The following is a 45,808-nucleotide window of genomic DNA, read 5'->3' as shown; positions in this document are numbered from 1 at the left end:
GGGGCCGGGCCCGGGCACGTCCGCGCGACCCCTATCCGGCCCCCGCACGGTCGCCGATGCCGGCGCCGTGGCGCTCTTGAGCGGCAAGGACCTGATCGGCGTGCTCGACGGCCCACCGGCCGAGCGCGGCCAGCGGTCCCTCGGCGAGGCTGCCGCCCAGCTCGGACAGCTCGTACGCGACAGAGCGGTCGGCCGGCGTGGTGATCCGTGTGATCAGGCCGTTGGCGTGCAGCCGGCCGAGGGTCTGGGTCAGGACCTTGTCGCTGACGCCCGCGATGTCGCCCAGAAGGTCGGTCCGGCGACGTCTGCCCGCTCGCAGGGCCATCAGCACCACGGGGTCCCAGGTGTGGGAGATCAGATCGGCGGCCAGGCGCACCGCGCAGTCGGCGGCGAAGGGTGAGCAGTGGTCGGTCACACGTCCCTTCCTACCGGATTCGGGCCTACCGATCGGTAGGCCCGAGGTTCCTACCGTACGAGGTGTCAGGACTTCGAGGAGTGGGAGAGCGACGTGCGTATCGGAATTCTGGGCACCGGCGTGATGGCCGAGGCGCTGGCGGAGGCGTGGTCGCGACGTGGGCATCAGGTCCTCGTCGGCGGCCGTTCGCAGGACAGGGCGCGGGCGATCGCCGAGCGGCTCGGCGGGTCGGTCGAGGCGGTCGAGCCCGTACAGGTGGCCAGGGCCGGCAACGCCGTGGTCGTGGCGGTGGCCTGGGAGGGGCTCGACCGGATGCTCGCTCTCGCGGAGGCCGACCAGGGGTCGCTGGCGGGCAAGACCGTGATCGACTGCACCAATGCCGTCGACCACGCCTCCGGACTGCTCAAGCCGTCCACCGGGTCGGCGGTGGAGCACATCGCCGAGCGGGCCGTGGGCAGCCGCATGGTCAAGGCGCTGCATCTGTTCGCGGGGACGAGTTGGCTGGCCCCGACACCGGCGGGGCAACCGAAGCGGACCGTGGCGATGTGCGGCGACGACGACGCGGCGCTCGCCGTCGCCGCCGAGCTGATCCGCGACCTCGGCGGCGTGCCGGCCGCGATCGGCGGGCTGGAGCACGCCCGGCAGCTCGAAGGCGTGGCAGGTTTTGTGATGCGGCTGGTCGCCACGGGCCACGACCCCGTCACCGCGGTGCCCGTCGTCGACCGGCCACAGGGCTGACGTCACGGGATCACGCCGGGTGCGGCAGTCCCGTCTCCGTTGCCGTCGGGCGGACCGGCCGACCGGGGGTACGGCGCCACGACTCGACCGGGCAGCGCGAGCGTGGCCGCGGCCGACCGCTTAAAGTCGCCTGAGGGAGCAGGCCGACGGACCGCTCTGCCCCTTCCCGGCCGGGCGACTTCACCCCATACCGGCCGGGACCCAGGCCGAGCTCCGACGGCGCCCCGCGCGTCCTCCGCCGCGCCCCGGTTCCGCCGCCGGGTCCCCGTGGGGCCTGTCATCCCTCAGTCGGCACTCACGAGTGGGCCACGACCTCGCCGGCCATGACCTGGGGAGGATCGGGCAGCAGTGCGGCAAGGTGGTCCCGTACGAAGTCCGCGGCCCTCGCGATCGATTCGTCGGCGCCCGACCGGTCCTGAAAAACGCTGGTCGAGACCATCACTCCGTCCCCGGCATCGATCCAGTAGTAGGCCACGAAGCCGGTGACCTGGCGCAGGAGCGGCACGAAGCCGTCGTTCACCAGACGTGCGGCCTCAGCCGGATCGGTCACCCCTTCGTACCGCCGGACTGCTGCGTACATCACCGAGCTCCTCACGGCGTTCCGGGTTCGTCCTCTGCCTGGACCTCGTACCCGTGCGACGGCCGGCCGGGCTCCTGGGGCGTCCGGCAATCACCTGAAAGGCCGCCTCGGGCGGTCCGAACGGCGGCTGACGACCCGGGCACACGGCCCTGCCTGCGTCCGCCCCGGCGGGGCATCGACACGCACCTTGCTCCACCTATCGATATTCGATAGATTCCCATCGCAACTCGATTGAAGGATGGGTCATGGGAAAGCTGACCGTGCGTGCGCTGCGCGCCGTGCTCGTGGTGGTGCTCGCCGGCACCGTGCTCGTACAGGCAGGGATGATTTGGGTGTTGGTCAGCGGGAGCGACCCGGAGGACGGGTCGATGCCGCTGACCGCGCTGCGCGTGATCACGATCCTGGGCATGGTGTCGGCCCAGGTCGCCCTGGTCAGTGTCTGGCGGCTGGTGGCGATGGTGCGACGCGGAACCGTGTTCTCCCACGCCGCCTTCCGGTACGTGGACGCCGTGATCGGCGCGATCGTGGCGGCCGCCCTCCTGTGGTTCGCGGTCACGGCCGTCAACGCGCCGGGCCAGCGGGAGGACCCGGGCGTCACCGTCATCATGGGTGGGATCGGCCTGGCCGTCCTGGGGGTCGCGCTCATCGTGCTCGTACTGCGGATGCTGCTCGCCCAGGCCGTCGCACGCGACGTCGAAGCGGCGCGGATGCAGGCCGAGTTGGACGAGGTGATCTGATGCCGATCGCCGTCGACATCGACGTGATGCTGGCCCGGCGCAAGATGTCCGTGGGCGAGCTCGCGGACCGGGTGGGGATCACACCCGCCAACCTGGCGGTGCTCAAGAACGGCCGCGCCAGGGCGGTGCGCTTCGCGACCCTCGCCGCACTCTGCGAGGTGCTCGAGTGCCAGCCGGGCGACCTGCTGCGCTGGGAGGCCGAGGACGCCGAGGACGCCCTGGAGGGATGAGGCGGCCGATGAGCGCGCCGCCGTAGACGGTGTAGCCGACGCCGACGAGCCAGGACTGCACCACCAGGATGATGCCGACCGCGCCGTAGGAGACCGCATTGGACACGATGAGCGGCACGAAGACCAGTTCGGAGAAGATCCGCAGACCGACGAAGGCGGCCACGGTGGCGAACGCGCCGGGAAGCAGGCGCAGCCACGTGACGCGCGAGTCGAGGAGGAGGTGCTGGAGCCACCAGAAGTAGAGCACGCCGCCGCACGCGCCCACCGCGATCCGGGGTGTTGTCGCGGCAGCGCTGCCGAGCCAGGGAAGGCCGCGCCAGGTGCTGAGGAGGATGAGTGCGATCAGTCCGGCCAGGCCCAGGACCTGGCGCCACAGCGTGTGCCAACGGCCGGGCGGCAGGTGCCAGATCCGTTGGTAGGCGTTCTGGACCGCGGCCATCAGCGAGATGCCGAACACGGCGAGGCCGACCAGACCCAGCGCGGTGGTGGTGCTCAGGACGGCGCTGCGGGAGGCGAACAGCCTGTCCACCGCCTGGGCCGAGCTGCCGGACACGCCGAGACCTTCGTTGATCCAGTCCGCGACCCCGCTCCCCCGGGCAGGCAGAGCCGCCGCGATCACGACCAGCAGGGGCACCAGCGTGACGAAGAACAGGGTGGCGAAGGCCATCGCGCGGTGCAGCAGTTCGATCTCCCGGCCGGCGTGCCACAGGCTCCTGGCGGCCTCGCCCACCTGCCGGATCGCCCTGCTGACGCGTGAAGCGTTCCGGTCCACGGCCACGCCCTCGCACTTCCCTCGGCAGTACGGCCCGCACGTATCAAGGCAGCGGCGTTCCGCCCGTGGCGTTCAGGATCTCGGCCGTGATGAAGCTCGCGCGGTCGGACGCCAGGAAGACGTAGGCGGGCGCCATTTCCGCGGGCTGGGCCGGCCGGCCCAGGGGGGCCTGCTTCCCGAACTCCTTCGTGTCCGGGAGCGTCGCCGGGATCAGGGGGGTCCACACGGGACCGGGAGCGACGGCGTTGACCCTGATGCCGTCGGACACGACCATCTGGGCGAGGCCCTGGGTGAAAGTGACGATCGCCCCCTTGGTGGTGGCGTAGTCGAGCAGATGAGGGCTGGGCTTGTACGCCTGCACGGAGGTGGTGTTGATGATCGACCCGCCTGCCGGGATGTGCGGCAGTGCCTTTTTGCACAGCCAGAACATGCCGTAGAGATTCGTACGCACGACCCGGTCGAACTGCTCCGTGCTGATCGCCTCGATGCCGTCGGGCTGCGACATCTGATAGGCCGCGTTGTTGACGAGGACGTCGATGCGCCCGAACTCGGCGACGGCACGTTCGATCAGCCGGTCGCACTGGTCCTCGTCGCGGATGTCGCACGGCACGGCTGTCGCCTTGCGGCCCGCCTGCTCGACGAGCCGCGCGGTCTCACGCGCGTCCTCGTCCTCCTGCGGAAGGTGGGTGAACACGACGTCCGCGCCCTCACGGGCGAAGGCGAGGCACACGGCGCGACCGATGCCCGAGTCGCCTCCGGTCACCACGGTGCTGCGTCCGTCGAGCAGACCGTGACCCTCGTACGTCTCCTCGCCGTGGTCGGGAGGCGGGTCCATCGCCCCCGTCCAGCCGGGATGCTTCTGGTCCTGCTCGGGGAAGTCGGGTTGGGGATACTTTTCGGCAGGGTGCTCACTCATCACGCGCCTCTCGTCCACGAATGCGGTGCGTCACGCCGCGCGCGGGGTTCCTGTGCGTCGGCCGCAGTGCGCAAGGCCTTCGACGGCGGCTCACCGGCGTTCCGGTCGGCATGCGGAACCACTGGCGAGCCGTCGTTCCGGGTCAGGGTCCGGACCACGGCGGCCGGCCCGGGTTCCGGAGTTCGGTCAGGGGCGCGGCAGCGGGGAGGCCGTCCGCCCGTCGGGCCGGCAGCCCGGACCCGGTCGGACGAGGGCCTGCAGTCCGATGCCACGAACTCCCGTCTCCCCCTCGGCTCCCACCTGAAACACCGCGCCCTCGGTCTTCCGGCGCGGCAGCCGCCGGTGGGCCGGGCAGCGTGTCGCGCAGGCGCCGACGCGTTTCGAACGATTATTCGCCGCAGCCGAACGCCCGATGGAACCGCTGGTGCCCGGTGCGGACGCGGATGGCCCGGCGGAGTCGGGCCCACCAGGCGCATCATTCCGAACAAACAGGAAACGAGGCCTGCTTGGCACGAGGTCGCACTCTTCGTCGGCGGGGAACGGCACCCGGTCCCGCCGCCCGGCAAGGCGGCGGGGTCCGGGCGTGTCGCCCAGGATCAGACGGCGGCGGTGAAGCGCTCCCAGACCCGATGCCGGGCCAGCAGAGGGGCCAACTGGTTCAGTACCGCTTCGGCGTCCTCGGCGAGAACGACGCCGACGGCGTCGACGGGTACCCCGGCTGCTTCCAGCACCGCGTCGGCACCCGCCCAGCCGCCGATGGCCTTGGCATGCCGGAACGCCTCGGAGACCAGGAGCAGCACCCGCGGGTCGAGCGCCGTCCGGCTGGGTCCCGGTGCAGCGGCCTTGGCGTCCTGAGCGCCGTGGGCGCCGTCCGGAGCCGGCGCCCCGGCGACGACGACGGCGTCGAACTCGACCGAGCGGGCGGTGGCGAAGGTCCGCTGGACGGTGATCGCGTCACCGCCGGTGCCGAGCTTTCCTCCGGCCGGTGCGACGACCAGCGGAACCATGCCCATGTCCAGAACGGCCTGGCGCAGGGCGTTGACTCCCTCCAGGTGGTCGGAGCCTCCGGTGACGATCCCGATGACCCGGCCGTCGGCCGGCCATTCCCGGCCGACCTGGGAGAGGGCCGGGCTCGGCTGCACATCGGCGGGCGGTTCGGTGGCCTCGGGGGCGGGCAGTCCGAGGCCCACGGCGACCGCGGCACACAGCTCGGAGTCGATGTGGGCGAGCGCGCGCAGCTGCCGCTCCTTGATGGCGTTGCTCCAGCACTTGCCGAGCTCGAAGGTGTAGGCGGCGATGATGTGCTCGCGTTCGACCGAGGACATGCTGAGCCAGAACAGCCGGGCCTGGCTGAAGTGGTCGGCGTAGCTGGCCGGGGCGTCACGGACTTTGCGGGCTGCGGGGACTTCGAGCGGTGTTTCGATGAAGGCGCCGGTGTCCGCCCCCGCGGCGAACGGGCAGCCGCCGTCCAGCGAGTTCGGCTTGTAGGGCGCCACCCCGCTGTGCACAGCCTGCTGGTGGAAACCGTCACGCAGCATGTCGTTGACGGGCGAGTGCGGCCTGTTGATCGGGATCTGGTTGAAGTTGGGGCCCGCCAGGCGCGTGATCTGGGTGTCCAGATAGGAGAAGAGCCGGCCGGCGAGCAGCGGGTCGTCGGTGACGTCGATGCCCGGAACCAGATGGCCGACGTGGAATGCGACCTGTTCCGTCTCGGCGAAGAAGTTGCTCGGGTTGCGGTCGAGGGTCAGCAGTCCGATCAGCTGGACCGGGGCCAGCTCCTCAGGAACGATCTTCGTCGAGTCGAGCAGGTCGATCCCCTCGAAGGTCTGCTCCGGGGTGTCGGGAAAGACCTGGATGCCCAGCTCCCACTGGGGGTGGGCACCGGTTTCGATCGCGTCGGCAAGGTCGCGGCGGTGGAAGTCCGGGTCGACGCCGCCCGCGATCTGAGCTTCCTCCCACACCAGGGAGTGCACCCCGAGTTTCGGCTTCCAGTGGAACTTGACCAGCGTCGACTTGCCCTGCGCGTCGACAAGGCGGAAAGTGTGGACGCCGAAGCCCTCCATGGTCCGGAACGAGCGGGGGATTCCCCGGTCGGACATGTTCCACAGGGTGTGGTGCTGGGCCTCGGTATGCAGCGAGACGAAATCCCAGAAGGTGTCGTGGGCGCTCTGGGCCTGCGGGATCTCCCGGTCCGGGTGAGGCTTGCCGGCGTGGATGACGTCGGGGAACTTGATCGCGTCCTGGATGAAGAAGACCGGGATGTTGTTGCCGACGAGGTCGAAGACCCCCTCCTCGGTGTAGAACTTGGTGGCGAATCCGCGGGTGTCACGGACCGTGTCCGCGGATCCGCGGGATCCGAGCACCGTGGAGAAACGCACGAAGACGGGGGTCTCCGTGTCCTTGCGCAGGAACGCCGCGCGGGTGACGTTCTCGGCGGTGCCGTAGGCCCGGAAGACCCCGTGTGCACCGGCACCGCGGGCATGGACAACGCGCTCGGGGATCCGCTCGTGGTCGAAGTGCATGATTTTCTCGCGCAGGTGGTGGTCCTGCAGCAGAACCGGCCCCCGTGCACCCGCTTTGAGAGAGTGATCGGTGTCGTACAGCCGGGTGCCCTGCGCGGTGGTCAGGTAGGAACCGCTCTGCGCGTTGCGGCCGGGCTCGGCTCCGGTCGGCTGGCCGGTGGGGCTCACGGTCTCAGGGGTTCCCTGGTCCGGTTTGGGCGGTAGCGGCTCGCGTGGCTCGACGGGCTCCTCGACCGGAACGGACCCGGACGACGGCGCGCCGGGGATGCCTTCGGCCGGGCGGCCGTGGCCCAGGACGTCGGTCACCTTCTCGGCGGCGGCTCTGATCGGGTGGGACTTCGGCATCTTTCCTCCATGCTCGACGCCCGCGCCGTGCTCGGGGCAGGGCTACAGCCATGACCGCCCCGCTCGGCGTGGTAACGGGCGCACCGGGAACATCCGCCCAACGACACACGGTCCCGCTCCTCCGACTGCGTCCGGTCAGACGCCGGAGGCACCCCCGGCAGCGGACCGTCTCGGGAACGTCCGGCCTAGGAAACGTCCTGCAGCACGAGCAGTGCGATGTCGTCGAGGCGCTGCCCGGCGGTGCCGGCCTCGCTCAGCACGGTGTCGATGAGCAGGTTCAGGTCTTGGTCGTCGGCTCGGGCGAGGTGGCGGGCGAGACGGGCGATGGAGTCGTCGAGGTCGACACCGGGTGTCTCGACGAGGCCGTCGGTGTACAGCGCCAGCAGCATCCCCTCGGTGAGCGGATTCTCGGTCATGGGGAAGTCGGCGTCCGGGTCGATGCCGAGGAGTGGGCCGGGCTGGACCTCGAGGGGCCGGGTCTCGCCGTGGGGAAGGCGCATGATCGGTGGCGGGTGACCGGCACTGGCCAGGATGAGCCTTCGGCGGGCGAAGTCGAGGTGGGCGTAGAGACAACTGGTGAACAGGTCGGAGCCGAGATCCGCGACGAGCCGGTTGGTCCGGTGAAGGACCTGGTCGGGGGTCGTGCCGAGGGTCGCGTGGGCGTGGACGCCGGTACGGACCTGGCCCATCAGGCCGGCGGCGGCGACGTTGTGGCCCTGCACGTCCCCGATGACGGCGGCCACCGCCGTGTCGCCGAGACGGATCACGTCGTAGAAGTCTCCGCCGATGTCCATGCCCCGGGTGGCGGGGAGGTAGCGGGCGGCGACGCGCAGGCCGTCGATCGTGGGAAGACTGTGCGGGAGCAGCGCCTGCTGGAGGCCGTGGGCAAGTGCGTGTTTGGTGTCGTAGAGGCGGGCCCGGTCGAACGCCTGGGCGATGAGCCCGGCGAGGGAGGTGAGGACGGCACGTTCCTCGGAGGCGAAGGTGTGCGGACTGTCGTAGGACAGGACGCAGATGCCGACCGGCCGGCCGGAGATGACCAGGGGCAGGAAGGCCCAGGCCTGTTTGCCGCTGACCGACGGGGCCTCGGGAAAGCTGTGCCGCATCTCCGCGACGTCGGCGAAGAACGCGGGTGTGCTGGTCGCCAGGACCTGTCCGGCAGGGGTGAGAACGGTGTCGAGGGGGAGGCCGTCCAGGCGTGCGATGGTCTCGGATGCGTAGCCGCGGTGGCCGGAGATCCTGAACCGGCCGGCGTCGACGGTGGCCAGGACGAGGCCGCGGGCCCCGAAGGCGGGCATGATCTGGTCGGCGACCAGGTCGACGACGTCCTGGACGCCGACGACCTCGGTCAGCGCGGCGGCAAGGTGTGTGAGCTGGTACAGCTGACTGACGCGGGCCGGTGCGGCCCCGTCGGCCCCGCCCGTGGGGCCGAGGGACGGCGGTGGGGACGACGTGTGGGCATCGCCGGGAAGGATGCGGACGCTGATCCCGCTGTCATCGGGGTAGAGGTGGAAGTCCAGGTACTGGTCCGGCGGACGGCAGGCGGTGAACGAGACGGGTTCCCGGCTGATCACCGCGGCACGGTAGCGGTCCTCGTAGTAGGGGTCGTCGAGCCAGCGCAGGGACAGCCACGGCACGGTGCCCAGCAGCTGACCGGCGTCGCGGCCCAGCAGGTCCCCGGCGCCGGAACTGATGTAGGTGAAGCGGCCCTCCAGGTCCAGGGAGCAGCTTCCACCGGGCAGACGTTCGACGAAGTCGGTGACCGCCAGCTCCGAGGGCGCGGTCCTGCGGCCGGTTCCCACGGGAACGGAGCGGGGCACTGCGTAGTGGACGGGCCGACCCTGCTCGGCGGCTTCCTCGAGCAGCCGGGCCAGACGGCGACAACTTGAGGTGATGTTGCCGCGCTCGCGCGGGGTCATGTGGGAGGGGCGCGTGGCCGGCCACATCAGCAGCAGCGTCCCCCATCGCCGGGTCCCGATGACCGGCGCGGCCGCCAGCGCCAACGGATAGGGGAGCACCAGGGCGGTGCGGGGGTAGGAGCGGGCCATCTCTTCCTGGCTGCCGACCCACACCATGCGTTCCTCGCGCACGGCCTCGGCCACGGGTGTCGGGGAGGCGAGCACGATCTTCTCCCAGGGCGCGGCGAACTCGACCGGGACGCCGCACACCAGTTCCAGACAGAGCAGTGGCTCGTCCGAGGCGAGCAGGTACAGCGCGCCGATGGACGCACCGGTTCGGCGCACCGTCTCCGCGAACGCGGTGTCCAGCACCTCGGCGTCCGCGGCCCGGTCAGCCCGACTCGTCATGCTGTGTGCTCCTCTCGAGTCCCCCGGTTCCCGTGCCGGTCGGAGTGCGCGCCCCGGACGTTCAGGAGCCGGCTTCGGCGAGGCCACGGGAGAGCATGCCCGCGCCCGGTCGCCGACGGCGCGGGCGGCCCTGGTGCGCTCGCCGCGGGTGGTGGTGAAGTCACCCACCGGCAGCCGCCCGGCTTGCCGGCGCCGGGGTCCGCCTTTCCCATCTGCCCTCACATATCCCTTTGTCACCGTTTACGGGATTTTTAATGAACTCGGCCGACGCAGCCCGGCACACCGCAGGCGTGTTGCCGAGACAACCGGCCACTTCACGGACCGCCCGGGTGATCGCGCGGCTCCGAGCGGTCTCGTTGCTCGCGACGGGCTGCGAGACCACCAGAGCGACAGCGTCCGGCACAGTGGCATGCCAGTGCGAAAGTCCTTTGCGGAGACGTCCCGCCCGGACGCTTCACGGAGCAGCAGCGTGGTGAGGCCATAGCTGTGGTTGAGGTCGGCGCAACGGTCACGGGGCCGGCTGTGCCGGGGACGCACCTCGACTCCCTCCGAAGCCTTTCCGTGACGGGTGGGGCTCTTCTCCAGTACCCCTCGCGTCCGATGTCGCCGTCGTCCCGACAGCCCTGCCCCGATTCCTCGCCGGGCTTCGTGGAACCGCTCGTCCTGGGTACTCGGCAGCGCGAGACAGGAGCGTGCACAACGGCTCCGCCCCGTCGAAAAGGCAGGTCCACCCATGACTGAGAAGCCACGCCCGTCCGAGCCCGCACACGGTCAGGGCCCGAGCCGTCACCGGGGCACCGGCCAGCACGGCTGGTCCCGCGACGTGGACGAGACACGACAGCAGGACAACCCGAGCGCCCATCGCTCCTTCCATGCGGCCGAGTACGGCGGCGGCAGAGGGCCGGGCCGGACGAAGTCCGAGGAAGAGACACGATCGGTACCGGGCGACACGGTGAAGAGCGACAGCACCCGCGGCGAGGAACACGCCGCCGGAGACCAGCAGGGCCACAGGTCCACGGGGCGCAGAGGAGCGTCCCGACGCCCCAGCGGCACCAAGGACACCTCCGCCATGACCGGCGTGGACCCCCAGGACCCGAAGTCAGGGCCTCGGCCGGGCTAGCGCCGGACGACATCTGAAGGAGGCGGACTACTCATCGGCGTCGTGGCACGCGGGTCGACGCCCGAGGGCCGAAGGTCGGCCCGGGCGGCCGGTCGGTCGGCGGCTGCCGGGTTGCTGTCCGCGGTTCGGCCCGAAGCCCTCGGCGTGACCGTACGCTCGCCAAGGCGATCGGCGACAGACCGTGCCCGGTCGAGGAACAACGACTACTCCTGCATCGGCTCTCCCCCGCCCCGTACGCCGGGGTGGACGGGGAGAATCTGGTCGAGGCCGACAATGCGCAGGATGCGCAGCGTGTGAGCGGGTACGGCGGTCAGTGCGACGGCCGCTTGTGCGGCGCGAGCGTGGTGATGAGCGGCGATCAGCGCGCTGAGGCCGCTGGAGTCGCAGAACTCCAGGCCGCCCAGATCCAGGAGGAGGCGCTGGCCCGGCCGGAGGGGGACGGTGGAGACCAGTGCACGCAGTTCGGCGGCGCTGTCGTAGTCGAGCGTGCCGAAAATCTCCAGAACGGGACCAGCCGCAGCATCTCGGACGGTGACCTTCAGGGGGCTCATCGGCTTCCCGTCCGACGGTCGGAGGCCGGGACGCCGAGAGCGAGCAGAGCCGTATCGTCGTCGAGACCGTCACCGAAGCCGTGCAGGAGGCCTGTCAGCCCCCGGATCAGAGCGGACGGGGACCTGCCGGCCCGACCGGCGGCGAAGGAGAGCAGGGCCTCGTCCCCGTAGAGACTGGTGCGGTCCTCGCCGGTGCGCGCTTCGGTGATGCCGTCGGTGTACAGCAGGAGAGTGTCGCCGGGAGCGAGGACGGTCGCGGCGGCGCTGAAGCCCGCCGCGGGCAGGACGCCGACCAGCAGGCCACCGGGGGTGGGCAGGAACTCGGCGGTGCCGTCGCCACGCGTGATGACGGCTGAAGGGTGTCCGCCCGAGGCCAGGTGGACGGCGACCTGCCCCGTGCCGGGATCGGGTTCGAGGGTGCCGAAGACCGCGGTGCAGTATCGCGGGTCACCGCTGCCGCCTGCGTACCGCTCGTACAGCACCTGGTTGAGGGTGCTCAGGGCCGAGACGGGGTCGGAGTCGTGCAGGGCCGCGGCGCGCAATGTGTAGCGGGTCAGCGAGGTGACCGCAGCGGCCTGTGGCCCCTTGCCGCACACGTCGCCGAGGAAGAAACCGAAGCGCTTGCCGTCCACCGGGAAGACGTCGTAGAAGTCGCCGCCGAGCCGGTCGGGATGGGCGGTGTGGTAGTGGGCGGCCGCCTCCATGCCGGGTATCCGCGGCAGAGTGTCGGGCAGCAGCGACTGCTGGAGGACGGCGAGGGCGTCCTCCAGCCGGGACCGGTCGGCCTCCGCCTGCTTGCGCGCTTCCTCGGCCGCCTTACGCCCGCGCAGGAGCTCTTCCTCGTAGGCACGGCGGTCCCGGGCGTCGAAGAGGGTGGTGCGGATCAGCAGGGCCTGACCGGTGCTGCCGTGCTTGACCACGGAGGAGGCCAGCACCGGCATCCGGCCGTCGGCCTGCTTGATCTCCAGGGCGATGCCGCTGATCTCGCCCTGCATCCGCAGCAGCGGTGCGAAGTGCGTCTCGTGATACAGCTTGCCGCCCACGGTCAGCAGGTCGGTGAACCGCATCCGGCCCACCACCGCCTCACGCTCCAGGCCCAGCCAGGTGAGCAGCGTCGTATTGATCTTCGCGATGGTGCCGTCCATCAGCGTGGACAGGTAGCCGCACGGTGCGCTCTCGTACAGTTCCTCGGCACTGTCCTCCAGCAGTGCGGCGAACACCGGACCGGACGCTTCCCCCTTGTGGGCGTCGTGCGGATCGGGACGCTGCTCGGCCCGGCACATCACCGCAGGCCCGCCAAGAAGTTCCGGATGGCCTCGTTGGTGGCTTCGGGCGCGGACAGGTGCGGACAGTGCCCGTGCGCGTCCAGCGTGACAAGGGTCGAACCGGGAATAGCCCCATGGATGAAGGCGCCCACCTCACGGGGAGCGATCACGTCCTGGGCGCACTCCAGCACCAGGGTCGGCACCCGCACGCTCTTCAGGTCCTGCCGCGAATCCGACAGGAACGTGGTCCGGGCGAAGACTCGCGCCATGTCCGGATCGGTGGCACAGAAGCTGTTCTTCAGCTCCTCACCGAGGTCCGGCCGGTCCGCGTTCCCCATGATCACCGGTGCCATCGCCGCCGACCAGCCCAGATAGTTCGACTCCAGCGACGACAGGAGTTCGTCGATGTCGTCGGCGCTGAAGCCGCCGCGGTAGCCGTCGTCGTCGATGTACCGCGCGGACGGCGCGATCATCACGTGTGCCGCGATCCGCTCCGGAGCCATGTCGGCCGCCAGCACACCGATCATCGCGCTGACGGAATGGCCCACGAACACCGCGTCGCTCAGATCGAGCGTCTCGCACACCTCGACCACGTCCTGGGCGTAGCCGGCCAAGGAGGTGTAGCGATCCTCCGAGAACGCGGCCGCGTCCGAGCGGCCCGAACCGACGTAGTCGAACAGCACCACCCGGTGGTCCTCGGCCAGGGCGGGCAGGGTCAGCCTCCACATGTTCTGATCGCAGCCGAACCCATGAGCCAGCACCACGGTCCGCCCGCGCGGGTTGCCGGTGACGACGACGTTGTTCCTCCGAGCGACATCCATGCTCTTCAGTCTCGCAGGTACCACCCAGCGCCTGGGTACGACCGCGTCCCCCTCCCGTCTCATCACGCAACACCCCCACATCTCACGCAACGCCTCCACGGCCGAAGGGCCGGGTCCCTGGTCGGTCCCGCGCGTTGGGTGCGGCCCGCAGCCGGGCCGCAGGCTGTGACGCCGGCCATTTCCTCGGGCGGATCGTCTGTCTACGCTGTTGCGTCACAGGCGGGGCAGCGCGGCTCCGCGAAACAGCTCGCAGGACGGATCGGCCGGACACCGGCGAGCGCGCTCCCGAGAGACCCACTGCCGTGACCGATGATCTGACTCCTGTCATAGCCGCCTCCGCTCGATGGCTTCTCGCCGCCTACCCCGCGCCCGCGGGTGCCCTCAGCCGGGCGCTGGCCGAGGCCCAGGCCCGGCAGGCCGCGTCCCTGGCCGCCGCCCTGCGCTACCCCACCGACATGGACGTGCAGCTCCTTCATCTGCTCGCGCCCAGCGGCGCGCACCGACTGGACTGGCTGAACGGGCACGATCCGCAGCCCGACGACTCGGCCTGGCGGACCTGGGTCGACGAAACCGTCGTCAGCTGGGCAGCCTGCCTGCTGGCGGATCCCGCCCTGGCCGCCTCCGCCCAGCGGGCCGTCAGGGGGACCGAGCACCAGGGCGACGCAGGTGCCCTGCAACGGCTGACCGATCCCGGCAACCGGGACCACGAAGCCGCCGTCCTGCTCCGCCATCCCGACCTTCTCGAAACCGTCGCCGCCCTGCACCGACCCGAGCTCATGGAACTGCTCAGCGTCGAGGGCGCCGAGCTGCCGTGACGGTGTGAGCCGCGCCGACGGACCCGACCGGGCCCACACCACGACCTCGCCCGGTTCCGCTCATCTGTCGGCCTCCTGGTCCATCGCGGGGAGTTCCACGGTGATCCGGATCCCGCCGGCGGAACGCGGGGTGAGGGTGAGCGTGCCGTCGTGTGCGTGGGTGATGGTCTTGACGATGGCGAGTCCGAGGCCGACACCTGCGTGATCGGTGTGTACGCGTTCGGTGCCGCGCTGAAACGGTTCGGTGAGTGTCGAGACCAGCTCTGGGGTGAGCTTCTCGCCGGTGTTCTCGACGGTGAGCACCACGGTCCCGGGGCGCACGCTGGTGTCGACCCACACCGTGCCCTGTTCGGGCAGGTTGTGGACTATGGCGTTGTGCACGAGGTTCATGGCCGACTGCAGCAGGAGCGCCTGCGATCCGAGGGTGCGGCTGACGGCGCCGCCGGTCTCGATGGTGACGCCGTGCTTCTCCGCGAGGGGCAGGAGTGTTTCGGTGGCTTCCTCCGCCAGGAGGGACAGGTCGACCGGTTCGCGGGCGAAGGAGCGCTGGTCGGCGCGGCTGAGCAGGAGCAGTGCCTCGGTGAGGCCGATGGCCCGGGTGTTGACGGCGTGGAGGCGGTCGATGAGTTCGCCGGTGTCGGCGCTCGGATCGGTGCGGGCCACGTCGAGAAGCGTCTTCGAGATCGCCAGCGGTGTGCGCAACTCGTGTGAGGCGTTGGCCGCGAATCTCCGCTGTTCGGCGACGTGTGCTTCGAGTCGTTCGAGCATGGCGTCGAAGGCGTCGGCCAGTTCGTGGAACTCGTCGCTGCGGCCTTCCAGCGCGATCCGGTGGGAGAGCGAGCCGTTCGCGGCCATGCGGGTGGCGCGTGTGATGCGATTCAGCGGGGCGAGCATGCGACCGGCGAGGATCCATCCTCCCAGCAGGCCGAACACCAGCAGGAAGGCCAGCACGACGGCCGCGATCGGGGCGAAGTCCCGCAGGACGGAGTACTGGTAGTCGGGTTCGAACAGGAGCCCGACGTGCGGCACACGGGTGAGGAACACCCACACCGCCGCGAGCAGCAGACCGCCGGCCAGCATGAGGAATCCGGCATAGCTGAGGGTGAGCTTGACGCGGACGCTCAGACCGGGCTGCCTGTCCTCGACGATCGACACACGCATGCTCTCGATGCTACGAACCGGCGCATATCGTCGGCATATCGAAAACCGGATACGTCCCGGCAACACCACGTCGGTTTGACTGGCGGCATGACTCGAATCCCGCCGTCGGCTGCCCACCCCACCCAGAGCCCGAGGAAGCAGCCGTGACCGGCAGTGAGCAAGGACGGACCATGACGCAGGTCGGCACGGCGGAGACCGGGCGGGACGACGCCGGACCCCGCGATGCCCGCCCACGCACGCTGCGCGTGGTCCTCCGCCGGGCGATACGGGCCGGCTCCCGGCCGGGGCCCTGGAAGCGCGGGCCGGTGCTCGCGGCCCTGGCGGTGCTGCTGGGTCTGCTCATGCTGCTGCACTCGAAGATCCCGAACCGGATCGGAAACCTCGGCAGCCTGACGGATACCTTCCTGCCGTGGTTCGGCCTGTTCGTCCCGGTGCTGCTGGCCGCGGCGCTGTGGCGCCGCTCCGCCTCCGCCGTCGCCGCGCTGCTGCTGCCCGTCGTGGTGTGGGCGAGTCTGTTCGGCGGGCTGCTCGGCGACAAGTCCCACCCGGGCAGCGACCTCACCGTGGTCAGCCACAACGTCGACGCCGACAATCCCGACCCGGCCCGCACCGCGCGTGATCTGGCCGCCTCCAAGGCGGACGTGCTCGCCCTGGAGGAGATCACCGCGCAGGCGCGGCCGCTGTACGAGAAGGCCCTGGCGAAGTCCTACCCGTACCACACGGTGCTGGGCACGGTCGGGCTGTGGAGCAGGCTGCCGCTGTCGGACACGCGACCGGTCGACACCAAGCAGGACGTCGGACCGCTGGGCGACGCGAAGCCGGCCGACGAGAAGATGGCGTACAACCGGGCGCTGCGCGCCACGGTGGCCACGGACCACGGGCCGCTGGCGGTGTACGTGGCCCATCTGGGATCGGTACGCGTGTCGCCCCGGGGCGGTTTCTGGACGGAGAGCCGGGACAGGAACGCGCAGGCGCTCGCCGAGTCCATAGCCGCCGAGCACAACGAGCGGGTGGTACTGCTCGGTGACCTGAACGGCACCACGGACGACCGTGCGCTCACCGGTCTCACTTCGCGGCTGCGCTCGGCCCAGGAGGCAGCCGGGGACGGCTTCGGCTTCAGCTGGCCGGCCGCGTTCCCGATCGCGCGGATCGACCAGATCCTGGTGCGTGGCGTGGAGGCGGACAGTGCGTGGGTGCTGCCGACCACCGGCAGCGACCACCTGCCGGTGGCGGCCGGGATCAGCTGGTAGCCACCGCCACGGCGCTGCTGCGCCTGCCGACGGGGACGCCGACGCGGACCATCGTCTCGACTGCTTCCACGGCGCACTGCGGGTGAGTCCCGACGGGAAACGGGCCCTGGACGACGGCTGGGTGTGGCATCCGGTCGGGATTCCCTCGGTGTGGGATCTCGACCGATGGATCGAGGTCGACGCCTGGGAGTCCGAGGACGGTCCGGGCCGGGTCGATGTGTGCGGCCGGGAGTACTACTGGGATCACGCGATGGCCTGGATCGACTCGGTCCGGGTCGCCGTCGGGGGTGTCTGTTCAGCTGCGGTGAGACCGGTCTGTCGCTGTGGGATCCGGCCGAGGGGAAGCTCACGGGCCTCGTTCCAGGCTTCTCCCCCACGCATCACCACCGGTCCGCACGACAGTTCGTGCAGGTCGTGGGTGACGTGGCGCGCGTATGGAGCGCTTGACCGGCCCGCGCCCGTCCTCGCGCGGGCCGGGCGGCGGCCGGTGACCCGGTCGCGTTCGGGTTGGGGTCGGTTGCGCTCGGTCGGGTTCGGCGCCGACGGGCATCAGACGCTGATCCGCTCTGCCAGGGCCCGGACTGGACACACGACCGCCACGGTCGGCTTTCACGATGATTCGCCCGGATCGGCGGGGGAACCCGAATCGGGTCCCATGAGCCGTACGCGCGGGACGGGAAGTGAGGACGACGCGTGGGGTACGAGTTGCGTGCGCAGTATGCGGAGGATCCCTCGCCACGCTCCGCCGGGCCCGTTGTCGAGATCTGGCACATGACGGAGGAGGGCGAGACCCAGGCTCTGTGCGGGCAGCGGCTCGATCCGGCCGCGTGGACTCAGCCGTCCACGGCGTGGGGTACGCCTGCGTCCGATCCCTTCTGCCGCGAGTGCGGGGTGCGCTACCTGCGCATGGGCGTCGGCTGACGTACCCGGCGGAGCAGGCGTTCCCGGCCCGTGAGACGAGAGTTCGGCGGGCCGACAGGGGGTACCCGATGGACGACGCGGCGGACTTCTGCGGCCTCGCACCCGCCGCCGCATCCGGGTCTGCGGAAGTCCGGCGCCGGGCCTCACGGCCCGGACCGAGAGGGCGGGGAGCAGGCACCTTGCCGTGCCCGTTCCGCCGCCACGTTCGAAAGGAGGCAACCGTTATGCGCATCGCATTTCTGGTGGCGCCGGAAGGCGTCGAGCAAGTCGAACTGACCGCGCCGTGGAAGGCCGTGGCGGAGACCGGGGACATCCCGGTCCTGGTCTCCACGAAGTCGGGCGAGATCCAGGCCTTCGACCACTTGGACAAGGCGGACACCTTCCCCGTCGACGCGGTCGTCGATGACGTGACGGCACGGGAGTTCGGTGCCCTGGTCCTGCCGGGAGGCGTCGCCAACCCGGACAACCTTCGGATGAACGACGCGGCGGTGGCGTTCGTGAAGGACTTCTTCGACGAGGGGCTGCCGGTGGCGGCGATCTGTCACGCACCGTGGACTCTGGTCGAGGCGGATGTGCTGCGGGGGCGCACCCTGACGTCCTGGCCGAGTCTGCGTACCGACATCCGAAACGCCGGCGGCACCCATGTCGACGAGGAGGTACACATCGACGCGGGTTCCAACACACTGATCACGAGCCGCAAGCCGGACGATCTTCCCGCGTTCTGCAGGGCGTTGGTCACCGAGTTCGCCAAGACCGGGAGCGGGGCTTCCTAGCCCGGACGAGAGGGGGAGCTTCCCGGCCCGGACGTGAGGCTCGGGCTTCGCCGGTCTTCATCAGCGAGAACGGCGGTGCCGACTCGCCCCACGAGCGCGGCGGCTGTCACGTCGGAGATCACCGATGACAGCCGCGGCCTCGCCTGATCCGGGCGGATGAAGTCAGAAGTCCTCCCCACATTCACGCTCCGCTCCTAGGGAGCGCCGCTCGGTACCTGTCCGGAACGTTCATCAGGCCACCACGTTCGCGCGATGTCCTTCCGGATCTCGGGACGCGGGCCATCGTCCGTCTCCTCCAGCGCGCGGCGACTGGGCGCGGACCTCCTGCCGGACTTCTCCTGCACCATCCTTCGACGCATCCGACTGCCTCCTCCGCTGCCTCCAGCTGTCTCCTGTGTTCCTCACTTCCTGTCTCCTGTGTTCCTCACTTCTCCCGAGTTCCGCATTCTGTGCGATTTAGACTTATTTCACCAGAGTTGTCGAGATATCAGTCCTGCTCGCCCGCCCGAGCGTCTCCGCACTCGCGCGCCTCTACGACGGACACCCTCGCACCGGCGCACGGACGAGGGCACGATGGCCGGGACACCGTCGCTTGACGTCGCCTCCTCCACGAAGGAGACGACGTCAACCTGCCCTGCACACGGTCGAGCAGGCCGTGACGGAGCGTCAGGAGTTCTCCTCGGCGAGTGCCTTGATGCCACGAAGGGTGGTTTCCATCCCCGCGCGCAACTCCTGGAGCCGGAAGGCGATGAGCTCCTCCTCCCGGTCCGGCCAGCGCTCCAGGCCCAGCGTGACTCCGCTGCGACCCGGTCCGATGCGGACCGACTGCCGCAGCCGGCTGCCCCCGCTCTCGGCGTCGAGTTCGTAACGCCAGTTCGCCATGGCCTGCGCCGGATCCAGCGTCGGTTCTCCGTAGCGGCCGTCCGCGTCCGTGACGGCCCAGGCGAGCGCATGGGGCTCGTCCAGCTCGACCACATGGGAGACGGTCCGCCACTCGCCGAGCTGCGGGTGGTGGTTGTAGCCCTCGAAGCAGGCACCCACCCGGGGCCGGTCCGCGCCGTCGAGCCATGCGACACGCCGGAGTTCAGGGCTGAGCCGGGCGGGCAGACCGATGTCGGCCACCAGTTCCCAGACGCGCGGCACAGCCGCCGCGACATGAACGTCACAGTGCACGCTCGGACCATCAGCGAATCGCACAACGCCCCCTTCGATGCCGGTTTCCCTCATCATCCATGACGCTGAACGAGCGGGCCGACGGCGGTCACCCCCTCATCGGGTCAGCCGTGGAAGCCCTGATCCGGGCCTTGGTGTCGGGACAGCGCCAGCACACTCAGACCGAACATCAGGACACCGAGGGGGAGATGGACCGACGGGATGTGCGCGATGCCGAGCACGACCTGGATCGAGGCCAGCACGAGGAACCCCGACGCGTGCCAGACCGGCCGGGGCGAGCCGCCGCCCGGCTTCCACGCCAGCACCGCCGCGAGCACGTACAGCATCGACGCCCCGTACATCACCCGGGCTCCGACACTGTGCAACGTCTCTCCGTAGGAAACGGTCAGCAACAGGCCCGCGGAGAGCGCCTGAAGAAAGATGGTCAGGGTCTGGAGGAGGATGGCGATCCGCAGGAACGAGGAGCCCCGTCGTGCGCTCGCCGCCTTCGTCGTCCTCGCCGGCTTCGTCGTCTCAGTGGCCATGTCGCAGTCCCCTTGTCCGCCCTCGGGCGACAGATCGATAAGGTCTCACCAGTCCGACGACGCAGGCGGACGAAAGGTAAGGCGAGGGGGCGGCCGGAAGGCATGGGAAGTGTGCGGGCCGGTACCGCCGAGGCAGCCGACGAGCGACGTCAACTGGTCAATGTCGCCTACCGGTTGCTCGGTTCGGTGACCGAGGCGGAGGACGCGGTGCAGGATGCCTACACGCGCTGGTACGGGCTGCCGCAGGACCGGCAGGAGGAGATCCGCTCCCCCGGCGCCTGGTTGACGACGGTCACCAGCCGCATCTGCCTGGACCTGCTCGGCTCGGCGCGGGCCCGTCGTGAACACTACGTCGGCGCGTGGCTGCCCGAGCCGCTGCCCGACCGCGCCGAGTGGAACCACACGGTCGGAGCCGACGGCGCCGGCCCTGCGGACCCCGCCGACCAGATCGTCCTGGACGAGTCGGTGGCGATGGCCTTCCTCGTGGTGCTGGAGTCGACGACGCCCGCCGAACGGGTGGCGCTCGTCCTGCACGACATCTTCCGGTACCCGTTCGCCGAGATCGCCGACGTACTCGGCCGCACCCCCGCGGCCTGCAAGCAGCTTGCGGCCTCCGCCCGGCGGCGGGTCGGCGGCGCGCAGGCTCCGGTGACCGCGAACGGCCGGGCCGAAGTGGTGCGGCGGGTCAAGGAGGCATGGGAGACCAAGGACATCGCGGCGCTCGTCGGTCTCCTCGACCCGGCCGCCGTGATGACCGCCGACGGCGGCGGCCTGGTCGGCACCGTACTGCACCCGGTCGAGGGCGGCGCGCGCATCGCCCGGTACCTGGTCGCCATCGCCGACAAGGCTCCGGGGCTGGAACTCCTGGAGCGATCGGTCAACGGTGTGCCGGGCCTGGTGGCCCGGCGGGCCGGGACCGTCATGACGGTGGCCGCGTTCGACGTCTCCGACGGGCGCGTCACCCGGATCTGGGCGGTCCGCAACCCGGAGAAGCTACGACCGTGGACACAGAGGGGCAGCGGCGCCAACCTCTGAGCTCGGCGCTCAGGCCGAGCCCCTGACAACAGTTCGTACGGTTCCGGCCCGGGCCGGTGCCGTCAGGAGTTGCTCCAGCCGCGGGTGCTGAGCACCAGCCGGTAGCCGTCAGGGTCTTCGACGCTGGCGCCCCAGGTGTCCCAGTACGAGTTGCGCGCCGGTACGCGCTTGCCGCCGTGGGCCTCCAGGCGTGCGAGCAGTGCTTGCGGTACCTGTTCGTCGAGATAGACGACGAGCAGATCCTCCTCGGTGGGACGTGGTTCGACTACGGCGTCGTGGACGAGTTCGAGGTGCCAGGAGGCGTCCGGCCAGCCGACCATCAGCAGATCGTGCTCGTCCGGCTTGTCTGCGTTCTGCGACCGGAACAGCACGCTCAACCCGAGCCCGTCCACCCAGAACCGTTCCGCCGCGGCGAGGTCACGGGAGGGTCGGGCGATACGGATGTGGCTCCGGCCGGTGGCGGGCATGCGTGCTCCTCGACATCGATCACGTTCTGGCCGCGACAGCGTAGAAGGCGATGTCTCCCACCACATCGGCCCAGCGGCACAGCACCGATCCGCCGCGAGTCCTACGCCCGCGGGCCGATCCTGGGGAGACATCCCAGGCTTCCGTGTTCTTACAGGTCAACTGGGGTGGGATCATTTCACCGTTGCGGGTCGGGCGGCTGCTGCCGGAAGATTTTCTGCATAGTCGGCGAGAGCGTCCGCGGAGAGCGGCAGCGCTGCACCGGCCGAGTCCGGGCGCGAGTGTCCGCAAACACCTTTGGCATACGAGGGACTCGCGACAGCAGGGCACAACTGCGCCGACCCTGCCCGGGCCTGGTCATGACCTGCCGCCGATCACAGGCGGCTTCGAACAGTTGACTGAATACTTGGAGGTCTGATGAAGTCCGTCATCCGGAGGGCTGCGGGATTCGCGGCGGCAAGCGTGGCCGTCGCGACCATGTCCTTGACCGGCGCGTCCGCGGCCCACGCGGAAGCCCCCACCCAGGGTTGTCCGTACCCCTACGTCTGCTTCTACCTGAACAACGCCGACCTGCTGGCGGGCAAGCCGATCTCGAAGTACCGGGACGTCACCAGTGGCTACCAGGCGGTCAAGCCCCGCCCGCACTACGGGGTCTTGAACACCCGCAATGACGACGTGGTGTATCTGCGGCTCCAGGACGGGTCCTCGATCTGCCTTCCGCCGAACACCCAGACCCTCTTCACCGACGGCTACAGCGTCACCGGAATCAAGATCTCCAGCAGCTCCAGGTGCTGAAGAGACCGGAGCGACCGGCGGGCGCGCGTGATCGCGCCCGCCGGGCCGGCCCCGGTTCACGGACGCGGGCGGGACAGACGCAAGGTCGGACTTCCGCCGCTCGGGAGCGGCGGAAGTCCGGTGCGGGTCAGCCGTGGAACTGGTTCGCCGGAACCGGGAGCCCGTAGTGCTCGCGCAGGGTTGTGCCTTCGTACTCCTCGCGGAACAGGCCCTTGCCACGCAGGATCGGCAGGACGTGCTCGACGAAGGCTTCGAGGCCCGAGGGCAGGGCGGGCGCCATGATGTTGAACCCGTCCGCCGCGCCTCCCTCGAACCAGGCGATGATCGTGTCCGCGACCTGCTCGGGCGTGCCGATGAACTCGAAGTGGCCGCGCCCGCCGCCGAGCCGGGAGATGATCTGCCGGACCGTGAGCTTTTCGCGTGCGGCGAGGTCGATGATCAGGTCGGAACGGCTCTGCGCACCCTCCAGTTTCGGCCTGGCGAGGATGAAGTCCGGCAGGAGCGCGTCGAGTTCGAAGGCCGACGGCTCGGTCTCGAACACGGCGGCCAACTGGCGCAGCCCGTACTCCGGGACGCGCAGTTCGTCGAACTCCCGGGCCAGCGCCTGGGCTTCCGCCTCGGTCGACCCGATGTACGGGACGATGCCGGGCAGGACGATCACACCCTCGGGGTCGCGGCCCGCGGCCCTGGTCCGGGCCTTGATGTCGGCGTAGAAGGCGGCCGCACGCTCGTACGTCGTGTGGGCGGTGAAGACGGCCTCGGCGTGACGGGCCGCGAAGTCCTTTCCGTCCTCGGAGGAGCCGGCCTGGACGAGCAGCGGATAACCCTGGGGCGGACGCTGGACGTTGAGCGGACCCGCCACCTTGAAGTACGTGCCCTGGTGGTCGAGCCGGTGCAGCCGCTCGGGGTCGGCGTAGCGTCCGCCGGCCTTGTCCGCGACGACGGCGTCCGACTCCCAGCTGTCCCACAGTGCCTTGGTGATCTTCAGGAACTCGTCGGCGCGGGCGTAGCGCTCGGCATGGCCGGGGCGGTCGTCGAGGCCGAAGTTGGCGGCCTCGTCAGCCCCCGCCGAGGTGACGATGTTCCAGCCGGCACGACCGCCGCTGACGTGGTCGACGGAGGCGAGCCGGCGCGCGAGGTTGTAGGGCTCGTTGTACGTCGACGAGACGGTCGCGATGAGGCCGATCCTGCTGGTCGCCTGGGACAGGGCGGTCAGCAGCGTCAGTGGTTCGAGCTGGCCCGGTGGCCTGAATTCACCGGTGCCGATGAGGGCGGGGCCGTCGGCCAGGAACAGCGAGTCGAACTTGGCGCTCTCGGCGAGCCGCGCCAACTCGATCCAGTGGCGCAGGTCGAAGTCCGCCCGGGGGTTGCTGTGCGGGAGCCGCCAGGCCGCCTCGTGGTGGCCCGCCTCCATGAGGAAGGCGTTGAGGTGGAGCCGGCGCTGTGTTGCGGTCATGGGTTCTCTCCTTCGGGTGTCGGGGTGGATGGCGGGGCTCAGTCGAAGGTCAGCTCGGAGCTGTCGTAGCCGGCCGGAAGGAGGTTGTCGGTGATCGACGCGACGTCCACCTTCTTGGTGATCTGGCCCGATTCCAGGAAGACGTCCGCGAGCTTCTGCTCCAGCTCGATGTCGGACTTCTCGACCGGGGTCACCCGGTTCGAGTAGGCGGCCAGGGACGCCTCGGCGTCGGCCAGGGGGATGCCCTGTTCCTGCGAGAGCGCCTTCGCGTACTGGTCGGGGTGCTTGATCGCCCAGGCGTACTCGCGGGAGAGCCGCTTCAGGACGTCGGTGAGGGCCGCGCGCTTGGTCTCGTCCTTCAGCGACTTGTCCGCCGCGACGTAGTAGCTGCTCGTCTGGTCGATCGGCGGGAGGCCCTTGACCAGGATCCGCGCGCCGTTCTTGACCGCGATCGCGGACTGCGGGTTCCAGATCGACCAGGCGTCCACCTTGCCGGTGTTGAACGCCGTCGCGGCGGCCGCGGGGTCGAGGAAGACCAGCTTGGCGTCCTTGGGCCCCAGGCCGACGCTCTTCAGCGCGTTCAGGGCCAGTCCGTGGGCGGAACTGCCCTGCGGAACGGCGATCCGCTTGCCCTTGAGGTCGGCGGCCGTCCTCAGCTTCGAGCCCTTCGGCACGATGATGTTCTCGACCGCCTGGTCGGGCGTGAGCGAGCGGTTCACGGCGACGATCTTGAAGCCGTACTCCTTCGCGGCACCCGTGATCGGCGGTACGTCACCGACGCTGCCCAGGTCTATGTCTCCCGACGCGGCGGCCTGGACGAGCGGCGGGCCATAGGTGAAGCGGGCGAACTTCACCTTGTAGGGCGCGTTGTCGAACACCCCGGTGATCTCCGCCAGCTCCTGGCTGCCGTCGCCGCCGTTGTCTCCGATGGTGAATGTGTACTTGCTCCATTCCGGATGCTTCGCGCTGCTCGCGTTGCCGGCGTTGCTCAGCGGCGCGGTGGCGTCCGAGGACGAGCCGCAGGCGACGAGAGTGCTCGCGAGGGCGAGGGAAGCGGCGGCGGTGACGATTCTGCCGGTTGTCCTGTGCATGGGAGGTCCTGTGCTTTCTGTGCTGGGTGCCGGTGTTCGGGGGTCAGTGCTGTCCGGCGAGGCCGAGGTCTTCCAGGAGCCGGGCGCGCAGTTCCTCGCGCGCGACGCTCGCCTCACGGTCGGCGGCGGAGAGGTGGATCTCGTAGGAGCTGCCGATGCGGCCGTCGCTCATGACGAGGACTCGGTCCGCCAGGGCGATCGCCTCGTCGATGTCGTGGGTGACCAGCAGCATGGCCGCCTGGTGCTTCGTCCGCAGGGCGCGTACGAGGTCGTGCATGCGCAGCCGGGTGATGGCGTCGAGGGCCGCGAACGGCTCGTCGAGCAGGACGAGTTCGGGCTCCGATACCAGCGCCCTGGCGAGCGAGACCCGTTGCGCCTCGCCGCCGGAGAGTTCCTTGGGCCACGCCTTCTCGCGGCCCGGGAGTCCGACCTCGGCGAGCACGTCGCGGGCCCGCTGGTCCGCGTCGGGTCCGTGCAGGCCGAGGGTGACGTTGGGAAGGACCCGCTGCCAGGGCAGCAGCCGGTCGGCCTGGAAGACGATCGCCCGCTGCGCCGGGACCTCGACGCGTCCTCCGTCGGGCCGGTCAAGACCGGCGAGCAGCCGCAGGAGGGTGCTCTTGCCGCAGCCCGAGGGGCCGAGCAGGATCACCAACTCCCCTTCGGCGATGGTGAGATCGAGTTGATCGAGCACCACCCTGTCGCCGAACCGCCGGACGACCCGCTCGACGACGACACCGGTGCTCCGGCGGAGGTCGGCCGCGACTGTGCTGCTCATGACGCCTCATAACTCGGGCGCCACCGCAGCAGCACCCGCTCGAGAGCCCGGACGAACTGGTCGGCGAGCAGACCGAGGAGCGAGTAGATCACCAGCCCCACGAAGACCTGGTTGGTCTGCAGATAGGTCTGTCCCTGGGTGATGAGGAAGCCGAGTCCCTTGTCGGCGTTGACGGTTTCCGCGGCGACGAGACCCAGGACGCTGTACGCGAGGGAGAAGCGGAGGCCGACCAGGAAGCCGGGCAGGGACCCGGGCACCAGCACCCGCGTCACCAGGCGCCATGTGCCCGCCCCGGTCGTGCGGGTCATCTCGATCAGCCGCTGGTCGACGCCGCGGATCGCCGCGAACAGGTTGAGGTACATCGGGACGCCCGCCCCGAAGGAGATCAGCAGGACCTTCGTGAGTTCGTCGATGCCGAACCACACGATCATCAGGGGCAGCACCGCGAGGAGGGGGATCGTGTTGAGTACCTGTACGACGCCGTTGAACAGGTACTCACCGCTGCGCAGCAGTCCGCCGAGCACTCCGGCGACGATGCCCACCGTCAGGCCTAGCGCGAGTCCGAGACCGGCGCGTTGCAGCGAGATGGCCAGGTCCGGGCCGAGCACACCCTGCCGCCACAGGTCGACGGCGGCCTTCACGATCGAGGTCGGGGCCGGGGCGTAGGTCTTCGTCAGCACCCCGGCCCGGGCGAATACCTCCCAGGCGACGAGGATCACGACCGGGGTCGTGTAGATGCCCAGTGGCCAGCGCAGCCGCTCGCGGAGTGCGCCGAGCGTCGTACGGCGGCGCGCGCCACGCGGAACGAACACCTCACGTTCCCGCTCGTTCTTCGTCGCGGCGACCGGGCCCTTGAGGACTGCGGGAGCCGGGATGCGGACCTCGGTCATGCCGCCACCGCCAGGACGCCGGTGTAGTGCGAGGCGTCGCCGACGAGTTGCTCGCTGCGGCGCCCGTCGACGCCGATCGGCACCTCTCCCGCGACGGTCACCCGGTTCAGGAGACGCGGGTGGTCGTCGTAGTTGTCCACCGCGTAGTGCTGGGTGATCCGGTTGTCGAAGATCAGCAGCTGGCCGGGGGACCAGTTCCAGCGCAGGATGTTCTCCGGACGGGTCACGTACGACTGGAGGATGCGCAGCAGATCGGCCGAGTCGCTGCCCGACAGGCCGACGATCCGTTTGGCGAACCCCCCGATGAACAGGCCTCGTTCGCCCGTCAGCGGATGCACCCGCACGACCGGGTGCTCGGCCTCGTACGGTGTCGACACGAAGGCCCGGTCGTACTCCTGCTGTTGTGCCGTGGCGGCCACGGGGCGGGCGTAGTCGTACTGGTTGGTGTGCACGACGCGCAGGGAGTCGGCGAGGGTGCGCAGCGGTGCGGGCAGGTCTCGATAGGCCGCGGCGGCGTTGGCGATGAGCGTCTCACCGCCGTAGGGCGTGGTCACGAGCGACCTCAGCGTCGTGACCTGCGGCGGGTTGACCACGAACGTGACGTCCGTGTGCCACTCGTCGGCCTTGGAGGTCTCGCTGTCGACGGCGAGCACGTTCGTCGTGCCGTCGACGGCCGCCACGTTCGGATGGGCGGTGGTGAGTTCGCCGAACCAACGGGCCACGCACTCCTGGCCGGAGTTGTCGAGGCCTGCGTCGTCGAAGACGAGTGCCTTGTGCTCGTTGAGGGCGTCACGGAGTGCCGTGAGCGTGGAGTCGTCCGGTGGCGTCGTCAGATCGACGCCCTCGGCCACCGCGCCGATGCGGCCGGTGAGCTTGCGGATGGACACGGGCATGAGGAGGTCCTTCTCGGGGAGGGGTGGGCGTACCACCGTGTGCTGAGAGGTCGGCGGCGATGACGAATCGCCTCACCGGCCGGCCGGACGGAAAAGGGAAAGGGGCTGCGGTCACGACGCGGGGCAGGCGGCCGTCAGCCGTGCGGGAGGCACGGCCGGGCGGATCCGGCCACCAGGGGGCTGATGGCGAACAGTCGAACCCGATGACGGGGCCGTTTGCCTACCTGTGGTCGGCTACCGGTTCTTCGACGACCGAGCCGGTTCGCTCGTACGGCGTCGCCGCCCGTGCGCGCCCCGCGCCGCGGACTTCCCGGCCGCGGCCGGGAAGGTGGGGTGCGGGTGAAGGACCTGGAAGGGGTAGCCGAGAAGTCGAATGCGTCGGTCCCGCAGAACTACAGCGCGACAGAGATGATTTGACGCTTCCTCAGCCACGTCGCCGCATCGGTGCGAGGTGCGCGGCCGGTGCGCGCCGGTCGCTGCCGGTCGCTGCCGGTCGCTGCCGGTCGCTGCCGGTCGCTGCCGGTCGCTGCCGGTCGCTGCCGGTCGCTGCCGGGGACGGCTTACCGGGTCAGCGACAACAGAACGTACTGGCGACGTGCGCCAGATCGATGTGGCGCCGCCGGGTGAGGTCCACGTGCGGGTTCATGGGACGGGAGTTCAGCAGACGTCCACCGGGGCGGTCAAGAACGGGTCTCGCATCGCGGACACGGAGGGGCTCTCCGCTTGTCCCGAACAGTAACGGTCCCGCGCCGGACGACGGCTCGCGCCAGGCCCGTGCGAACGGGCCGGGGCGGATGGCACCAGCCCCCTCACGGCCCCCTGCCAGTGACCCCACGGGGGAGCGGAAATACCTGGTCAGCAATGGCGCTGACGAGAATTCGCCGGGACCCGCCGACCGGCTGGTGAACGTTCGGCGGACGCGGGCGCGTGAACCGTGCACGCAGCCTTCGCCAACCGCTCGCCGAGGTACGCGACATGTCCAAGGAGTGGACACGTGGCCGGTACGGACGGTCGACGGGGTGCGCCGGGAAGGGGGCTGCGGGCGGCCGGCGGAATCACGCGCCGAGGCGACCAGGACACTTGGCGCCTGCCTTTGACCCGCACGTACGGAGTCCGCGTCATCCGCGAACTGCTCGGCCTCGGTCCGACCGTCGAGGACCTGCCCGCCATCGCCGACCGGATCCAGCTCCTGGTCGAGAACCCGCAACGGGTCCGCGAAGGCGACGAGTCGGGCTCACCCGGCTCGGGCGTGGTCGCGCGTCGGCCGGCCGCCATCGACGCCGAGTCCGGTCGACCGACCCTGCCGCGCGCCCGTCCGGCCCGGCAGACGGGGCGGACTTGAGAGCCTCGCAATGCTCTGCACCCGCCCGGAGCGGCGTGTCCGCCGCGCCTTCCTGCGAACGAAACACCCCCGACCGGCTGGTTCGTGACGCCGCCATGTGGTTGTCTGGACCCATGACCGTGCTCGTGACCCGCCGCCACGTCGATTACGTGCGTGTCACCACCACCGGTTGTCCCGCCGCGAGCTGACCTCACGCTCGGGCCTCTGACCAGCGTCTCTTTCACCATGTAGCGCCGCCTTCCGCTGCCTGAACCGGCACGGGCGCGCGGTGCCGTGGTTCCCTCACGCCTTCCCGTTCTCACCCTCCGTACAGGGAGCACCACCATGAGCCAGCCCATCGACTCGGTCACCGCCGGCCACACGCCGGAGGAGTCGCCCGCGGGTCCCGACACCTCGGCCTGGTCGTTCGAGACCAAGCAGATCCACGCCGGAGCCGCGCCCGACCCGACGACCGGCGCCCGGGCGACGCCGATCTACCAGACGACGTCGTTCGTGTTCCGGGACACCCAGCACGCGGCCGACCTCTTCTCACTGGCCGAACCCGGCAACATCTACACCCGCATCCACAACCCCACCCAGGATGTCTTCGAGCAGCGGATCGCCGCGCTGGAGGGCGGCGTCGCGGCCGTCGCGCTCGCCTCGGGGCAAGCGGCGGAGACGCTGGCCATCCTGGCGCTGGCGAGCTCGGGCGACCACATCGTCTCCAGTACGTCGCTGTACGGCGGCACGTACAACCTCTTCCGGCACACGCTCCCCAGGTTCGGCATCGAGGTGTCGTTCGTCGACGACCCCGACGACGTCGAGGCCTGGCGGGCGGCGATCAGGCCGAACACCAAGGCGCTGTTCGCCGAGACACTGGGCAACCCGCGCGGCAACGTGCTCGACGTACGGGCGGTCGCGGACGTCGCGCACGCCGAGGGCGTGCCGCTGATCGTGGACAACACCGTCCCGACTCCCTATCTGCTGCGGCCTCTCGAGCACGGCGCGGACATCGTGGTGCACTCGGCCACCAAGTTCCTGGGCGGGCACGGCACCGCCATCGCGGGTGTGGTCGTCGACGGCGGTACTTTCGACTTCGGCGCGCACGCCGACCGGTTCCCGGACTTCACCGAGCCGGATCCCAGCTACCACGGTCTGCGGTACTGGCCCGCCCTCGGCCCGGGCGCCTTCGCGGTCAAGCTCCGGGTGCAACTGCTGCGCGACCTCGGCCCGGCGCTCTCCCCGCACTCCTCGTTCCTGCTGCTGCAGGGTGTGGAGACGCTGAGCCTGCGCATCGAGCGGCACTCGGCGAACGCCCAGGCGCTCGCGGAGTGGCTGGAGCGGCGCGACGAGGTCTCCGCCGTCCACTACCCGGGACTCGAGTCCAGCAGGTGGTACGAGGCGAGCCGGAGGTATCTGCCGCGCGGCGCCGGTGCGGTGGTCTCCTTCGAGCTGCGTGACGGGGTGGAGGCGGGCAAGCGGTTCGTGGACGCGGTCGAGCTGTTCAGCCATCTCGCCAATATCGGCGACGTACGCAGCCTGATCATCCACCCGGCGTCCACCACCCACAGCCAGCTGGACGAGGAGCAGCTCACGGCGACCGGCGCCTCACCGGGCCTGGTGCGCCTGTCGGTCGGCATCGAGAACCTCGCCGACCTCAAGGCGGACCTGGAGGCAGGCTTCCGCGCGGCCAAGGGCGCGTCCTGAGCACCGTACTGACGCCCCCTCAGGAACCCCTCCCGCCGGCTACCGGTGCCTGGCGGGAGGGGGACCCGCCGGGACGTCGCCGGTGGTACAGCCGTGAGAAGCCGCTCTCGCTGGAGGCGGGTGGCGAACTGCCCGGCTCGCGGCTCGCGTTCGAGACATGGGGACGGCTCGCGCCGGACGCCTCCAACGCCGTCCTCGTGCTGCACGCCCTCACCGGGGACAGCCACGTCGCCGGACCGGCGGGACCCGGGCACCCCACCCCCGGCTGGTGGGACGGCCTCGTCGGACCGGGACGCGCCCTGGACCCGGACCACTGGTTCGTCGTGGCGCCCAACGTCCTCGGCGGCTGTCAGGGCAGTACCGGTCCCTCCTCGCTCACACCGGACGGACGCCGCTGGGGCGGTGACTTCCCCTTCCTGACACAGCGCGACCAGGTGGCGGCCGAGGCCGGCCTGGCCGACGCGCTGGGCATCGACCGCTGGGCACTGGTGGTCGGCGGTTCGATGGGCGGGATGCGGGCTCTGGAATGGGCCGTGTCCCGTCCCGGGCGAACCGGCGCACTCCTGCTGCTCGCCACGACCGCCGCGGCGAGCGCCGAGCAGATCGCCTGGACCGACATCCAGCTGCGCGCCGTCCGCGCCGACCGGAACTGGCTCGGAGGCCACTACCACGACACCGGCCGCGGCCCGCACACCGGACTCGGCCTGGCCCGGCGGCTCGCCCACGTCACCTACCGCAGCGAGCCGGAACTCCAGGTCCGCTTCGGACGTACGCCCCAGGGCCCGGAGGACCCCTGGGACGGCGGCCGGTACCAGGTCGAGTCCTACCTCGACCATCACGCCGCCAAGCTGGTACGCCGCTTCGACGCGGGCAGCTACGTCGTGCTGTCCGAGGCCATGAACAGCCACGACATCGGCCGGGGCCGCGGTGGCGTGCGCGCCGCCCTGCGCCGGGTGACCGCCCCCACCCTCGTGGCGGGGGTCGATTCCGACCGCCTCTACCCAGCGGCTCAACAGGCGGAACTGGCGGCCGGCATCCCCACCGCCGACAACCTCCGGCTGATCGAATCCCCCCACGGCCATGACGGCTTCCTCATCGAGGTGGCGCAGGTCGCCGACCTCGTGGGCGAGCTCCTTCCCCGAAAGGGCGCCGGGCGCAGTGGGCCGTGACCGTCCGCCGTCTCCGGCCTTCGACGCCACGGACTCCGCCCGGAACCGCCCCCTGTCACACCACGCTCACCGGATGCCGTACCGCCGCTCCGAACAGGTACCCCTGCGTGTTCGGCACGGCGGTGTCCGGCTGGGTGCGGCCGGCCGTGTCCGTGGCGCGGGCCAGCAGGTGGGTGGGGCCGGGTGTGTCGGGCTGCCAGCCGAGGGACCAGCGGGTCCAGGTGCCGGCCCGGGGCCGGTCGTGCAGCCGGGCACGCCGCCAGGTGGTACCGCCGTCGGTACTGACGTCGACCTCGGCGACGGCTCCCGCCCCCGACCACGACCGGCCGTGCAGCACGTGTCTGCGGCCGGCCGTGAACGTGGCCCCGCTCGCCAGCTCGAAGGCGCTCTTCGTGGTCTGCCGGGTGAGCGGCGCGCTGCCGTTCTCGGGGTAGGTGGAGCCGAACAGCCGGTAGAAGGTGGTGTTCCAGGGCGAGAACAGCGGCTGTGCGGACACCTCGATGTCGCCGACCCACTTGATCGACGCGATCCCCACCCATGAAGGCACCAGCACCCGTACCGGATGGCCGTGATCGTACGGGAGCGGGTCGCCGTTCATCTCGTACGCGAGCAGTACGTCGTCCAGGGCCTTGGCCAACGGCAGCGGCCGGCGTACCCGGCCCAGGCTCTCGCCGCCGCTGACGTACTCGGCGTCCAGACCGCGCGGCTGCACGTCCACGGCCCGAGCGGACAGCCCGGCCCTGCGCAGCACGTCGGCCAGGCGCACCCCGCGCCAGCGCGCGACGCCGATCGCTCCGAGGGTCCACGGGGTGCCGGTGACCGTATCCCCTTGTTGCGTCGTGTAGTAGGAGCGGCCGTTCCCGGCGCATTCGACGAAGGCGGTCCGGGTGACGGCCGGCAGCGCGCGCAGATCGTCGTACCCGAACTCCACCGGCCGGTCCTCCCCCGGGCTGCCGCGCAATCCGCTCCCCCACAGCCGTAGCCGCCAGTCGTCGGCGTCCAGGACGGGGGTGGCGGTGTGGTTGCGTACGAAGAACAGTTCGTTCGGGGTGTGGTGGCCGGTTCCGCGCAGTGCCTCCCAGCGGGTCTCGGCGTTGGTGCCGCGCTCGATGAACCACTCGGCGGGCAGCGGCTTGACGATCGTCCGGTCGGCGGCGCGGGCGGGCTGTACGGCACCGAGCGCGGTCGCGGAGGCGGTCGCGGTGAGGAGGGTGAGCAGCCGACGGCGGGTGACGCCGTCGGCTCTGGCCTCACCTGCGAGCCACTGGCGCAGTCTGCGGCGGTCGTACTCGGTTTCGTGGTGTCGGTCGGCCGGGGTGGGTGAAGGCATGGCGGGTCCTCGTCATGACGGGGCGGGACGAACGAGAGGGCACGGCGCGAGTCGGCGCGGGCAGCCCCCGGACGGGCCGATGTACGCCCGACCGGCTTGTCCTGGAAGGAGGTTGGCGGCAGCGCGGGATCAGCCGGTCGTCCGACACAGCGCGGCGGCCACGCGGACGAGGTCCACGGCGCGACGGCGGGTCAGCGGCTCCGACAACGGCATGGCGGGATGTAAGCACGCGGGGCGGAAGGCGTCAACGGAGCCGTCGGGCCGGTGAACCGCACGTCCTGGCGGGTCCGTCGGCGTGGCTGCCGCGCCCCGCACCCGACCGGCGGGCCGGGCGGCGGCGCCTCACACGAATGACATACAGCCGTCACACACGACAGGAATGCGGGCTCACCGACCACCCGTTCCATTGACATGACTGTTGGCGTAGCACTCAACGCATCCGATGCGCAGAACCAGGTCGACGCCAGTGTGCGACTGGCCGAGGAGGCCGCGTCCGCCGGGCTGCGGTCCGTGTGGTTCGGCCAGAGTTTCGGCGCGGACTCACCCCAGCTCGCCGCGATCGTCGGGCGCGCGGTACCGGAACTACAGGTGGGCACCTCCGCGATCCCCGTCTTCGGCCGGCACCCCCTGCCGGTCTCCAGTCAGGCCCAGACCGCCCAGGCCGCCACCCACGGCCGCTACCACCTCGGACTGGCCCTGGGCACGAAACTGCTGACGGAGACCGGCTTCGGCCTGCCGTTCCGGCGGCCCATCGCCCGGCTGCGCGAATTCCTCACCGCACTGCGCCAGTTGACCGAGACCGGCACGGCCGACTTCCACGGCGAGCTGCTCACCGCCACCACCCCGATCCCCGCGCGCGTACCGGGCGCGGAGTCCGGTGTCCCGTTGCTCGTCGCCGCGATGGGCCCGCAGGCGCTGCGGGTCAGCGGCGAGCTGGCGGACGGGATCCTGCCCTACCTCGCGGGACCGCGCGCCCTCTCGGAACACATCGTGCCCGCCCTGACCGCCGCGGCCGATGCCGCCGGACGGCCCGCGCCCCGGGTCGTGGCGCTGGTGCCCGGCGTGGTCACGGCCGACGTCGACGCGGTGCGCGCGAAGGTCACCGAGGACCTCGCGTTCTACGAACAGGTCCCGTCCTACGCCCGGGTCATCGAGCTCTCCGGCGGCCGTCGCGCCGCGGACCTGGCCGTGATCGGCGACGAGAAGACGGTCGAGGCCGAGGTACGGCGCTACCGCGACGCCGGCGCGACCGAGGTCGTGTTCTCGGGCACCGAGATCGCGGGAGCGGCGGACCGGCGCCGTACCTGGGCACTCCTCGGCGAACTGGCCGCCTGAGCCCGTCGGATCCACCGGACCCACAGAGCCCCCGCATCCCCGTCCCTGCATCCCCGCATCCCCGCACGAGGGCGAACCCCCGTACACCGAAGGAGATTTGATGACCACCGAGGCGACCACGGCAGACCTGCGTGCCTTCACCGAACAGTGGCTGGAGTGGTACCGCGAACAAGAGGCCCGGCTCTCCGGCCCGCACGGGTTCCTGGCGATCACCGGCCTGCACTGGCTCGACGACCGGCCGCAGCGTTTCACCGACGCGCCCGGCACCTGGCACACCGGCCCCGACGGGGTCGTCGTCACGCTCGACGACGGTGAGGAACTGGTCGTCGACGGGAAGCCGGTGAGCGGTGAGCACCGCTTCGGCGTACTGCCCGAACGCGGTGGCGTCGACGCGGTCTGGAAGGACGCCGTCATCGAGGTCGCCAAGCGGGGCGGTCATGACATCGTGCGCCCCCGGCACCCGGACGCGCCGCTGCGCACGGCCTTCACCGGGACACCGGCCTACGCCCCCGACCCGCGCTGGACCGTGACGGGCCGTTACGTCCCCTTCGACGAGCCGCGGCCCACCACCGTGGGCGCCGTGGTCGAGGGCCTGGAGCACGTGTACGACGCGCCCGGCAGGATCGAGTTCGAGCTGGACGGGCACCGACTGTCGCTCACCGCGTTCCCCGGGGCCGGTCAGGGCCGGTTGACCGTGCTGTTCACCGACGCGACCGCCGGGGTCACCACCTACACAGCGAGCCGGACCCTGTCCGTCGAACGGCCCGCCGCCGACGGCACGGTCGTCCTGGACTTCAACCGGGCCACGAACCTGCCGTGCGCCTACACGGACCTGGCCACCTGCCCGCTGCCGCCGGCGGAGAACCGGCTGAAGGTGGCGATCGAGGCGGGCCAGAAGATCCCGCGCGAGCGCGGCGGTTCCTGAACCATGACCTTCCGGGCGTGACCGCGGCCGTCCCCACGTCGCCGCGGGAGCGTCCGGTCGCGGCATTGACGTACGTCGGAACCGCTCCGTACGATCAAGAACGGCATTGAGTGTCAGCGTCAAGCCCTGGCTCGCTGACCGGCAACCCTCCCGCGCGGCGGGGTGCTCCAGGTGAAAGCCCGGCGGGATCAGCGACGATCCCCGCAAGCGCGTGGCCCTGTGTTCAGGGCCGACGAGGTGGAGGACCGTGATGCGACGCGATGGTGGCCCTGCCGCCTCCTCCCTGGTCGCCATGGTGTTCTCCCGGCTGGCGCGCCGACGCCACATCGATCTGAAGCGCTCGACCAGCTGCCTCTGTCAGGCCTGACGGCCCTTCCCGCGGCCGGGCTTCGGCGACCTTCCTCGCCGACGGTCGACATCCGTCACACCCATCAGCGGTCGATATCCCCCGTTTCCTGCTGATCTTCCTGATCTTCCTGATCCGCTTTCCGCCCAGCCCCTGTCCGCAGGGCACTTCCCCGTCATCGGCATCGCGCCGACCGGGACCGCGCGCCTGTGCGCGGTCGTGCCTCGTGCGGTGCTCCATGCCGGGCGACGCATAGAGGAGAACCTCTCGTGAGAGCACTACCGGATTTCAGAACTCCCCGATGGGCAACGCTCACCGCCCTGCTCACCACCGGCGTGCTGCTGACCGCCTGCGGGTCGGGCACCGACGGCTCCGGCACAGGAGGCGGCAAGCCGCGGTCCGGCGGCACCCTGACCTTCGCCGTGGGTTCGGACGCCGGCTGCGTGGATCCCCAGCAGGTCGGCAGCAACGACACGATCTACTCGGTGCGCCAGATCGTGGACTCCCTGACGGACCAGGATCCCAGTACCGGCAAGATCGTGCCGTGGCTGGCGAAGAGCTGGGACATCAGCGCCGACTCGACCGCCTTCACCTTCCATCTGCGCTCCGGTGTCACCTTCAGCGACGGGTCCCCGCTGACCGCCCAGGTGGTCAAGGACAACTTCGACGCGGTGCCGAAGCTCGGTGTCCTGGGGACTCTGGCCGAGGGCTATCTGAGCGGTGTCGAAAGCACCACGGTGGTCGACCCGCTCACCGTCAAGGTCACCTTCCAACAGCCCAACGCCCAGTTCCTGCAAGCGACTTCCACACATTCGCTGGGGATCGAGTCCTCGGCGAGCGTGACGAAGTCACCGCAGCAGAAGTGCAGTGACGGGGTGATCGGGTCCGGACCGTTCGTGCTGAAACAGTACGTGCAGAACCAGTCGGTCACCCTGACCAGACGCCCTGGCTACGCCTGGGGATCCTCGCGGTGGAACAAGCGGGGCGAGGCGTATCTGGACCGGGTGGTGTTCAAGGTCGTACCGGAGGCGGGCGTACGCGCCGGCAGTCTCCGGTCCGGTCAGGTGGACGCCATCGGCAGCGTGGGCCGGGCCGACGAGGCGGCGCTCAAGGGCGGCCAGGTCGCCCTCCAGCGGCGGGCCAACCCCGGCATCGTCTTCGGACTCGCCCTCAACAACGCGCGGCCGGTCCTGAAGGACATCAGGGTCCGCCGGGCGATCCTGTCCGCCGTCGACCGGAAGCAGATCGCCGACACCGTCTTCCCCACCGGCACCCGGGCGGCCACCAGCGTCCTCGCACACACCACGCCCGACTACACCGACCTCGCCCCGGATCTCGCCTTCGACGCGGCCAAGGCGAAGTCCCTGCTGGAAGAGGCCGGTTGGCAGGTGGGTGGCGACGGCATCCGCGTCAAGGACGGGCGGAAGCTGAGCCTGACCATCGACTGGGTTCCCAACGCGGCCACGAACCAGCCCGCGTTGGAGCTGATACAGCAGCAACTGAAGTCCGTCGGCGTCCAGGTGACCCTCCGGCAGCTCCAGCTCACCCAGTTGTCGCCGATACAGCAGTCGGGCGAATACGACGTGATCTGGAGCAACATCACCCGCGCCGACCCCGACATCCTGCGCAGCACCTTCTCCACGAAGCTGGCCAACTTCTACCGCGTACCGGCAGGCAGCCTGGACACGGCGCTGTCCGCACAGGCCGCGACCAGCGACCCGGCCGAGCGCAGCCGGCTGGTGGCCCAGGCACAACAGTCGATCGTGCGCGACGCCTACAACGTGCCGGTGGTGGAGCTGCAGACCCAGCTGGGCGTGTCCACGAAGGTGCACGACCTCGCCTTCGACGCCTCCAGCCGGATCCAGCTGCACGACACCTGGATCGGCTGACCCCGTGCGCGGCTATGTGCTCAAACGGCTCGCGCAGGCGGTCGGGGTGCTGTGGGCGGCGTACACCGTGTCGTTCCTGGTGCTGGACTACCTGCCGGGCGACCCGGTCACGGCGATGGCCGGTGCCGGAATGGACTCGGGGCAGGTCGATCCCCGGCAGATCGCCGCGCTGCGGCACGAGTACGGCTTCGACAAGCCGGTGCTCGCGCAGTACGCCGAGTATCTCGGCCGGGCGGTGCGCGGGGACTTCGGCGACTCGGTCGGCACCGGCCGACCGGTCGCCTCGACCCTGGCCGACGCTCTGCCACAGACCCTCCAACTGACCGCGACAGCGCTGCTGTTCGCGGTGGTCCTCGGCGGCGGACTGGCGGTGGCCGCGACGTACACCACGCGGCGTCGGCTGCGGCAGCTGCTGCTGTCGCTGCCGCCGCTGGGGGTGTCGGTCCCGACGTTCTGGGTGGGGCTGCTGCTCGTCGAGGTGTTCTCCTTCCGTCTGCGCTGGTTCCCCGCGTTCGGCAACGACGGGCCGAGCGGGTTGGTGCTGCCGGCGCTGACGCTGGCGGTCCCGACCGGCGCCCAGATCGCGCAGGTGCTGGCCAAGAGCCTGCTCACCGCGCTCGACCAGGCGTATGTGGAGACCGCCCGCGCCAAGGGCGCGGGCCGGTGGCGGGTCCATCTGCGGCACGCGCTGCGCAACGCCTCCCTGCCTGCGCTGACGGTCGTCGGCCTGCTGGTGGGGCAGCTGATCGCCGGTTCGGTCGTCGTCGAGACGGTGTTCTCCCGTGACGGCCTGGGCCGGGTGACCGCGGCGGCTGTCACGGCCCAGGACATCCCGGTGGTCCAGGGGGTGGTGGCGTTCGGCGCGCTGGTCTTCGTGACGGCGAACCTGGTCGTCGACCTGGTCTATCCGCTGCTCGACCCACGGATCGTGATGACCTCCCCGGGCGGAAGGGCGCGTGTCGTATGAGCCAGAGCCAGAGCCTGAGTCAGAGCCTTGTCGAGGCTCCCGCCGAGGCCGCGTCCGGCCTCGCCCGGCCGGTCGGTGCGTCGTCCGTTCCCGAACCGGGGCGTCGCCTCGACGTACGGCGGATGCTGCGGTTCCTGGTGCTCCGGCCCGGTCTGCTGCTGTCGGTCGGCGTGCTGGTGCTGGTGGTGGCGGCCTCGTTCCGGCCGCGGCTGTTCACCTCGCGGGACCCGCTGAAGGGGGTGCCGACGCAGAACTTCCGCGGCCCGAGCGGTGCGCACTGGTTCGGCACGGACGAGCTGGGGCGCGATGTGTTCGCCCGGGTGGTGCACGGCGCCCAGCTGTCCCTGAAGGCGACGCTGATCGCGGTGCTGGTGGCCTTCGTGGTGGGCGGGCTGCTCGGTGTGGTCGCCGGGTTCGTCGGCCGTTGGGTGGACGACGTGCTGATGCGTTTCGTCGACGTCCTGCTGTCCATCCCCGCGCTGTTCCTGTCGCTGGCCCTGGTGACCGCGCTGGGATACGGGACGGTGAAGGTGGCCGTCGCGGTCGGCATCGCCAGTGTCGCCTCCTTCGCCCGCGTCGCGCGCGCCGAGGTGCTCCGGGTGCGTCAGGCGGTGTTCGTCGAGGCGTCCCGCTCCTGTGGGGCCCGCTGGTACTCGGTGCTGGGCCGGCATGTGCTGCCCAATGCCGCGGGCCCGGTGATCGTCCTGGCCACCCTCGACTTCGGCGCCTCCATCCTGGCGGTGTCGGCGCTGAGCTTCCTCGGCTACGGCGCTCCCCCGCCCGCGCCGGAGTGGGGCACGTTGATCTCCGAGGGCCGCAACTACCTGGCCAACGCCTGGTGGCTGACCGCGCTGCCCGGTCTGGCGATCGCCGCGACCGTACTGGCCACCAACCGCGTCGCGAGGGCGCTGGACGGCGAATGGTCCCGCCGGCGATGACCGACCGACGAGAGAACGATGAGAGCGATGAGAGCGGTGAGGGCAGTGCGAACAGTGCGAGCGCCGAAAGCGGTGCGGACGTGACCGCACCACTGCTGGAGATCCGCGGCCTGTCCGTCTCGTACCGCACTCGCGGCGGCACCGTGGCGGCCGTCCGGGGCGTGGACCTCGACGTATGGCCGGGACAGGTGACGGCGGTGGTCGGCGGGTCGGGCTCCGGCAAGAGCACGACCGCGCACGCCATCACCAGGCTCCTGCCGGACAGCGGCAGCATCGACGCGGGCACGGTCCGGTTCGGCCGGCACGACCTGACCACGCTGTCGGAGGCGGAGCTGCGCACCGTGCGCGGGGCGCGGATCGGCCTCGTACCCCAGGACCCGACCGTGTCGCTCAACCCGGTCAAACGGATCGGCGAGCAGGTCGCCGAGGTGCTGCGCATCCACGGGCTCGCGAGCCGCCGCTCGGCGGCCGCCGAGGCGATCGAGGTCCTGGACCGGGCCGGACTGCCCGACGCGGCCGTCCGGGCCCGGCAGTACCCGCACGAACTCTCCGGCGGAATGCGGCAACGGGTCCTGATCGCCGTCGCGATCGCGGCGCGACCCGAGTTGATCATCGCCGACGAGCCGACCAGCGCGCTCGACGTCACCGTGCAGCGGGTCATCCTCGACCATCTCCAGCGCCTCGCCGAGGAGTCGGGCACGGCGGTCCTGCTGGTGACCCACGACCTCGGGGTCGCCGCCGACCGGGCGCAGCGGCTGGTGGTCATGGCGCAGGGCCGAGTGGTGGAGGCGGGCCCCACCCGTGACGTCCTCGCCGACCCCCGGGACGCGTACACCCGGCAGTTGCTGGCGAGCGCCCCGAGCCTGACCGGCGGGCACCGCCGCCCGTCCCCACCCGCGCCACCCGCGACGGGCACGGCACCGCTGCTGGAAGTGCGCAACCTGGTCAAGGAGTTCCGGCTGCCCCGCATCGGGAACGGGCCCCGGACCCTGCGCGCCGTCGACGACGTGAGTTTCACCCTCCAGCGCGGACGGACCCTCGCGCTGGTGGGCGAGTCGGGCTCGGGCAAGTCCACCACCGCGCGACTGGTGCTCCGGCTCGCCGACGCGACCGCCGGGCAGGTCCTGTTCGACGGCACCGACGTCACCACCGCCACAGGCACTCGTGCCAGACAGCTGCGCCGCCGCGCCCAGCTCGTCTACCAGAACCCGTACGCGTCCCTCGATCCGCGCTTCTCCATCGGCGAGGTGATCACGGAGCCGCTGCGCGCCTTCAAGGTCGGCAATCGCGTCTCCCGGCTCGCGCGGGCCCGCGAACTGCTCGACCGGGTGGCGCTTCCGGCCGCTGTGCTGGAGCGGCGGCCCGCGGAGCTGTCCGGCGGGCAGCGTCAGCGGGTGGCGATCGCCCGCGCGCTCGCCCTCTCCCCCGACCTGGTGGTGTGCGACGAGCCCGTCTCGGCGCTCGACGTGTCCGTGCAGGCCCAGGTGCTGGAGTTGCTGGCCGAGTTGCAGGCGGGCTTGGGAGTGGCGTACCTCTTCATCTCGCACGACCTGGCCGTCGTACGCCAGATCGCGCACCAGGTCGCCGTCATGCGGGCGGGCCGGGTCGTGGAGACGGGTCCTGCGGACGACCTCTTCGCCCGCCCACGGCACGCGTACACCCGCGAGTTGCTCGCGGCGATCCCCGGCGGTCGGGTTCCGTCCCCCGCGGCCGGGACGGTCACGAGCTGAAGGTCCGGCCGTTCATGGAGTCCGAGGGGGCCGCTCCGGCTGCGACGAGGAGGGCGGTGGTCTCGGCGTGGCCTCCGCGCTTCGCCCACTCCAAGGGGGACCAGCCCCTTCCGTGTTCCTCGCGGCGGCCGGGGTCCGCTCCATGGGCCAGCAGCACGCGCACGGTCCCGGTGTGCCCCCAGCACGCGGCCGCGCACAACGGTGTGCCGTCCGAGCCGTCACCCCTGCTCTCGGTGTCGGGGCCGGCACCGGCCGCCAGGAGCAGGCGCGCGATCTCGGCCTCTCCCTGCACGGACGCCAGATAGAGCGGGGTGGTGCCGTCGCGGTCCCCCCGCTCCGGGTGCGCTCCACGCCCCAGCAACACCCGCACGTGTGTGGGGTCGGCAGCCAGGATCGCCCCGAACAGCCGCCGGGAGAGCTTCTTTTGACGCCGCTGATTCATGGTCGCCAAGGCTAGCGATCATCACCGCGTCACGGCGACACGACAACACCGCGAGGTCCAGGTGTCCCTACCCCGAAGCGGTGGCTCACCGGATGGGCGGCGACATGCGTGTGCGGCGAGGCTGTGTCTCGGCAAACCCCTTGAGCCGAAGGAGAAGACAGTGAGTCGTCCTGTGGAACGCGCCCTCGCACGACGCACGTTGCTGGCCGGCGCGGCGGCGGCCGCTGCGGGAACCGTCTGGGCGGGTGCGGGGCAGGCCGCCGCCGCGGGGTGGCGAGGACCGGTTCGGCAGGCGGCCGTGGACGCCGAGACGGCGCGGATCGGACAGGCGCTGATCGAGCTGCGCCGGGACCTTCACCGGCACCCCGAGGCCCCGGGGCAGGAACAGCGCACGGCCGCCGTGGTGGCCCGGGAGCTGCGGGCGGCGGGACTGGCCGTTGCCACCGGGGTGGGCGGTCATGGTGTAGTCGGTGTCCTGCGGGGCTCGCGCCCCGGCCGGACCGTCGCCTACCGGGCGGACATGGACGCGGTTCCGCCCACCGACATCGTCGGAACGGGCACCGCGCCGGCCCACGTCTGCGGGCACGACGTCCACACCGCGATCGGTATCGGCGTCGCCCGGGTCCTGGCCCGGCTGCGCCCGCGCCTGAGCGGCACAGCGGTCTTCCTCTTCCAGCCCGCCGAGGAGAGTCTCTCCGGTGCCCGCGCGGTGATCGACGCGGGCGTGCTGGAGCGTCTGGGCGTCGAGGAGATCCATGCGCTGCACTGCGGACCGTTCCAGGTCGGCCGGTTCGCGTCGACCGCGGGCTACGGAATGCCGGGCCAGGACAAGGGGGAGGTGGCGCTCGCCGGACCGGACGCGGTCGATGGCGCGCGGCGCCTGGCCGCCGAGATCGGTGCGCTCGCCACGGTGGCCCTGCCGCAGACCCCGGCGGACCTGGAGCGCATCATCGCCGACGCCCAGACGCCCGACGGGCCGCTCGAGCGGTTCGTGGCCCTCCGGGCCACCGCCCAGGAGGCCAGGGTGAGTGTGTCCTATCGCTGCTGGCCGCAGGAGCGGTACGTGGAGGTGCGCGACGCCATCCGCCGAGCGGCCGCCCCCTACCCGGGTGCCGAGGTGCGCTTTCCGACCGAGCCGTTCCCCGCCCTGGTCTGCCCGGAGCAGGACGCCCACCTGCTGGCCCGCCACCTGCGTCGCACCCTCGGCCCGGACACCGTCACCGAACTCCACGCCGCCTTCCCGCCCTTCAGCGGCGAAGACTTCGCCCTCTACTTGAACCGCATCCCCGGCACCTACACGTTCCTCGGCGTCCGGACCCCCGGTGCACCCGTCACGACGAGCTACCCGCACTTCCCCGACTTCCTCCCGGACGAGCGCGCCATCGGCATCGGCGTGCGGGCGATGGCCGGCTGGATCGCGGAGCGCACCCACGGGGCGTAACGCCTGCCACCGCAACGGCCGTCGTCGGCGTTTCGGCCAATCGCCCTGCCCAGCACACCTGTTGCAGGGACTGGATGCATGCATCCGGCACGCGCCGCCACGCGCGCTCTCCCGGGCTTCCAGGTCCGGCCGAAACACATGTGTTCGATATCCCGGGCCGGTCGTTGAGCCTCACGACCATGCTGGACCACCGTCAAGGGGGATCGACATGACCTCGGCCGACACCGACCGACAACAAGCCACCGCGCCTCCTCCACCACCACCGCCGGCGGAGATCACCTACAGCGGGCAGTACTCCGTCAATCCGCTCGCCGAGGTCTCCTTCCGGCGGATGTGCGCACAGATCCCCTCCGTCCTGGGCCGGATCGCCCGGCTGTCGTGGCGGACCGACCGGCGGGCCGTTCAGTTCCTGCTCGGCTGCCAGGTGGTCACGGGCGTCTCGGCCGCCGTGCTGCTGACCGCCACCGCCCGCGCCATGAGGCCCGTCCTCGGCGACGGCTCCGCGGGCGACCGGCTGCGCGGAGCCGTCCCGGCGCTGCTGGTGGTCGCGCTCGCCGCCGCACTGGGCCGCGGTGCGGCGGCCGTGGCCATGTACGCGGAGCGGCGGATCACCCCCAGGCTGACGACGGAGACGGACAGCTCCCTGGTCGAGGCGGTGTGCCGGGTGGAGGCGTCCGCGTACGCCGAGGAGGGATTCTCGGACCGGCACGAGGCGGCCGAGATGGGGGTGATCCGTACCCAGGTGATGGTCACCGACGCCCAGCGGTTCCTGTCCGCGCTGATCCGGATGGTCACCGCCGGCGGTGTGCTGTCGGTGCTGAACCCGCTGATGCTGCCGCTGCTCCTGCTCGCCGTGCTGCCGGCCGGTGCGGGTGCGGTCCTGACCGCCCGGGTCGACTACGAGATCCACTACGCCAACGTCGCCGACCGCAACGTGCGCGGCATGATGCGCTGGTGGGCGACCACCTCGAAGTACGGCGACGAGGTGCGCGCCAACTCGATGAGCGACTACCTCGTCCACTGGTACCGGGCCCTGTCGGACCGGTGCGACCGGCGCACCCTGGCCGCCGCGCCGCGGACCCTGCGGATCGCGGTTCTCTCCGCGTCGGCCGGCGGTGTCTTCCTCGTCGCCACCTGGGGAGCCCTCGCATGGCTGGCGGTCTCGGGCCGGATCGAACTGGCGGTCGCGGCCACGGCCGTCATCGCCGTGCAGACCACGCTCGCCGCGCTCTCCCAGGTCGTCGTCAACGGTGCCGCGGTCTTCCACACCAGTCTCTACCTGAGCGACATGCAGGCCTTTCTCGACGACGCCGCGGCTCGCGCCCCCAAGCGAGGTGCAGTCAGGCACGGCACCGCGACCGAGCGGATCCGGCTCGAGGAAGTCGTCTACCAATACCCGGGCAAGGACAAGCCCGCCGTCGACGGTGTCTCCCTCACCCTGGAGCGCGGTCAGATCCTCGCGATCGTCGGAGCGAACGGCTCGGGCAAGTCCACCCTCACCCGCCTGCTCACCGGCATCTACCTCCCGGACAAGGGCCGGGTCACCTGGAACGGCACCGACCTCGCCGAGGTGGACCCCGCCACCGTGTGGGCGCATACCGGCCTGGTGCCGCAGATCTTCGCCCAGTGGCCGATGCCGGTCCGCGAGAACGTCACCCTCGGCCAGCCCCGCACGCACGACGACGCACCCGTCTGGGAGGCGATCGACGCGGTCGGCCTGCGCGAGGCCGTCGACGACCTGCCCGCGGGCCTGGACACCCTGCTGTCCCGCGACATCTTCGGCGGCTCCGAGCTGTCCGGCGGACAGTGGCAGCGCGTGGCGTGCTCCAGGGCCCTGTACCGCCGCCCCGGGCTGCTGATCCTGGACGAGCCGACCTCACAGATGGACCCGCGCGGCGAGCACCGGATCTTCGAGCAGATCAAGGCCATCGCCGCCGACCGCATCACCATCGTGGTCACCCACCGCCTGGAGAACACCAAGATCGCCGACCATATCGTCGTGATGGAGCACGGCCGGATCACCGAGCAGGGCCGGTACGACGACCTCGTCCACGCCGGCGGAACCTTCGCCGAACTCCTCGAACTCTCCCAGGACCGCTGACCGCCTCCGCCTCGTGGCAAACCCGCCCCGAGCCCGTACTGTCAGGGCCATGAGCACCGCATTGCCGACCCTGCACGGACGGCGGGGCGTGATCCTGAGGCCCGCCGACCACCGGGACATCCCGTGCCTGGCCGCGATCCGCGCCATGCCCGAGGTGCGCCGGTGGTGGCGGGGCGGCCCCGACCTGGCGGCCGAGGTGGCCGAGGACCTCGCCGACGCGGACACCCGGGTGTTCGTGGTGGAGTACGAGGGACGGGTGGTCGGGCAGATCCAGTGGTACGCCGAACAGGACCCGGAGTACCGGCACGCCGGCATCGACGTCTACCTCGACCCGTCGGTCCACGGCAGGGGTCTGGGGACGGACGCCGTCCGCACCCTGGTCCGGCACCTGATCGAGGACCACGCCCACCACCGCCTCGTCATCGACCCGGCGGCCGACAACGCGGCGGCCATCGCCTGCTACCGCAAGGTGGGGTTTCGTCCGATCGGCATCATGCGGGCCTACGAGCGGGGCCCGGACGGAAGCTGGCACGACGGCCTGCTGATGGACCTCCTCGCAACCGACCTCACCTGACACCGCCACGTACGCGAGGTCACATCCATCCCCATCCAGCCCATCCGCACCGTGAACGCCCGTGCACACAGTGTTGCGGAACCGGTGAAGCGCCCCACATGACCCACGTCACCCACTACCCGCGATAGTGGACGGAAAGGGACATGTTCAGACACGCATCCGTGCCTTGACCTGCGGATTGAGAGCCAGCTCACACAGGGCGCCAGCGCCTCGAATGCGGCCACAACTAGTAAAAGGGGTCATTGCGGACACCGGTCC

42 protein-coding genes, 2 pseudogenes and 1 riboswitch are annotated in these 45,808 nt (G+C 70.8%); of the genes and pseudogenes, 23 read left to right on the top strand and 21 right to left on the bottom strand.

The genetic code is table 11. From position 1 onward, the window contains the following. Nucleotides 1-31: 31 nt before the first annotated feature. Nucleotides 32-415 (bottom strand): winged helix-turn-helix transcriptional regulator, encoded by a 384-nt coding sequence (locus ACZ60B_RS36240; protein WP_469394809.1) that lies wholly within the window; start codon nt 413-415, stop codon nt 32-34. 93 nt (nt 416-508) lie between these two features. Between ACZ60B_RS36240 and ACZ60B_RS36235 the strand changes: the two genes are divergently transcribed. After that, nucleotides 509-1,153 carry an NADPH-dependent F420 reductase gene (locus tag ACZ60B_RS36235; RefSeq protein ID WP_469394807.1) on the top strand — a complete coding sequence of 215 codons (645 nt, stop codon included), beginning with the start codon at nt 509-511 and terminating at the stop codon, nt 1,151-1,153. 295 nt (nt 1,154-1,448) lie between these two features. Here ACZ60B_RS36235 and ACZ60B_RS36230 read toward each other — a convergent pair whose 3' ends face one another. After that, nucleotides 1,449-1,733 carry a hypothetical protein gene (locus tag ACZ60B_RS36230; protein WP_469394805.1) on the bottom strand — a complete coding sequence of 95 codons (285 nt, stop codon included), beginning with the start codon at nt 1,731-1,733 and terminating at the stop codon, nt 1,449-1,451. A 245-nt stretch (nt 1,734-1,978) separates the two neighbouring features. On the opposite strand from ACZ60B_RS36230, the gene ACZ60B_RS36225 reads away from it, so the two are divergent. Next, nucleotides 1,979-2,470, top strand: coding sequence for a DUF2975 domain-containing protein (locus ACZ60B_RS36225; protein ID WP_469394803.1), 492 nt, complete (start codon nt 1,979-1,981; stop codon nt 2,468-2,470). Further along, nucleotides 2,470-2,700, top strand: coding sequence for a helix-turn-helix domain-containing protein (locus ACZ60B_RS36220; protein WP_469394801.1), 231 nt, complete (start codon nt 2,470-2,472; stop codon nt 2,698-2,700). The genes ACZ60B_RS36225 and ACZ60B_RS36220 overlap by 1 nt, the downstream gene beginning before the upstream one ends. A gap of 70 nt (nt 2,701-2,770) precedes the next feature. On the opposite strand, the pseudogene ACZ60B_RS36215 reads toward ACZ60B_RS36220, so the two are convergent. From ACZ60B_RS36215 to ACZ60B_RS36195, 5 genes and pseudogenes are all read right to left on the bottom strand, one after another. Continuing rightward, nucleotides 2,771-3,367, bottom strand: a pseudogene (locus ACZ60B_RS36215) (ribonuclease BN); the annotation flags it as partial. 148 nt (nt 3,368-3,515) lie between these two features. Beyond that, nucleotides 3,516-4,388, bottom strand: coding sequence for an SDR family oxidoreductase (locus ACZ60B_RS36210; protein WP_469394799.1), 873 nt, complete (start codon nt 4,386-4,388; stop codon nt 3,516-3,518). Between the two features lie 596 nt (nt 4,389-4,984). After that, nucleotides 4,985-7,255, bottom strand: a complete 2,271-nt coding sequence (locus tag ACZ60B_RS36205; protein ID WP_469394797.1) for a catalase — start codon at nt 7,253-7,255, stop codon at nt 4,985-4,987. A gap of 185 nt (nt 7,256-7,440) precedes the next feature. Continuing rightward, nucleotides 7,441-9,561 carry a SpoIIE family protein phosphatase gene (locus tag ACZ60B_RS36200; RefSeq protein WP_469394795.1) on the bottom strand — a complete coding sequence of 707 codons (2,121 nt, stop codon included), beginning with the start codon at nt 9,559-9,561 and terminating at the stop codon, nt 7,441-7,443. Between the two features lie 268 nt (nt 9,562-9,829). Then, nucleotides 9,830-9,999 (bottom strand): annotated as a pseudogene (locus tag ACZ60B_RS36195) (DNA topoisomerase IB); the annotation flags it as partial. Nucleotides 10,000-10,294: 295 nt separating this feature from the next. On the opposite strand from ACZ60B_RS36195, the gene ACZ60B_RS36190 reads away from it, so the two are divergent. Continuing rightward, on the top strand, nt 10,295-10,681 hold the full coding sequence (locus ACZ60B_RS36190; protein ID WP_469394793.1) for a hypothetical protein: 387 nt from the start codon (nt 10,295-10,297) through the stop codon (nt 10,679-10,681). A 203-nt stretch (nt 10,682-10,884) separates the two neighbouring features. Here the strand turns inward: ACZ60B_RS36190 and ACZ60B_RS36185 are convergent, their stop codons facing one another. The 3 genes from ACZ60B_RS36185 to ACZ60B_RS36175 are packed head-to-tail and all read right to left on the bottom strand — an operon-like array spanning nt 10,885 to nt 13,318. Continuing rightward, nucleotides 10,885-11,232: an STAS domain-containing protein gene (locus ACZ60B_RS36185; RefSeq protein ID WP_469394791.1), complete on the bottom strand. Its 348-nt coding sequence runs from the start codon at nt 11,230-11,232 to the stop codon at nt 10,885-10,887. Continuing rightward, nucleotides 11,229-12,515, bottom strand: a complete 1,287-nt coding sequence (locus ACZ60B_RS36180; RefSeq protein WP_469394789.1) for a PP2C family protein-serine/threonine phosphatase — start codon at nt 12,513-12,515, stop codon at nt 11,229-11,231. Before ACZ60B_RS36180 ends, ACZ60B_RS36185 begins: the two co-directional genes overlap by 4 nt. After that, nucleotides 12,515-13,318, bottom strand: coding sequence for an alpha/beta fold hydrolase (locus ACZ60B_RS36175; protein WP_469394787.1), 804 nt, complete (start codon nt 13,316-13,318; stop codon nt 12,515-12,517). The genes ACZ60B_RS36180 and ACZ60B_RS36175 overlap by 1 nt, the downstream gene beginning before the upstream one ends. 302 nt (nt 13,319-13,620) lie before the next feature. Between ACZ60B_RS36175 and ACZ60B_RS36170 the strand changes: the two genes are divergently transcribed. Next, complete coding sequence (locus tag ACZ60B_RS36170) at nt 13,621-14,133, top strand: hypothetical protein (RefSeq protein ID WP_469394785.1); 513 nt, start codon at nt 13,621-13,623, stop codon at nt 14,131-14,133. Between the two features lie 60 nt (nt 14,134-14,193). Here the strand turns inward: ACZ60B_RS36170 and ACZ60B_RS36165 are convergent, their stop codons facing one another. Continuing rightward, on the bottom strand, nt 14,194-15,294 hold the full coding sequence (locus ACZ60B_RS36165; protein ID WP_469394783.1) for a sensor histidine kinase: 1,101 nt from the start codon (nt 15,292-15,294) through the stop codon (nt 14,194-14,196). A 170-nt stretch (nt 15,295-15,464) separates the two neighbouring features. Here ACZ60B_RS36165 and ACZ60B_RS36160 point away from each other — a divergent pair, with 170 nt between their 5' ends. From ACZ60B_RS36160 to ACZ60B_RS36150, 3 genes are all read left to right on the top strand, one after another. Continuing rightward, a complete protein-coding gene (locus ACZ60B_RS36160) occupies nt 15,465-16,544 on the top strand; it encodes an endonuclease/exonuclease/phosphatase family protein (RefSeq protein ID WP_469394780.1) in 1,080 nt (359 codons plus the stop codon). A gap of 693 nt (nt 16,545-17,237) precedes the next feature. Then, complete coding sequence (locus tag ACZ60B_RS36155; protein WP_469394778.1) at nt 17,238-17,465, top strand: hypothetical protein; 228 nt, start codon at nt 17,238-17,240, stop codon at nt 17,463-17,465. Nucleotides 17,466-17,689: 224 nt separating this feature from the next. Continuing rightward, nucleotides 17,690-18,238 carry a type 1 glutamine amidotransferase domain-containing protein gene (locus tag ACZ60B_RS36150; protein ID WP_469394776.1) on the top strand — a complete coding sequence of 183 codons (549 nt, stop codon included), beginning with the start codon at nt 17,690-17,692 and terminating at the stop codon, nt 18,236-18,238. Nucleotides 18,239-18,904: 666 nt separating this feature from the next. On the opposite strand, the gene ACZ60B_RS36145 is transcribed toward ACZ60B_RS36150, so the two are convergent. Both ACZ60B_RS36145 and ACZ60B_RS36140 read right to left on the bottom strand, forming a co-directional pair. Then, nucleotides 18,905-19,411 (bottom strand): SRPBCC family protein, encoded by a 507-nt coding sequence (locus tag ACZ60B_RS36145; protein WP_469394774.1) that lies wholly within the window; start codon nt 19,409-19,411, stop codon nt 18,905-18,907. Between the two features lie 104 nt (nt 19,412-19,515). Beyond that, nucleotides 19,516-19,935, bottom strand: a complete 420-nt coding sequence (locus ACZ60B_RS36140) for a hypothetical protein (protein ID WP_469394772.1) — start codon at nt 19,933-19,935, stop codon at nt 19,516-19,518. Between the two features lie 102 nt (nt 19,936-20,037). Between ACZ60B_RS36140 and sigJ the strand changes: the two genes are divergently transcribed. Next, nucleotides 20,038-20,970, top strand: a complete 933-nt coding sequence (sigJ, locus tag ACZ60B_RS36135; protein WP_469394770.1) for an RNA polymerase sigma factor SigJ — start codon at nt 20,038-20,040, stop codon at nt 20,968-20,970. A gap of 62 nt (nt 20,971-21,032) precedes the next feature. Here the strand turns inward: sigJ and ACZ60B_RS36130 are convergent, their stop codons facing one another. Further along, nucleotides 21,033-21,437 (bottom strand): VOC family protein, encoded by a 405-nt coding sequence (locus ACZ60B_RS36130; RefSeq protein ID WP_469394768.1) that lies wholly within the window; start codon nt 21,435-21,437, stop codon nt 21,033-21,035. Nucleotides 21,438-21,852: 415 nt separating this feature from the next. On the opposite strand from ACZ60B_RS36130, the gene ACZ60B_RS36125 reads away from it, so the two are divergent. Continuing rightward, nucleotides 21,853-22,230, top strand: coding sequence for a hypothetical protein (locus ACZ60B_RS36125; protein WP_469394766.1), 378 nt, complete (start codon nt 21,853-21,855; stop codon nt 22,228-22,230). A gap of 127 nt (nt 22,231-22,357) precedes the next feature. Here ACZ60B_RS36125 and ACZ60B_RS36120 read toward each other — a convergent pair whose 3' ends face one another. Genes ACZ60B_RS36120 through ACZ60B_RS36100 form a run of 5 tightly spaced genes read right to left on the bottom strand, consistent with a single transcriptional unit; the run spans nt 22,358 to nt 27,335 of the window. After that, complete coding sequence (locus ACZ60B_RS36120) at nt 22,358-23,686, bottom strand: LLM class flavin-dependent oxidoreductase (protein ID WP_469394764.1); 1,329 nt, start codon at nt 23,684-23,686, stop codon at nt 22,358-22,360. A gap of 38 nt (nt 23,687-23,724) precedes the next feature. Beyond that, the gene (locus tag ACZ60B_RS36115; protein WP_469394762.1) at nt 23,725-24,777 is read right to left on the bottom strand and encodes an ABC transporter substrate-binding protein; all 1,053 of its coding nucleotides are present in this window, start codon (nt 24,775-24,777) and stop codon (nt 23,725-23,727) included. Nucleotides 24,778-24,820: 43 nt separating this feature from the next. Next, entirely contained in the window at nt 24,821-25,552 is a 732-nt protein-coding gene (locus ACZ60B_RS36110) for an ABC transporter ATP-binding protein (protein WP_469394760.1), read from the bottom strand. Then, on the bottom strand, nt 25,549-26,442 hold the full coding sequence (locus ACZ60B_RS36105) for an ABC transporter permease (protein WP_469394759.1): 894 nt from the start codon (nt 26,440-26,442) through the stop codon (nt 25,549-25,551). Before ACZ60B_RS36105 ends, ACZ60B_RS36110 begins: the two co-directional genes overlap by 4 nt. Beyond that, complete coding sequence (locus tag ACZ60B_RS36100; protein ID WP_469394758.1) at nt 26,439-27,335, bottom strand: TauD/TfdA dioxygenase family protein; 897 nt, start codon at nt 27,333-27,335, stop codon at nt 26,439-26,441. Before ACZ60B_RS36100 ends, ACZ60B_RS36105 begins: the two co-directional genes overlap by 4 nt. A gap of 1,093 nt (nt 27,336-28,428) precedes the next feature. Between ACZ60B_RS36100 and ACZ60B_RS36095 the strand changes: the two genes are divergently transcribed. The 3 genes from ACZ60B_RS36095 to metX all read left to right on the top strand — a co-directional run bounded on the left by ACZ60B_RS36095 (nt 28,429) and on the right by metX (nt 31,532). Next, the gene (locus tag ACZ60B_RS36095) at nt 28,429-28,677 is read left to right on the top strand and encodes a hypothetical protein (RefSeq protein ID WP_469394755.1); all 249 of its coding nucleotides are present in this window, start codon (nt 28,429-28,431) and stop codon (nt 28,675-28,677) included. 324 nt (nt 28,678-29,001) lie between these two features. Next, nucleotides 29,002-30,363 (top strand): bifunctional o-acetylhomoserine/o-acetylserine sulfhydrylase, encoded by a 1,362-nt coding sequence (locus tag ACZ60B_RS36090; RefSeq protein ID WP_469394753.1) that lies wholly within the window; start codon nt 29,002-29,004, stop codon nt 30,361-30,363. Then, nucleotides 30,360-31,532: a homoserine O-acetyltransferase MetX gene (gene metX / locus ACZ60B_RS36085; RefSeq protein ID WP_469394811.1), complete on the top strand. Its 1,173-nt coding sequence runs from the start codon at nt 30,360-30,362 to the stop codon at nt 31,530-31,532. Before ACZ60B_RS36090 ends, metX begins: the two co-directional genes overlap by 4 nt. A gap of 55 nt (nt 31,533-31,587) precedes the next feature. Here the strand turns inward: metX and ACZ60B_RS36080 are convergent, their stop codons facing one another. Further along, nucleotides 31,588-32,862: a sulfite oxidase gene (locus ACZ60B_RS36080; RefSeq protein WP_469394751.1), complete on the bottom strand. Its 1,275-nt coding sequence runs from the start codon at nt 32,860-32,862 to the stop codon at nt 31,588-31,590. Nucleotides 32,863-33,273: 411 nt separating this feature from the next. Between ACZ60B_RS36080 and ACZ60B_RS36075 the strand changes: the two genes are divergently transcribed. The 7 genes from ACZ60B_RS36075 to ACZ60B_RS36045 all read left to right on the top strand — a co-directional run bounded on the left by ACZ60B_RS36075 (nt 33,274) and on the right by ACZ60B_RS36045 (nt 40,992). Beyond that, nucleotides 33,274-34,197, top strand: coding sequence for an LLM class F420-dependent oxidoreductase (locus ACZ60B_RS36075; protein WP_469394750.1), 924 nt, complete (start codon nt 33,274-33,276; stop codon nt 34,195-34,197). 100 nt (nt 34,198-34,297) lie between these two features. Continuing rightward, nucleotides 34,298-35,122 carry a DUF1684 domain-containing protein gene (locus ACZ60B_RS36070; protein WP_469394749.1) on the top strand — a complete coding sequence of 275 codons (825 nt, stop codon included), beginning with the start codon at nt 34,298-34,300 and terminating at the stop codon, nt 35,120-35,122. A 102-nt stretch (nt 35,123-35,224) separates the two neighbouring features. Next, a riboswitch (SAM riboswitch) is annotated at nt 35,225-35,338 on the top strand. 34 nt (nt 35,339-35,372) lie between these two features. After that, nucleotides 35,373-35,489, top strand: coding sequence for a putative leader peptide (locus ACZ60B_RS36065; RefSeq protein WP_450667312.1), 117 nt, complete (start codon nt 35,373-35,375; stop codon nt 35,487-35,489). 248 nt (nt 35,490-35,737) lie between these two features. Next, complete coding sequence (locus ACZ60B_RS36060; RefSeq protein WP_469394747.1) at nt 35,738-37,357, top strand: ABC transporter substrate-binding protein; 1,620 nt, start codon at nt 35,738-35,740, stop codon at nt 37,355-37,357. A gap of 4 nt (nt 37,358-37,361) precedes the next feature. Continuing rightward, entirely contained in the window at nt 37,362-38,324 is a 963-nt protein-coding gene (locus tag ACZ60B_RS36055) for an ABC transporter permease (RefSeq protein ID WP_469394746.1), read from the top strand. Next, nucleotides 38,321-39,262 carry an ABC transporter permease gene (locus ACZ60B_RS36050; RefSeq protein ID WP_469394744.1) on the top strand — a complete coding sequence of 314 codons (942 nt, stop codon included), beginning with the start codon at nt 38,321-38,323 and terminating at the stop codon, nt 39,260-39,262. The genes ACZ60B_RS36055 and ACZ60B_RS36050 overlap by 4 nt, the downstream gene beginning before the upstream one ends. Continuing rightward, nucleotides 39,244-40,992, top strand: a complete 1,749-nt coding sequence (locus tag ACZ60B_RS36045) for a dipeptide ABC transporter ATP-binding protein (RefSeq protein ID WP_469394742.1) — start codon at nt 39,244-39,246, stop codon at nt 40,990-40,992. Before ACZ60B_RS36050 ends, ACZ60B_RS36045 begins: the two co-directional genes overlap by 19 nt. On the opposite strand, the gene ACZ60B_RS36040 is transcribed toward ACZ60B_RS36045, so the two are convergent. Beyond that, complete coding sequence (locus ACZ60B_RS36040) at nt 40,982-41,434, bottom strand: ankyrin repeat domain-containing protein (RefSeq protein WP_469394740.1); 453 nt, start codon at nt 41,432-41,434, stop codon at nt 40,982-40,984. The genes ACZ60B_RS36045 and ACZ60B_RS36040 overlap by 11 nt on opposite strands. A 160-nt stretch (nt 41,435-41,594) precedes the next feature. Between ACZ60B_RS36040 and ACZ60B_RS36035 the strand changes: the two genes are divergently transcribed. The 3 genes from ACZ60B_RS36035 to ACZ60B_RS36025 all read left to right on the top strand — a co-directional run bounded on the left by ACZ60B_RS36035 (nt 41,595) and on the right by ACZ60B_RS36025 (nt 45,550). After that, nucleotides 41,595-42,875: a M20 metallopeptidase family protein gene (locus ACZ60B_RS36035; protein WP_469394737.1), complete on the top strand. Its 1,281-nt coding sequence runs from the start codon at nt 41,595-41,597 to the stop codon at nt 42,873-42,875. A 208-nt stretch (nt 42,876-43,083) separates the two neighbouring features. Next, on the top strand, nt 43,084-44,976 hold the full coding sequence (locus ACZ60B_RS36030; protein ID WP_469394735.1) for an ABC transporter ATP-binding protein: 1,893 nt from the start codon (nt 43,084-43,086) through the stop codon (nt 44,974-44,976). Between the two features lie 49 nt (nt 44,977-45,025). Beyond that, nucleotides 45,026-45,550, top strand: coding sequence for a GNAT family N-acetyltransferase (locus tag ACZ60B_RS36025; protein ID WP_469394733.1), 525 nt, complete (start codon nt 45,026-45,028; stop codon nt 45,548-45,550). The last annotated feature ends 258 nt before the right edge of the window (nt 45,551-45,808 follow it).

It is taken from the genome of Streptomyces sp. NPDC104096 (assembly GCF_055584385.1).
The sequence above is the reverse complement of the archived record's forward strand: the minus strand, read 5'-3'. Positions and strand labels throughout refer to the sequence as shown.

What these genes read in the sequence shown, in the direction of transcription:
- ACZ60B_RS36175 (WP_469394787.1), bottom strand. Translation starts at nt 13,318, where the DNA reads ATGGATGTCGCTCGGAGGAACAACGTCGTCGTCACCGGCAACCCGCGC.
- ACZ60B_RS36230 (WP_469394805.1), bottom strand. Translation starts at nt 1,733, where the DNA reads ATGTACGCAGCAGTCCGGCGGTACGAAGGGGTGACCGATCCGGCTGAG.
- ACZ60B_RS36100 (WP_469394758.1), bottom strand. Translation starts at nt 27,335, where the DNA reads ATGCCCGTGTCCATCCGCAAGCTCACCGGCCGCATCGGCGCGGTGGCC.
- ACZ60B_RS36225 (WP_469394803.1), top strand. Translation starts at nt 1,979, where the DNA reads ATGGGAAAGCTGACCGTGCGTGCGCTGCGCGCCGTGCTCGTGGTGGTG.
- ACZ60B_RS36150 (WP_469394776.1), top strand. Translation starts at nt 17,690, where the DNA reads ATGCGCATCGCATTTCTGGTGGCGCCGGAAGGCGTCGAGCAAGTCGAA.
- ACZ60B_RS36065 (WP_450667312.1), top strand. Translation starts at nt 35,373, where the DNA reads ATGCGACGCGATGGTGGCCCTGCCGCCTCCTCCCTGGTCGCCATGGTG.
- ACZ60B_RS36080 (WP_469394751.1), bottom strand. Translation starts at nt 32,862, where the DNA reads ATGCCTTCACCCACCCCGGCCGACCGACACCACGAAACCGAGTACGAC.
- ACZ60B_RS36200 (WP_469394795.1), bottom strand. Translation starts at nt 9,561, where the DNA reads ATGACGAGTCGGGCTGACCGGGCCGCGGACGCCGAGGTGCTGGACACC.
- ACZ60B_RS36220 (WP_469394801.1), top strand. Translation starts at nt 2,470, where the DNA reads ATGCCGATCGCCGTCGACATCGACGTGATGCTGGCCCGGCGCAAGATG.
- ACZ60B_RS36075 (WP_469394750.1), top strand. Translation starts at nt 33,274, where the DNA reads ATGACTGTTGGCGTAGCACTCAACGCATCCGATGCGCAGAACCAGGTC.
- ACZ60B_RS36165 (WP_469394783.1), bottom strand. Translation starts at nt 15,294, where the DNA reads ATGCGTGTGTCGATCGTCGAGGACAGGCAGCCCGGTCTGAGCGTCCGC.
- ACZ60B_RS36070 (WP_469394749.1), top strand. Translation starts at nt 34,298, where the DNA reads ATGACCACCGAGGCGACCACGGCAGACCTGCGTGCCTTCACCGAACAG.
- ACZ60B_RS36115 (WP_469394762.1), bottom strand. Translation starts at nt 24,777, where the DNA reads ATGCACAGGACAACCGGCAGAATCGTCACCGCCGCCGCTTCCCTCGCC.
- ACZ60B_RS36140 (WP_469394772.1), bottom strand. Translation starts at nt 19,935, where the DNA reads ATGGCCACTGAGACGACGAAGCCGGCGAGGACGACGAAGGCGGCGAGC.
- ACZ60B_RS36090 (WP_469394753.1), top strand. Translation starts at nt 29,002, where the DNA reads ATGAGCCAGCCCATCGACTCGGTCACCGCCGGCCACACGCCGGAGGAG.
- ACZ60B_RS36180 (WP_469394789.1), bottom strand. Translation starts at nt 12,515, where the DNA reads ATGTGCCGGGCCGAGCAGCGTCCCGATCCGCACGACGCCCACAAGGGG.
- ACZ60B_RS36105 (WP_469394759.1), bottom strand. Translation starts at nt 26,442, where the DNA reads ATGACCGAGGTCCGCATCCCGGCTCCCGCAGTCCTCAAGGGCCCGGTC.
- ACZ60B_RS36185 (WP_469394791.1), bottom strand. Translation starts at nt 11,232, where the DNA reads ATGAGCCCCCTGAAGGTCACCGTCCGAGATGCTGCGGCTGGTCCCGTT.
- sigJ (WP_469394770.1), top strand. Translation starts at nt 20,038, where the DNA reads ATGGGAAGTGTGCGGGCCGGTACCGCCGAGGCAGCCGACGAGCGACGT.
- ACZ60B_RS36205 (WP_469394797.1), bottom strand. Translation starts at nt 7,255, where the DNA reads ATGCCGAAGTCCCACCCGATCAGAGCCGCCGCCGAGAAGGTGACCGAC.
- ACZ60B_RS36120 (WP_469394764.1), bottom strand. Translation starts at nt 23,686, where the DNA reads ATGACCGCAACACAGCGCCGGCTCCACCTCAACGCCTTCCTCATGGAG.
- ACZ60B_RS36125 (WP_469394766.1), top strand. Translation starts at nt 21,853, where the DNA reads ATGAAGTCCGTCATCCGGAGGGCTGCGGGATTCGCGGCGGCAAGCGTG.
- ACZ60B_RS36130 (WP_469394768.1), bottom strand. Translation starts at nt 21,437, where the DNA reads ATGCCCGCCACCGGCCGGAGCCACATCCGTATCGCCCGACCCTCCCGT.
- ACZ60B_RS36040 (WP_469394740.1), bottom strand. Translation starts at nt 41,434, where the DNA reads ATGAATCAGCGGCGTCAAAAGAAGCTCTCCCGGCGGCTGTTCGGGGCG.
- ACZ60B_RS36110 (WP_469394760.1), bottom strand. Translation starts at nt 25,552, where the DNA reads ATGAGCAGCACAGTCGCGGCCGACCTCCGCCGGAGCACCGGTGTCGTC.
- ACZ60B_RS36025 (WP_469394733.1), top strand. Translation starts at nt 45,026, where the DNA reads ATGAGCACCGCATTGCCGACCCTGCACGGACGGCGGGGCGTGATCCTG.
- ACZ60B_RS36160 (WP_469394780.1), top strand. Translation starts at nt 15,465, where the DNA reads ATGACGCAGGTCGGCACGGCGGAGACCGGGCGGGACGACGCCGGACCC.
- ACZ60B_RS36050 (WP_469394744.1), top strand. Translation starts at nt 38,321, where the DNA reads ATGAGCCAGAGCCAGAGCCTGAGTCAGAGCCTTGTCGAGGCTCCCGCC.
- ACZ60B_RS36210 (WP_469394799.1), bottom strand. Translation starts at nt 4,388, where the DNA reads ATGAGTGAGCACCCTGCCGAAAAGTATCCCCAACCCGACTTCCCCGAG.
- ACZ60B_RS36045 (WP_469394742.1), top strand. Translation starts at nt 39,244, where the DNA reads ATGGTCCCGCCGGCGATGACCGACCGACGAGAGAACGATGAGAGCGAT.
- ACZ60B_RS36030 (WP_469394735.1), top strand. Translation starts at nt 43,084, where the DNA reads ATGACCTCGGCCGACACCGACCGACAACAAGCCACCGCGCCTCCTCCA.
- ACZ60B_RS36190 (WP_469394793.1), top strand. Translation starts at nt 10,295, where the DNA reads ATGACTGAGAAGCCACGCCCGTCCGAGCCCGCACACGGTCAGGGCCCG.